This is a genomic window from uncultured Massilia sp., from assembly GCF_913773735.1.
Lineage (GTDB): Bacteria > Pseudomonadota > Gammaproteobacteria > Burkholderiales > Burkholderiaceae_D > Telluria.
The window spans coordinates 1-46,620 of the sequence record NZ_CAJYEB010000051.1 but is presented as its reverse complement, the minus strand read 5'-3'; the positions used below and the strand labels follow the sequence as shown (position 1 = coordinate 46,620).

34 protein-coding genes, 2 tRNA genes and 1 pseudogene are annotated in these 46,620 nt (G+C 67.9%); 18 read left to right on the top strand and 19 right to left on the bottom strand.

The window, feature by feature from the left end; all coding sequences use genetic code 11:
* From QZ749_RS25545 to QZ749_RS25510, 8 genes are all read right to left on the bottom strand, one after another.
* A partial coding sequence (locus tag QZ749_RS25545) for a methyl-accepting chemotaxis protein (protein WP_296953285.1) occupies nucleotides 1-1,165 on the bottom strand: 1,165 nt, incomplete at its 3' end.
* A gap of 44 nt (nucleotides 1,166-1,209) precedes the next feature.
* Nucleotides 1,210-3,231 (bottom strand): chemotaxis protein CheA, encoded by a 2,022-nt coding sequence (locus QZ749_RS25540; RefSeq protein ID WP_296953283.1) that lies wholly within the window; start codon nucleotides 3,229-3,231, stop codon nucleotides 1,210-1,212.
* Nucleotides 3,228-3,527, bottom strand: coding sequence for a lipid asymmetry maintenance protein MlaB (locus tag QZ749_RS25535; protein WP_373896856.1), 300 nt, complete (start codon nucleotides 3,525-3,527; stop codon nucleotides 3,228-3,230). Before QZ749_RS25535 ends, QZ749_RS25540 begins: the two co-directional genes overlap by 4 nt.
* A 61-nt stretch (nucleotides 3,528-3,588) precedes the next feature.
* Entirely contained in the window at nucleotides 3,589-3,957 is a 369-nt protein-coding gene (locus QZ749_RS25530) for a response regulator (RefSeq protein WP_296953278.1), read from the bottom strand.
* 12 nt (nucleotides 3,958-3,969) lie between these two features.
* Nucleotides 3,970-5,112 carry a methyl-accepting chemotaxis protein gene (locus tag QZ749_RS25525; protein ID WP_296953277.1) on the bottom strand — a complete coding sequence of 381 codons (1,143 nt, stop codon included), beginning with the start codon at nucleotides 5,110-5,112 and terminating at the stop codon, nucleotides 3,970-3,972.
* A 351-nt stretch (nucleotides 5,113-5,463) separates the two neighbouring features.
* Nucleotides 5,464-7,344 carry a DUF885 domain-containing protein gene (locus tag QZ749_RS25520; RefSeq protein ID WP_296953275.1) on the bottom strand — a complete coding sequence of 627 codons (1,881 nt, stop codon included), beginning with the start codon at nucleotides 7,342-7,344 and terminating at the stop codon, nucleotides 5,464-5,466.
* A gap of 111 nt (nucleotides 7,345-7,455) precedes the next feature.
* Complete coding sequence (locus QZ749_RS25515; protein WP_296953273.1) at nucleotides 7,456-11,619, bottom strand: DEAD/DEAH box helicase; 4,164 nt, start codon at nucleotides 11,617-11,619, stop codon at nucleotides 7,456-7,458.
* Nucleotides 11,616-13,568 (bottom strand): S9 family peptidase, encoded by a 1,953-nt coding sequence (locus QZ749_RS25510; RefSeq protein ID WP_296953271.1) that lies wholly within the window; start codon nucleotides 13,566-13,568, stop codon nucleotides 11,616-11,618. Before QZ749_RS25510 ends, QZ749_RS25515 begins: the two co-directional genes overlap by 4 nt.
* A 126-nt stretch (nucleotides 13,569-13,694) precedes the next feature.
* Here QZ749_RS25510 and hemE point away from each other — a divergent pair, with 126 nt between their 5' ends.
* The 3 genes from hemE (at nucleotide 13,695) to QZ749_RS25495 (ending at nucleotide 18,887) form a co-directional block, all read left to right on the top strand.
* Nucleotides 13,695-14,792, top strand: a complete 1,098-nt coding sequence (gene hemE / locus QZ749_RS25505) for a uroporphyrinogen decarboxylase (RefSeq protein WP_296953269.1) — start codon at nucleotides 13,695-13,697, stop codon at nucleotides 14,790-14,792.
* A 562-nt stretch (nucleotides 14,793-15,354) separates the two neighbouring features.
* Entirely contained in the window at nucleotides 15,355-17,361 is a 2,007-nt protein-coding gene (locus QZ749_RS25500; protein WP_296953267.1) for a primosomal protein N', read from the top strand.
* Between the two features lie 77 nt (nucleotides 17,362-17,438).
* Nucleotides 17,439-18,887: a dihydrolipoyl dehydrogenase gene (locus QZ749_RS25495; RefSeq protein WP_296953265.1), complete on the top strand. Its 1,449-nt coding sequence runs from the start codon at nucleotides 17,439-17,441 to the stop codon at nucleotides 18,885-18,887.
* Between the two features lie 114 nt (nucleotides 18,888-19,001).
* Here the strand turns inward: QZ749_RS25495 and QZ749_RS25490 are convergent, their stop codons facing one another.
* On the bottom strand, nucleotides 19,002-19,487 hold the full coding sequence (locus QZ749_RS25490) for an SRPBCC family protein (RefSeq protein ID WP_296953263.1): 486 nt from the start codon (nucleotides 19,485-19,487) through the stop codon (nucleotides 19,002-19,004).
* A gap of 178 nt (nucleotides 19,488-19,665) precedes the next feature.
* Here QZ749_RS25490 and QZ749_RS25485 point away from each other — a divergent pair, with 178 nt between their 5' ends.
* From QZ749_RS25485 to QZ749_RS25450, 8 genes are all read left to right on the top strand, one after another.
* Nucleotides 19,666-20,547 (top strand): hypothetical protein, encoded by an 882-nt coding sequence (locus QZ749_RS25485; RefSeq protein ID WP_296953262.1) that lies wholly within the window; start codon nucleotides 19,666-19,668, stop codon nucleotides 20,545-20,547.
* A gap of 106 nt (nucleotides 20,548-20,653) precedes the next feature.
* Entirely contained in the window at nucleotides 20,654-22,714 is a 2,061-nt protein-coding gene (locus QZ749_RS25480; protein ID WP_296953260.1) for a UvrD-helicase domain-containing protein, read from the top strand.
* A gap of 289 nt (nucleotides 22,715-23,003) precedes the next feature.
* Nucleotides 23,004-25,175 carry a DUF4214 domain-containing protein gene (locus QZ749_RS25475; protein ID WP_296953259.1) on the top strand — a complete coding sequence of 724 codons (2,172 nt, stop codon included), beginning with the start codon at nucleotides 23,004-23,006 and terminating at the stop codon, nucleotides 25,173-25,175.
* 73 nt (nucleotides 25,176-25,248) lie between these two features.
* The gene (locus QZ749_RS25470; protein ID WP_296953257.1) at nucleotides 25,249-25,452 is read left to right on the top strand and encodes a SlyX family protein; all 204 of its coding nucleotides are present in this window, start codon (nucleotides 25,249-25,251) and stop codon (nucleotides 25,450-25,452) included.
* Nucleotides 25,453-25,578: 126 nt separating this feature from the next.
* Nucleotides 25,579-26,175, top strand: coding sequence for a hypothetical protein (locus QZ749_RS25465; protein WP_296953255.1), 597 nt, complete (start codon nucleotides 25,579-25,581; stop codon nucleotides 26,173-26,175).
* 76 nt (nucleotides 26,176-26,251) lie between these two features.
* Complete coding sequence (locus QZ749_RS25460; protein ID WP_296953253.1) at nucleotides 26,252-26,551, top strand: DUF3144 domain-containing protein; 300 nt, start codon at nucleotides 26,252-26,254, stop codon at nucleotides 26,549-26,551.
* A 15-nt stretch (nucleotides 26,552-26,566) separates the two neighbouring features.
* Entirely contained in the window at nucleotides 26,567-26,818 is a 252-nt protein-coding gene (locus tag QZ749_RS25455) for a hypothetical protein (protein WP_296953250.1), read from the top strand.
* Complete coding sequence (locus QZ749_RS25450; RefSeq protein ID WP_296953248.1) at nucleotides 26,815-27,090, top strand: hypothetical protein; 276 nt, start codon at nucleotides 26,815-26,817, stop codon at nucleotides 27,088-27,090. Before QZ749_RS25455 ends, QZ749_RS25450 begins: the two co-directional genes overlap by 4 nt.
* A 60-nt stretch (nucleotides 27,091-27,150) precedes the next feature.
* Here the strand turns inward: QZ749_RS25450 and QZ749_RS25445 are convergent, their stop codons facing one another.
* From QZ749_RS25445 to QZ749_RS25435, 3 genes are read right to left on the bottom strand one after another with little or no spacing between them, the layout of a single operon-like run.
* Nucleotides 27,151-29,022, bottom strand: a complete 1,872-nt coding sequence (locus QZ749_RS25445; protein ID WP_296953245.1) for a hypothetical protein — start codon at nucleotides 29,020-29,022, stop codon at nucleotides 27,151-27,153.
* 9 nt (nucleotides 29,023-29,031) lie between these two features.
* On the bottom strand, nucleotides 29,032-29,418 hold the full coding sequence (locus QZ749_RS25440; RefSeq protein WP_296953244.1) for a GtrA family protein: 387 nt from the start codon (nucleotides 29,416-29,418) through the stop codon (nucleotides 29,032-29,034).
* Nucleotides 29,411-30,400, bottom strand: coding sequence for a glycosyltransferase (locus tag QZ749_RS25435; protein ID WP_296953242.1), 990 nt, complete (start codon nucleotides 30,398-30,400; stop codon nucleotides 29,411-29,413). Before QZ749_RS25435 ends, QZ749_RS25440 begins: the two co-directional genes overlap by 8 nt.
* 190 nt (nucleotides 30,401-30,590) lie before the next feature.
* On the opposite strand from QZ749_RS25435, the gene QZ749_RS25430 reads away from it, so the two are divergent.
* From QZ749_RS25430 to QZ749_RS25410, 5 genes are all read left to right on the top strand, one after another.
* Nucleotides 30,591-31,181 (top strand): TMEM175 family protein, encoded by a 591-nt coding sequence (locus QZ749_RS25430; protein WP_296953240.1) that lies wholly within the window; start codon nucleotides 30,591-30,593, stop codon nucleotides 31,179-31,181.
* A gap of 124 nt (nucleotides 31,182-31,305) precedes the next feature.
* Complete coding sequence (locus QZ749_RS25425) at nucleotides 31,306-33,252, top strand: FG-GAP-like repeat-containing protein (protein WP_296953238.1); 1,947 nt, start codon at nucleotides 31,306-31,308, stop codon at nucleotides 33,250-33,252.
* Between the two features lie 225 nt (nucleotides 33,253-33,477).
* Nucleotides 33,478-35,613, top strand: coding sequence for a M3 family metallopeptidase (locus QZ749_RS25420; protein ID WP_296953236.1), 2,136 nt, complete (start codon nucleotides 33,478-33,480; stop codon nucleotides 35,611-35,613).
* A 164-nt stretch (nucleotides 35,614-35,777) separates the two neighbouring features.
* Nucleotides 35,778-36,068, top strand: a complete 291-nt coding sequence (locus tag QZ749_RS25415) for a DUF4404 family protein (RefSeq protein ID WP_296953234.1) — start codon at nucleotides 35,778-35,780, stop codon at nucleotides 36,066-36,068.
* A gap of 163 nt (nucleotides 36,069-36,231) precedes the next feature.
* The gene (locus QZ749_RS25410) at nucleotides 36,232-38,463 is read left to right on the top strand and encodes a YgiQ family radical SAM protein (RefSeq protein ID WP_373896857.1); all 2,232 of its coding nucleotides are present in this window, start codon (nucleotides 36,232-36,234) and stop codon (nucleotides 38,461-38,463) included.
* A gap of 97 nt (nucleotides 38,464-38,560) precedes the next feature.
* On the opposite strand, the gene QZ749_RS25405 is transcribed toward QZ749_RS25410, so the two are convergent.
* Entirely contained in the window at nucleotides 38,561-39,682 is a 1,122-nt protein-coding gene (locus QZ749_RS25405) for an AI-2E family transporter (protein ID WP_296953287.1), read from the bottom strand.
* Nucleotides 39,683-39,711: 29 nt separating this feature from the next.
* A complete protein-coding gene (locus QZ749_RS25400) occupies nucleotides 39,712-40,194 on the bottom strand; it encodes a cyclic nucleotide-binding domain-containing protein (RefSeq protein WP_296953230.1) in 483 nt (160 codons plus the stop codon).
* A gap of 263 nt (nucleotides 40,195-40,457) precedes the next feature.
* On the opposite strand from QZ749_RS25400, the gene QZ749_RS25395 reads away from it, so the two are divergent.
* Entirely contained in the window at nucleotides 40,458-41,612 is a 1,155-nt protein-coding gene (locus QZ749_RS25395) for a diguanylate cyclase (protein WP_296953228.1), read from the top strand.
* A 3-nt stretch (nucleotides 41,613-41,615) separates the two neighbouring features.
* Here QZ749_RS25395 and QZ749_RS25390 read toward each other — a convergent pair whose 3' ends face one another.
* The 4 genes from QZ749_RS25390 to QZ749_RS25375 all read right to left on the bottom strand — a co-directional run bounded on the left by QZ749_RS25390 (nucleotide 41,616) and on the right by QZ749_RS25375 (nucleotide 43,702).
* The gene (locus QZ749_RS25390) at nucleotides 41,616-42,272 is read right to left on the bottom strand and encodes an ATP-binding cassette domain-containing protein (RefSeq protein ID WP_296953226.1); all 657 of its coding nucleotides are present in this window, start codon (nucleotides 42,270-42,272) and stop codon (nucleotides 41,616-41,618) included.
* Complete coding sequence (locus tag QZ749_RS25385; protein ID WP_296953224.1) at nucleotides 42,263-43,333, bottom strand: hypothetical protein; 1,071 nt, start codon at nucleotides 43,331-43,333, stop codon at nucleotides 42,263-42,265. Before QZ749_RS25385 ends, QZ749_RS25390 begins: the two co-directional genes overlap by 10 nt.
* 174 nt (nucleotides 43,334-43,507) lie before the next feature.
* Nucleotides 43,508-43,584, bottom strand: a tRNA-Asp gene (locus QZ749_RS25380).
* A gap of 42 nt (nucleotides 43,585-43,626) precedes the next feature.
* A tRNA-Val gene (locus QZ749_RS25375) sits at nucleotides 43,627-43,702 on the bottom strand.
* A gap of 353 nt (nucleotides 43,703-44,055) precedes the next feature.
* Between QZ749_RS25375 and QZ749_RS25370 the strand changes: the two genes are divergently transcribed.
* Entirely contained in the window at nucleotides 44,056-46,278 is a 2,223-nt protein-coding gene (locus tag QZ749_RS25370; RefSeq protein WP_296953222.1) for a TonB-dependent receptor, read from the top strand.
* A gap of 148 nt (nucleotides 46,279-46,426) precedes the next feature.
* On the opposite strand, the pseudogene QZ749_RS25365 reads toward QZ749_RS25370, so the two are convergent.
* Nucleotides 46,427-46,620 (bottom strand): annotated as a pseudogene (locus QZ749_RS25365) (IS1595 family transposase); the annotation flags it as partial.

Genomic DNA, 46,620 nt, shown 5'->3' with positions numbered 1-46,620 from the left:
CGGCCGCGACGACGGCGAAGCCCTTGCCGTGCTCGCCGGCGCGCGCCGCCTCGATCGCCGCGTTCAGGGCCAGCAAATTGGTCTGGTAGGCGATGTCGTCGATGATGCCGATCTGCTTGGCGATCTGTTTCATCGCGCTCACGGTGGCCTTGACGGCTTCGCCGCCCTCGGCCGCCTCGCGCGCGGCCTGCGCGGCCATGCCGTCGGTGACGCGGGCGTTCTCGGTGTTCTGCGAGATCGACGCGGTCATCTGTTCCAGCGAGGCGCTGGTTTCCTCGACGCCGGCGGCCTGCTCGGAAGCGGCCTGCGACAGCGACTGGGCGGTGGCGCTGACCTCTTCCGAGGCCGAGGCCAGCGACTGGGCGCCGCCGTTCACTTCGCCGACCACCTGGGTCAGCTTCTCGACCATGTTGCGCATCGCGGCCAGCAGCTGGCCGGTCTCGTCGCGGCGGTTGGCCTGGATGTCCACCGTCAGGTCGCCGCCGGCGAGGCGGTCGGCCGCCTGCACCGCCTGGCGCAGCGGGCGCGTGACGGACAGCGTGATGAAGCTGGCGACCAGCAGGGCCAGCAGGGCGGCGCTGGCGGTCATGCCGATGACGAGCTGGCGCGTCTCGTCGTAGGTGCGGCTGGCCTGGACGGCCATGTCGCGCATCTTGTCGCCCTGGTGCTTGGCCAGCGCGGCGGCGGCCTCGGTCAGTTCGCGGTTGGCCGGCATGACGTCGCTGCTGACGAAGTCCGCGGCGCGCTTGCGGTCGCTGCGCAGCAGGGCGTAGAACTGGTTGTACAGCGGTTCGAGCGCCGCATGGCGGTCGACGATGTCCTTGAGCAGCTTCTTGCCGCTTTCGCTGGCGACCAGCTTGGTCAGCTCGGCGAGGCGCGCGACGGTGTCGGCGCGCAGCGCCTCGACCTGCTTGCGGTAGCGCTCGATCTCGGCCTCGTTGTCGGTCAACAGCATGCCGCGCATCTGGCGCGGCACGTCCACCGCATCGCGGATCAGGTCCTTGGCCAGCACCACCTTCGGATAGGCGTCCTCGGTGATCGTGTCGGTGGCCTTGTTCATCGATTCCATGCGGCCGATGGCAAGCAGGGCGACGGCCAGCAACAGCAGCAGCAGCGCGCCGAAGCCAAGGCCAAGCCGGACGCCGATTTTCAGGTTCTTAAGCACGATGGCTCTCCAGGTCAAATGAGTATTACGAAAAGAATCGGCGCTCAGGCCGCCGTCGCGTGGCTGTCGTGCTCGACGCCGGCCAGCAGCGCGGCGATGTCGAGGATCAGCGCCACCTCGCCGTTGCCGAGGATCGAGGAGCCGGACAGGAAGCGCGCGCCGGCGAACACCTTGCCGAGCGGCTTGATCACGGTCTGGAATTCGCCCAGCAGGTTGTCCACGACCAGGCCGGCGCGGCTGCTGCCGTAGCGCACCACGACGATGCTCTGGCGCCGTGCCGGCGCGCCCGCCATGCCGAAGCGCTCGCGCAGCCGCACGAACGGCAGCGGCCGGCCGCGCAGGTCGACGTAGTCGCGTCCCGGCGCTTCGCGGAACTCGATGCATTCCTCGACCATGTCCATCGGCACCACGAACACGGACTTGCCCACGCCGACCTGGAAGCCGTTGATGATCGCCAGCGTCAGCGGCAGGCGCACGGTGACCGTGGTGCCGACGCCCTCGGTGCTGGCGATTTCCACGCTGCCGCGCAGCGCGACGATGTTGCGCTTGACCACGTCCATGCCGACGCCGCGGCCGGACAGGTTGGTCACCTGTTCCGCCGTCGAGAAGCCGGGTTCGAAGATCAGGCCGAAGATTTCCTTGTCGCTCAGCACGCGCCCGGGTTCGACCAGGCCGCGCTCGACCGCCTTGGCCAGGATGCGCTCCCGTTTCAGGCCGCCGCCGTCGTCGGACACCTCGATCACGATGCTGCCCGAGTCGTGGTAGGCGTTCAGCGCCACCGTGCCCTGGGCCGGCTTGCCGCGTTCGGCGCGCAGCGCGGCCGGCTCGATGCCGTGGTCCATGGCGTTGCGCACCAGGTGCGTCAGCGGGTCGCCGATCTTCTCGACGACGGTCTTGTCCAGTTCCGCATCCTCGCCGTTCACCTGCAGGCGGATGTCCTTGCCCAGCTCGCGCGCCACGTCGTGCACCACGCGCTGGAAGCGGTTGAAGGTGGCGCCGATCTTCACCATGCGCAGCTGCAGCGCGCTGTCGCGCACCTCTTCCACCAGGCCGGACAGCGTCGCCGTGCATTCCAGCAGGTCGGGCACCTGGGCGCGGCGCGCCGCCAGGTTGGTGCTGGCGCCGGCGATGATCAGTTCGCCCACCAGGTCGATCAGGCGGTCCAGCTTGTCGGCATCGACGCGCACGGAGCGCCGTTCCTGCTGCGGACGCGGCTCGTGCGCCGCGCGCGCGGCGGGCGCGGCCTCGGCCGGCGCGCAGGCGCGCGCCGCCGGCACGTCGGGCGTCTGCGACACCTCGGTCACCTCGTTCACCTCGGGCACGCCGGCCACCGGCACGATCGCCACCTCGCAGTCGTCGCGCACGAAGTCGAACACGCCGTCGATCGCGGCCAGGCCGGCGCTGCTCGAAAAGCCGATCTCGAAGCCGAGGTAGCACGATTCGGGATCGAATGCCTCGGCCGGCGGCAGGCGCTCGTCCAGCATGGCCAGCGCCGTGATGCGGCCCAGCTGGCCCAGGTAGCGGATGAAGGCCAGCGGGTCCATGCCGTTGCGCAGCACGTCGTTGCCGAAGCGCAGCGAGATCGTCCACGCTTGCTCGTCGGCCGCCGCGGCCGCCGTGGCGCCGGATGCGGCCAGCGCCGGCGCCGCTGCCATGCCGTCCGCGCCGTCCAGGCGCGCCTGCAGGGCGTCCAGCAGCGGCGCGCCGGCGGCCGCGAGGCCCGCGTCGGTGGCGAGGGTGCCGCCTTCGACCGCGTCGACCAGCGCGCCGATGTGGTCGCAGCAGGCCAGCAGCAGGGTCACCAGCGCGTCGGTGACGGGCACGACGCCGTCGCGCACCTTGTCCAGGACGCTCTCGGCCACGTGGGTGAAGTCGACCACCGGGTCCAGGCCGAACATGCCGGCCGAGCCCTTGATCGTGTGCGCGGCGCGGAAGATCGCATTGATCGTCTCGGTATTGGTCCCGGCGGCGCCGTCGTGGGAGACGGCCAGCAGCGCGTTTTCCATCTGCTCGAGCAGCTCGCGGCTCTCGGCGATGAAGGTGTGCATCACCTGGTCGAGGTTCATGCCGGCGCTCCTTCCCAGGTGATGCCGAGCAGCGCGAATACCTCGCACACGGCGGGGCTGGCGGCGCTCACGCACAGCGGCTTGCCGAGGCGCTGCGCCTCGCGTCGCGCCACCAGCAGCAGTTGCAGTCCGGCGCTGTCGAATTCGGTGACGGCGGACAGGTCGAACGCCGGCGCGTCATGCGCGCGCACGGCGTCCAGCAGCGCGGGCTTCAGTTCCGCGGCGCGGTAGATCGTCATTTCGCCTTCGACCGCCAGGCATGCGACGGCCCCTTGGCTTGCTTCGCCAATATGCATCGGGTTCTCCGGAAAAGCCGGCAGGCGCCGGCGTCAGTTCGGTGTCTTGCGGCTCGGTGACTCAGGGCATGACCAGCTTCTGGACGGCGGCCAGCAAGCCCTCGGGCTTGAACGGCTTGACCATCCAGGCGCGGGCGCCGGCGGCCTTGCCCTGTTCTTTCTTGTCTTCCTGCGATTCGGTGGTGAGCATCAGCACCGGCGTAAACTTGTACGCGGCGCGGGTCTTCAGTTCGCGCACGAAGCTGATGCCGTCCATGTTCGGCATGTTGACGTCGCTGATGATCAGGTTGACCTTCTGGCCGGTCAGCTTGGCCAGCGCGTCCTTGCCGTCGCAGGCTTCGACGACGTCGTAGCCGGCCTGGCGCAATGCGATGCCGACGACTTGGCGGATCGAGATCGAGTCGTCCACCACCATGATGGTTTTTGCCATGGGAATTCCTGATTAGAAAAAGGTGAGGTCTTCGGCCGCCTGGGCGGCATGGACGGCGGGACGCGCGGCGCCCTTGTGCAGCGTGCGCTCCTCGGCCATCGCATAGGTGCTTTCCAGCTCGGCCAGCAGCGGGCGCGGATCGAGCGGCGCCAGCGTGCCGGCGGCCGCGCCGGCATGCTCGTCCAGGTAGGACGGCAGGCGGGCGATGTTCTGGCGGACGTGCGACAGGATCTGGCTGACGCGGTCCTGGAACTGCAGCTGCACCAGCGCCTGCCCGACCTCGGACTGGATCCCGGCGCTTTCCTGCTGCAGCAGGTCGGACGACGCGACCAGCGCGTCGGTGACGCCGCGCAGCGAGGCCAGCACGCCGCCGATCTTCTGTTCCGACGCCTGCACGGCGCGGGTTTCTTCGCGCATCGACTCGCCCGCGGCGCAGCACGTGGCCTCGATCGCCGCGCTGATCTGGCCGACCTGCTGGGCGATGTGGCGGCCGGCGTCGGCGGAGCGGTTGGACAGCATGCGCACTTCGGTGGCGACCACGGCGAAGCCGCGTCCCGCCTCGCCGGCGCGCGCCGCCTCGATTGCCGCGTTCAGCGCCAGCAGGTTGGTCTGCCAGGCGATGCTGGCGACGTCGGCCGCCATCTTCTGCAACTGTTCCGTGACCTGCTGCAGTCCTTCGATCTTCTGCAGCATCTGCTGCTTGCTGGCGGCGGCATCGGCCAGCATGTCGAGCAGCGCGCGCAATTCCTTCTCGCTGGCCGCGAACACGTCGACGATGCTGCCGCCTTCCTGGCGGCGCGCGGCGCCGGAGGCGGCCAGCGCCTGTTCGAGCCGGGTGACGATGCTCGAGAAGCGTTCGACCAGCGCCACCACCGCCGTTTCCATCTGGGTGCGCGAGGCGTCGATGTGCGAGGTCCACACCTCGGCGACCTGTGCGCCGAAGTCCTGGCGGCTGGCGAAATAGGCGTCCGCCTCCGACCCCGCGGCGGCGGGCGCCGGCGCGGCCATCGCGACGTGGACGCCGGCCGCCAGCAGCAGCGCCGCGGCGATCAGCCAGCCGTGCCACTGCCAGCCCGCCAGCGGCACGATGGCGCAGGCGGCGGCGAAGGCCAGCAACAGGGGAAAGCAGGTGTGCAGGGGGCGTTGGCGGAACACGCGTCGCTCCGTATCGGGGTCGTTGGAATGAAGGCGGCCTTGCCGGCGTCGTCGGACCGCCGGCAAGGCATCGTGTCACGGCGAATTACAGACCGTTGCAGCGGATGATTGCAGAGTTGGTTGCTGTAGCGCAAGTATTTGAGAAACAATTTTTACGACTGAACCGAATAAACCACAAAATTGCATCAGAAACTTGCCAATTTCACTGTTGATTTTTATGTAAAAACGAAAAATCCCGCATTTTCTGGCGTGACATACGTATATTTACATTGCTTTGGATTTAACAATTGGCGGGCATGAAAAAGCCCCGCGCGAAGGCGGGGCTGGTGGACGGCGCCGGTAGCGCCAGCGCTAGCGCATCAGTTCGCCGATGACCCGCACCGGGGCGTTCCCGTAGCCCAGGAACTGGTCGTGGAACTGCTTCAGGTCGAAGCGTTCGCCCAGCTGCTGCTTGCGCTTCTCGCGCAACTCCATGATGTCGCTGTAGCCGCTGAAGTAGCTGGTCAGCTGCACCGAGGACAGCTGCGCGCGCTTCCATTTTTCCGCGGCTTCCTGCGGCGTCTGGAAGGCCTGGCGCACCAGCAGGTCGAGCGCCTGCTCGCGCGTCATGCCCAGCACGTGCACGCTGTAGTCGAGGATGGTGTTGGAGACGCTGCGCAGGTTCCACTTGCACCACATCAGCCACAGCTCGGGCGCATTGTCGCCGTAGCCGGATTCGAGCATCATGCGCTCGCCGTACACGGCCCAGCCCTCGACCATCGCGCCGTTGCCGAACAGCGCCTTCACCAGCGAGGGCGAGCGGTTGGCGTTCATCAGCTGGGTGTAGTGGCCGGGGATCGCCTCGTGGATGTTCAGGATCTGCAGCATCCAGTCGTTGTACTCGCGCAGGCTGCTCTCGGCCTGCTCGGGAGTCAGGCCGTCGAGCGGGGTGACGTTGTAGTAGGTCTTGTCCTTCGGGCGGTACGGGCCGGGCGCGTCGATGCTGGCGCCGGCCACGCCGCGCTGGTACAGCGGCGTCTCGCGCACCTCGAGCGGCTTGCTCGGATCGATCGACACCAGGTTGTGCTTGATGACGTAGTCCTGCAGCAGCGGGATCTGGCGGCGGATCTCGGGCAGGAAGTTGGCGGGCGTGGTGTGCTGCAGCGACAGCTTGTCGATCACCATGCCGATCTTCTTGTAGCGGTCCGCGGGCTTGGCGGCGCTGCCCATGGTCTTGTCCCACAACTGGTCGGACAGCGTATCCATGCGGTTCAGCAGCTCGTCGCGCGCGGCCAGGGCCTTGCGGTACGTCTGCTCGCCCGTGTTGGCGGACTGGATCTCGAAGGCGAACTTCTGCTCGTACAGGTCCTTGCCGATGCGGAAGGAGCGCGCCGTGCCCGCCTCGCTCTGGCGCTTGTCGAGGGCGGTCAGGTAATCGACCCAGGCCAGCACGGCGCTGCCTGCGTTGGCGACGCGCTGGGCGAAGATCGCCTTTTCCTGCGGGCTGAGGATCGATTCCTGGGCCGCCTTGCCGAGGTCGGCCAGCACGACCAGCGTGCCCGGCGCCTGCGAGATCGCCAGCCGGGTGTGCTCGCGCGTCGGATTCACCAGCGAGGCCTGGGCGGCCTGGTAGTAGGCCGGCACGTCGGCCAGGCGCTTGAGGATCGTGCGCAGGCGCTGCGGCTTGGCCGCGTAGTCGGTATTCAGGATCTGGTCGAACGCCCCCGCCACGTTGTAGCGGGCCGGGTTCCATTCGTACTCGCGCAGCACGGTCAGGCGCCAGCGTTCGGACTTCAGTTCGTTGAGCAGCAACGCCAGGTCGGTGCGTTGGTTGGGCGCCAGCTTGTCGGCGTTCAGCTTGCCGAACTTGTCCAGCCACTCGTCGATGAAGGCCAGCTTCTTCGCGCGCGTGGCGGGGTCGGGCAGCGTCAGCTTCGCGGCGGCGTCGAACTTGCCGACGCCGATGCCGGCTTCCGGATCGATGCGCCACAGCGCGGTGATGAACTGCATGGATTGCGTGTCCATGAAGCGGTCGTTGCGGTTCTGCGGCGTGGCGCTGGCCGCCGTGGCGGCCACGGCGGCGGCGGCCGGCGCGGCCTTGGCGAGCTTGCCCTTGGCGGGCGCCCTGGCTTTCGCGGGCTTGGCCTTGGCGCTGCTGCCGGTCTTGGCCTTGGCGGGCTTGGTGCGTGCGCTCGCCGGGGCCAGTGCGATACTGGTCAGCAGGACGGCAAGCGCGATTTTCGATTTCATCATGGGATCTGCCTGTAAGGATAATGGGCCAGATGGCGCGCGTATGGATGGGCACGCGGCGGGGGCGTCAGGTTAGCACCATTCGCCCGCCTTGCGGCCTCCTGAAACAATACGTCACACGGACGGCCAGTCGGCGGGCGCGGGCGGGCGTCCGCCCGCCAGTCCCGCCTGCAGCATCGCCAGCATGTCGGCCGGCGACATGCGCGCCGCGGCGTCGCTGCCTTCCAGCAGGCTGTCGGCCAGGTCGCGCTTGTGGCGGTGCAGGTCGACGATGCCTTCCTCGATCGTGTGGCGCGCCACCAGCCGGTAGATCGTCACGGGACGCTGCTGGCCCATGCGGTGGGCGCGGTCGGACGCCTGGTCCTCGACGGCCGGGTTCCACCACGGGTCCATGTGGATCACGTAGTCGGCCGCCGTCAGGTTGATGCCGACGCCGCCCGCCTTCAGCGAAATCAGGAACAGGTCGCCGTCGCCGGCCTGGAACGCGTCGACGCGGCGCTTGCGCTCGTGCATCGGGGTGGAACCGTCCAGGTACTGGTAGCGGATGCCGCGCTCGTCCAGGTGCCTGCGGATCAGCGTCAGGTGGTCGACGAACTGGCTGAACACGAGCGCCTTGTGGCGGTTTTGCAGCAGCTCGTCGGCCAGGCGCGCGAAGGTGTCCAGCTTGCTGCTGCGGATGCCGCCGCCGGGCGCGACCAGCTCCGGATTGCAGCAGGCGCGGCGCAGCTTCATCATCTCGGCCAGGATCTGGATCTGCTTCTGGCCCTGGGGCGCCTCGAGGGCCGCGATGCGCTCTAGCGCCTCGCGGCGCAGCGATTCGTACAGCGCCCGCTCTTCCTGGCTCAGTTCCACCGGCAGCACGATCTCGGTGCGCGGCGGCAGCTCGGACAGCACCTGCGCCTTGGTCCTGCGCAGGATGAAGGGCTGGGTCAGGCGCCGCAGGCGCGTGCGCGCCGCCAGTTCCGCGCGCTTGTCCGAGGCCTTTTCGATGGGGCCGGAAAAGCGCAGCTGGAACTGGTCGCTGGTGCCGAGCAGGCCCGGGTTGATGAAGCGGAACAGGTTCCACAATTCGCCCAGGTGGTTTTCCAGCGGCGTGCCGGTGGCGACCATGCGGAAGTCGCCGCGCAGCGCCATCACGGCCTGCGAGCGGCGCGTGTGCGCGTTCTTGATGGCCTGGGCCTCGTCCAGCACGATGGTATGCCAGCGCACGCGCGCGAACAGCGCCGCCTCCTGCTGCAGCAGGCCGTAGCTGGCGACCACCACGTCGAAGGCGCCGGCGTTCTCGAGCAGCGCGGCGCGCTCGCCCGGGCCGAACAGGTGCATGTCCAGCGTGGGCGCGAAGCGCTGCGCTTCCGCCATCCAGTTGGTCGCCACCGAGGTCGGCGCCACCACCAGCGTGGGGCCGCCGGGCGCGCGCGCCAGCACCAGCGCGAGCGCCTGCAGCGTCTTGCCGAGCCCCATGTCGTCGGCCAGGCAGGCGCCCACGCCCCAGTGCGCGAGGCGGGCCAGCCATTCGAAGCCCTCGACCTGGTAGTCGCGCAGCGCGGCCTGCAGCGTGTTCGGCAGCTGCGGGCGGTAGTCGGCATTGGCCTGCATCTGCGCCAGGTGCGCGCGCCAGGCCTGGTCGGCGTCGACGGCGCCGGCCTCGCCGGCCAGCTCCTCCAGCGCGAAGCTGGCCAGCGGATGCACGCGCAGCGCCTCGTCGTCGGCGTCGCTGTAGGCCGACAGGTCGAGCAGGCGCCGGTGCAGCTCGTGGGTCAGCGCCAGGAACTGGTTGTCGCCCAGCGCGACGAAGCGGTCCTCGCGCACGCGCGCCAGCAGCTCGCGCAGGTCCATCACCTTGTGCTCGTCGACCTGCACCTCGCCGTTGGCGGCGAACCAGTCCTTGTCGCGGCGGATCTGCAGGCGCACCGACTGCGACGTCAGCTTCTTCGACACGCGGAACGACTCGCCCTCGGGCCAGCCGACGACCACCTGGCCGGGATCGCATTCCTGCAGCGCCGCCAGCAGTTCCAGGCAGTGCAGGGGCGCGGCCAGCAGCCATTCGCCGTGCTCGTCCTCGGCCTGCTCGAAGGCAGGGACGTCGGACAGCAGCCGGCGCTCGGCCTCGCGCTCGGCGTCCAGGTCGCGCCGCGCCTCGGTGCGCACGCCCTGCAGGTCGGCGATCACGCTCGCGGTCCCGTCGCCCGGCCGGAAGTAGGGCCCGGCGTCCGGCAGCGGGCGCACCAGCACCCGGATGCGCAGGCCCTGCTGGTAGGGCAGCAGGTGCACGTGCAGGCGCGCGTCGGCCGCCACCTGTTCGATGTCGGCCGCGCTGGCGCCGATGTCCGACTGCACCGTCACGATGGTCGAGATCGCGCTGATCGCCTGCAGCACGCGGCGTTCCGCCTCCAGCGGCACCACCAGGCCGTCGCCGACGATGGCGCCGATGCGGCGGTGCTCGTCGCGGATGGCCACGATGCGCAGGCGCGTCGGCGTCTCCCGCGTGACCACGACGTCGCCCTGGCGCTCGTGCAGGGCGGGCTGCAGCGCGATCGTGACCTTGCCGCCGCCGGCGCGCACCGTCAGCTGCGGCTCGCCCGGCAGCAGCTCGATGCGCGTGCCCGGGGAATCCATCCAGAACAGCAGCGGGTGGCCGGCCAGCGCGGCCACCGCCTTGTCCAGGTCGAATTCGTAGCGCGTGCCGGTGCCGGTGTAATAGCGGTAGGCGCCGATGGCGGCCGCCACCTGCACGTCCTGGGCGGTGAGGAAGTCGAGGTTGGCCGCTTCCTCGGCCAGGCGCTTGAGGCCGACGGCGCGCCCGCGGCTCCAGCCGCCCTGGGCGTCGCGCTTCTGTTCGCGCGGCTCGATCTCGCGCACGCCCAGGTGCGGATCCCAGCTCACCAGCCAGGCCAGGCGCGATTCCCGCACCACTTCGACGTTGACGGCCGGCTGCAGGTTGATCAGGGCGTTCAGTTGCCGCTCCCACGGCTGCTCGCGCTCGAACCACAGGGCCAGGTCGACGAAGCGGTGCTGCTGGCGCAGCGCGACCGCGCGCTTTTCCATGCCGACCATGCCGAGCTGGCCCAGCACCGAGGCCAGCTGCGCGGCGATGAAGTCGAAGCCGGCCGCCTCGGCCACGTCGAACTGCTGCGCGAGCAGGTGCGCCCGCTCCTGCAGTTGCGGCAGGCCGAGCCACCAGTGCAGCAGGGCGCGGAACATGACCGGCTGCAGCGCGCTTTCCCAGTTGCGCGTGGGGAGCACCTCGGCGTCGACGGTGCCGCCGCGGATCTGGCGCAGCATCGACAGCTGCTGGTAGACGGCGGTGTCGTGGCCCTGGACGGCGCGCGTGGCGCCGTCCAGGTAGGCGTCGACCGCCTTGGCGTGCTTGGGGTCGGCGCTGGCGAGGAGGGCCGTCACGTACAGGTGGCCGCCGATGCCCTCGAACACGGCCTTGCGCTTGCCGGTCTCGCGGCGCAGGCTCTTGAGGGCCTTGTCGAAGCCGGCCAGCGCCGGCCCGGCATCGCCGCGCAGCAGCTGCAGCAGGCTGCGGAAATACAGCGTGGCCGATTCGTCCAGGTCGGCCAGCAGTTCGCCGGCGGCGTCCAGGCGCCCGCACAGCACCAGGTGCTCGGCCAGCGCCGTGCGCAGGCCCATCGAGGCGCCGCCCTGGGCCACGTGCTCCTCGGCGTAGGCGCGCACCGGCGGCGCCAGGGCCGGTTCGCGCTGGACGTGGCGTACCAGCACCTCCAGCACGTCGTCGCGCACGGCGCCGTTGATGCGCTCCATCAGGTCGGGCGCGAACGGCCGCGCGCAGATGTCGACCAGCGGATGCAGGTAGGCGGCCTCGTGGCAGCGCAGGCAGGCGGCCAGCAGCGGCGCCACCGCGCGCGGGCCGTCGCCGGCCAGCAGCGCCATGCGCAGCAGCGCCACGCCCTGGCGGTAGCTGCGCAGCATGGGCGTGCCCTGCCAGTCGGTGCGCAGCGGCGTGACCTGCTGGTAGACCTCGCGCAGCGGATGGAAGTTGCGCGACCTGAGCGCCCAGGCGAGCGCCGGCCAGGCGCAGTCCGGGGCGACCGCGTAGCCGCGCGACGGCAGTTCGGCGACCAGGCCGTCGGCGCGCAGGCGCTCCAGCGGCTCGGCCAGGTCGTCCTCGCGGCCGCTCGCTTCCAGCGGCGCCAGGTGCTCGTGGATGCGGCGCCGGCCCAGCGGCTCGCCGGCCAGCGCCAGCAGCGCGAGGATCAGCTTGTCGAGCGTGGTACGGGCGTCGACGAGCGCGTGCAGCACCTCGTCATTCATGCAGGCAGGTTCTCGATCTCGAGCGCCGGCAGGCCAGGGGGCACGGGGATGCGGAACACGCGCAGGTAGAACACCAGTTCCGCTTCCAGCGTGCGCACGATGCTGTCGGCCTTGCGAAAGCCGTGGCCCTCTCCCTCCAGCGTCATGTAGGCGACCGGCAGCGCGCGCCGGCGCAGCGCCTCGACCATGACTTCCGACTGCGGCGGCGGCACCACCTTGTCGTCCAGGCCCTGAAAGAAGATCATCGGGCGGCGCAGCTTGTCCGCATGGTTGACCGGCGAGCGCTCGGCGTACACGGCGTCGGCGCGCTCCTTCGGCGCGATCAGGTAGTCGTTGTAGTGCGATTCGAACTTGTGCGAGTCGGCGTCCAGCCCCTTCAGGTCGGACACGCCGTAGTAGCTGGCGCCGGCCTTGAACACGTCGTGGAAGATCAGCGCGCACAGCGTGGTGAGCCCGCCGGCGCTGCCGCCGCGGATCACCAGGCGCTCGCGGTCGACCAGGCCCTGGTCGGCCAGGTAGCGGGCGCCGGCCACGCAATCCTCGACGTCGACCACGCCCCAGCGTCCTTCCAGCAGGTCGCGGTAGGCGCGCCCGAAGCCGCTGCTGCCGCCGTAGTTCACGTCGAGCACGGCGATGCCGCGGCTGGTCCAGAACTGGATCGCGAGCTTCAGGGTGCTGGGCGCCATGCTGGTCGGGCCGCCGTGGCCGATCACCATCAGCGGCGGCAGCTCGCCGGGCTGCGGCGCGTAGTCGGCGTTGTTCGGCGCGTAGTAGAACGCGTGGGCGGTGCGGCCGTCCGCGCTGGGGTAGCGGATGCTCTGCGGGATGGACAGGTAGCCGACGGGCGGCAAGGTCTCGATCGAGCGCGCCAGCACCTCGCGCGTGCCCTGGGCCAGGTCCAGGCGCGCCAGTTCCGCCGCCAGCGTCGGCGCGCCGCCGAGGAAGGCGATGGCGCCGCCGGCGACCTTCAGCTCGCGGATTTCCTGGTAGGGCACGTCGATGGGCAGCAGGGCGCCGCTGGCCACCTGCATGCGCGCCAGGCGGCTGACGCCGTCCTCGATATAGGTGCAGGCGATCTCGCCCGCCGACAGGAAGCCGTACATGCTGTTGCCGAACACCCAGTGCGGGCTGCCGAATTCGGCGTTGCGCGGGGACAGCGCGTGCACCACGCCATGGTCGTAGCGGTACAGGTTCCACCAGCCGCCGCGGTCGGACACGAAGTACAGCATGCCGTCCGGCGACCATTCCGGCTGCACCACGGCTTCCCCGCCGTGTTCCTCGCTCCCGCCCGCGATCATGCGGCCGTCGACCAGCGTGCCGTCGTCCGCGATCTCGGCCAGCCACAGTTCCGTGCGCTGCCAGGGCATGCGCGGGTGGTCCCAGCTCAGCCAGGCGATGTGGCGGCCGTCCGGCGAGATGCGCGGCGACGAATAGAAATCGTTGCCCTCGACGAGGATGGTCTCGGCGCCGTCGGCGCCCAGCGCGCACAGGGTATTGACCGGGTAGGTGTCTCCATTCGCATGGTCCTCGCGCACGCCCACCAGGCGGCCGCGGGCCCGGTCCAGCACGAAGTCGGCGTAGCGCAGGGCGCCGCCGGCGCTCACGGCCTGCGGTTCCCCGCCTTCCGGCGCGATGCGGTAGATGCGGTTGTCGGCGAAGTTCGAGAACCAGACCGTGCCGTCCGCCACCAGCGCCGCGCCGCCGCCGTATTCGTGCACGCGGGTGCGCACGTTGAACGGGGCGGGGGTCAGTTCCTCGGTGCGGCCGGCGCGCCGGCGCAGCAGCGTATTGCGGCCGCCTTCGCTGGCGCGGCCGGCCAGCCAGTAGACGTCGGCGCCGTCGAGCATCACCTGCGACAGCGGCGACGAGCCCGCCGCGACGACGCCGGCGGTGATCGGGGAGGTCCAGGTGCCGCAGGGCGCGGCTTGCTTGCGGGAGGCGTCGGTCATGGTCGGTCCTGGCTGGATGAAAAGGGCATTATAAGTCGCACGCATGAAAGGCAAAGGTGGCAGTGCGGGCGCGAGGGGTGCGATAATAGAGGTTTGCCCCCGATTTCCTTTCACGGATTGTCAGCCATGCCACAATTTGCCCCGCTCCAGAACGACACCTTCCTGCGTGCGCTGTTGCGCCAGCCGACCGAGTACACGCCGGTGTGGCTGATGCGCCAGGCGGGGCGCTACCTGCCGGAATACCGCGCCACCCGCGCGCGCGCCGGCTCGTTCCTGGGCCTGGCCAAGAATCCGGACTACGCCACCGAAGTCACGCTGCAGCCGATCGACCGCTATCCGCTGGACGCCTCGATCCTGTTCTCCGACATCCTGACGGTGCCCGACGCGATGGGCCTGGGCCTGTACTTCGAGGACGGCGAAGGCCCGAAGTTCGAGCGCACCGTGCGCACCGAGGACGACGTGGCGCGGCTGCACGTACCCGACATGGCGTCGCTCGACTACGTCTTCAAGGCCGTCACCCAGATCCGCACGGCGCTGGACGGCCGCGTGCCGCTGATCGGCTTCTCGGGCAGCCCGTGGACGCTGGCCTGCTACATGGTCGAAGGCGGCGGCTCGCGCGAATTCCACACCGTCAAGAAGATGCTGTACGCGCGCCCGGACCTGATGCACCGCATCCTGCAGGTGAACGCCGACGCGGTGGCGCAGTACCTGGACGCCCAGATCGACGCCGGCGCCCAGGCCGTGATGATCTTCGACTCCTGGGGCGGCGCGCTGGCCGACGGCGCCTACCAGGCGTTCTCGCTCGCCTACATGCAGAAGGTGCTGGCGCAGCTGCAGCGCAACGAGGGCGCGATCATCCGCAACGGCGTGCGCATCCCGGCCATCGTGTTCACCAAGGGCGGCGGCCTGTGGCTGGACGAGATGGCGGACATCGGCGCCGACGCCCTCGGCCTGGACTGGACCGTGAACCTGGGCCGCGCGCGCGCCCTGGTCGGCGACCGCGTCGCCCTGCAGGGCAACCTGGACCCGGCGATCCTGTTCGCCGCGCCGGAACAGGTGGCCGCCGAAGTGGAAAAAGCCCTGGCCAGCTACGGCACCCCGTCCGCCGGCCATGGCCACGTGTTCAACCTCGGCCACGGCATCTCGCAGTTCACACCGCCGGAATCGGTCACGGCGATGGTCGAAGCGGTCCACGCCTTCAGCCGCCGCCAGCGCGCGGCCTGACCCTTCCGGCACGCCGTGCCGCTGCACGGCGCGCGTGCAAAACCCACTTATTCACAAAACATCGCGCCCGGGCCAGGCAGGCTGTGCAAACATACAGTGCTGGATGGAATTCGATAAGTCATTGATAGTATTGGATTTTATCGCGACAGGGCGGTGCTGAACGGGGGCGCCGCAAGGGCCGGAACAAGTTGTCCACCGCGGTTTGCCGGCCCTTGTTCACAAAGTTATGCACAGCTTCTGTGAATAATCCCGAAAAGTGCTTGGTTTACCGGGGTTTACGAGAATTCTTCAAGTGTTGCCTCAAGATTTTGCTGCACTGCGCTTGAGTTTTTCACCGGAAATGCCCAGTTATGCACAGAAGCGCGCGAGCGATGGCAGATTCCGCCGCCCCACGACGCGTTTGCACAAGTCATTGAATTCATAGGGAAAATTTTTTTGTGGCATTGAGGAATTGCCAAGTGCTTTGAGCTAACGTAAACCTTCTCCACGGTCAAGTTTTCCATTTTCCACAAAGTTTTCCACAGTTTTCCACAGCTTCACCGTTTCCCGACAAGGACCCCGCTTGGCTTCCTGCATCCTGCAAATCGCCCTCGATACGCCGCTCGACAGCGTGTTCGACTACCGCTGGTCGTGCGAGCCCGGCGCCGAACCGCTGGTCGGCCAGCTGGCGCTGGTGAATTTCGGCCGGCGCGAGGCGGTCGGGGTCATCGTCGCCGTCAAGCGGGACAGCGACGTGCCCGCGGACAAGCTCAAGGATGCGCTGGCCGTGCGCGGCCAGCTGCCGCCGCTGTCCGGCAAATGGCTGGCGCTGGCGCGCTTCGCCGCCGACTACTACCACCGCCCGCTGGGCGAGGTGGCGATGCCGGGCCTGCCGAAGAACCTGCGCCTGGCGAGCACGGTGGCGCTCGACCGCGCCCTGAAAAAGCTGGCCAGGCTGCCCGATGCGCACGACCCGGCGCCGGTCGACATGCCGGTCCTGAACGCGGCCCAGCAGCAGGCCGCCGACGCCATCGGCGGCGCGCTGGGCTTCAGCCCGATGCTGCTGTACGGCGTCACCGGCAGCGGCAAGACCGAGGTCTACCTGCAGGCCTGCGCCCAGGTGCTGGCGCGCGACGCCGATGCCCAGATCCTGGTGCTGGTCCCGGAAATCAATCTCACGCCCCAGCTCGAAGCGAACATCCGCGCGCGCTTCCCGGGCGTGATGCTGGCCACGCTGCACAGCAGCCTGTCCGAGGGCGAGCGCATGCTGCACTGGCTGGCCGCGCACCAGGGCCGCGCGCGCATCGTGCTGGGCACGCGCCTGGCGATCCTGTCCTCGCTGCCGCACCTGAAACTGATCGTCATCGACGAGGAACACGACCCCTCGTACAAGCAGCAGGAAGGCCTGCGCTACTCGGCGCGCGACCTGGCCGTATGGCGCGCGCACCAGCTGGGCATCCCCATCGTGCTGGGTTCGGCCACGCCCTCGCTGGAGAGCTGGCACCATGCGCAGACGGGGCGCTACCGCCGCCTCGAACTGCGCGAGCGCGCCGTGCGCGACGCCGTGCTGCCGCGCGTGAAGCTGGTCGACATGGAGCGCGACAAGCCCAAGGAAGGACTGACCTCGGCGCTGCTGAACGCCCTGCGCACGCGCCTGGAACGGGGCGAGCAGTCGCTGCTGTTCCTGAACCGGCGCGGCTATGCGCCCGTGATCTGCTGCGACGCCTGCGGCTGGATCAGCAACTGCACGCGCTGCACCGCCTTCATGGTGCTGCACCGGCCCGAGCGCCGCCTGCGCTGCCATCACTGCAGCCTGGAGATGCGCATCCCGCACGCCTGCCCGACCTGCGGCAACATCGACCTGCAGCCGCTGGGACGCGGCACCCAGCGCGTCGAGGAGGGCCTGCAGGCGCTGTTCCCGCAGGCGCGCATCCTGCGCATCGACGCCGATTCCACGCGCCTGAAGGGCAGCGCCCAGGCCGCGTTCGACGCCGTGCACCGCGGCGACGTCGACATTTTGGTGGGCACCCAGATGGTCGCCAAGGGCCACGACTTCAAAAAGCTGACGCTGGTCGGCGTGCTCAATCCGGACACGGCGCTGTTCTCGCAGGACTACCGCGCCAGCGAGCGCCTGTTCGCCCAGCTGATGCAGGTGGCGGGCCGCGCCGGGCGCGCCGGGCTCGAATCCGAGGTGCTGGTGCAGTCGCGCTACTGCCAGCACCCGCTGTACGGCGCCCTGATGCGGCACGACTACGAACGCTTCGCCGGCGACCTGCTGGAAGAGCGCCACCAGGCGGCGCTGCCGCCGTACATGTACCAGGCCCTGCTGCGCGCCGAGGCGCCCGAACTGGCGGGCGCGATCGCCTTCCTGGAGGCGGCGCGCGACGTGCTGCCGTCCGAGGCGGTGGTGATCAACGATCCGATCCCGATGACGATGACGCGCGTGCACAACGTCGACCGCGCCCAGCTGCTGGTGGAGTCGAATTCGCGCCCGGCGCTGCAGGCCTTCCTGGGGGCCTGGGTCGACGCGCTGCGCGCCATGAAGACCCGGGTGCGCTGGTCGCTGGAAGTCGATCCGCTCGATATCTGAACCGGGAAAGCGGCATGCTTCATGCCGAACAGGCAAAATGAGCGTATCGTCATGGAAGCCAACAAGGGGAGAACACGATGCGGAAACTGGAGGTCGATGTCGCAGTCATCGGCGCCGGCACGGCGGGCCTGGTGGCCTATCGCGCGGCGGTGCAGCAGGGCGCGCGCACGCTATTGATCGAGGGCGGCCAGTACGGCACCACCTGCGCCCGCGTGGGCTGCATGCCCAGCAAGCTCCTGATCGCGGCCGCCGAGGCCGCGCACATGCTGGACCTGGCTCCCGGCTTCGGCGTGCACCCGGGAGAAAAACGCATCGACGGCGAGGCGGTGATGGCACGCGTGCGGCGCGAGCGCGACCGCTTCGTCGGCTTCGTGCTCGACGGCGTCGACACCATCCCCGCCGAAGACAAGCTGCGCGGCCACGCGCGCTTCGTCGAGCCGCACCTGCTGCGCGTCGAGGACGACGGGGGCGAGCGCACCGAGGTCGCGGCGGCGCGCATCGTGATCGCCACCGGTTCCACGCCGACCCGCCTGCCGGTGCTGGCCGATGCCGGGCCGGGCGTCATCACCAGCGACGAGGTGTTCGACTGGCAGGACCTGCCGCGCTCGGTGGCCGTGATCGGCTCCGGCGTGATCGGCCTCGAGCTGGGCCAGGCGCTGGCGCGCCTCGGCGTGCGGGTCAGCGTGTACGCGCGCGGCGGCAGCGTGGCGCAGCTGACCGACCCGGTGGTGCTGCGCCAGGCGGGCCGCGTGCTGCGCGAGGAACTCGACCTGCACTTCCAGTCCGAGATCGTCAAGGCCGAGCAGGACGGCGACGAGATCGTGCTGTGCACGCGCGAAGGCGGGGAGGAACGCTGCGCGCGCTTCCAGTACGTGCTGCAGGCGGCCGGACGCCGGCCCAACGTGGACGACATCGGCCTCGAGCACAGCGGCCTGGCGCTGGGGCCGGACCGCATCCCCCTGTTCGATACGCGCACCATGCAGTGCGGGAACAGCCACGTCTTCATCGCCGGCGACGCCAACCAGGAACGGCCCGTGCTGCCGGAGGCGGCCGACCACGGCAAGATCGCCGGCGACAATGCCGGCCGCTACCCCGACATCCGCCCCGGCCTGCGCCGCACGGCGCTGACGGCCGCCTTCACCGAGCCGAACGTCGTCACCCTGGGCGCCAGCTACCAGGCGCTGTGCGCGCCCGGCAAGCCGAAGTTCGCCGTCGGCCAGGTCTCGTTCGAGAACCAGGGCCGCAGCCGGGTCATGCTGCAGAACAAGGGGATGCTGCGGGTGTACGGGGAATACGTGACGGGACGCTTCCTGGGCGCCGAGATGATCGCGCCGCGCGGCGAACACATCGGCCACCTGCTGGCCTGGGCCGTGCAGGCGCGCCTGACCGTGGACCAGATGCTGGAGATGCCGTTCTACCACCCGGTGGTGGAAGAGGGCGTGCGCACGGCGCTGCGCGACCTGGCGGCGAACATCGTCAAGGGCACCAGCGACGTCGATCCGGACGAGGTGGAGCCGGGGACGTAGGGGGCAGGGCCGTGTTTGTTCGCCGGTCCGGAGCCGTCGCCCCGGCGCAGGCCGGGGGAAAATTTTTACGCGTGCATGGAAATTGGGCCCCGGCCTGCGCCGGGGCGACGGGACTCAGTTCAGGTAACTGGCGTCCAGCTTCCCCTCGGCCGCCAGCTGGCGCACGATCTTGACGGTATCGATGTCCGCCTCCTGGTAGGCCGACTTCTTGAAGTCCTCGTACATCCTGCCCATCTCGTCGCCGGCGTCCGGATTGCCGTCGTCGTAGATGAAGCGCACCAGCAGCATGGCGTCGCCCGGGGCCTCGATGCGCATCACCAGCGAGGAGGCGGCGATGTCGCCCTGGGCCGGCACGTCGTAGCGCACTTCGTGCAGCGGCGCCAGGTGCACGGTGTCGTCGATGACCAGTTCGCCGTAGCGCAGGCGGCGCGCGAAGGTGCCGCTGGTGCGCTCGCCGATCGTGCACTCGTCCAGGTGCGGCACGAACAGCTTCGGGTCCTCGGCGCGCAATACCAGCCCGCGCCACAACTGTTCGCGGGTCATGGTGTCGGCCAGCGGGTTGAGCGGGTTGTTAATCTCGATCAGGTGTTCAAATTTCATGTCGTTTATCTCGGATGCCATGGCGCGGGGCGCCCACAGGCCGATGGTAACGCATCCCGCGCGCCGCCGTGGCGCGGCCCCATGGAAATGTCGCGCACCATATCTTTTTTACATTTCAATTGCGGGACATATCGCGCACACTGGTGAATTGTGACGTGATTTTTATTGAGTATTTACAATGTCCTTGCACCGTGTCCCGCCGATCCTGCAAAGCGTCGTCCAGTTGCGTAACTGGGTCGTCGAAAACGTGCCGGGCACCGATTCGATGCCTGGCTACGACCTGTTCATCAAGCTGGGCAACGACGTCGCCGCCGGCCAGCCGCTGACCCTGGCCGCGCTGGCCCAGGGCTTGCCGTATCCGGCCGAGGTCGTCGAGCGGCAGCTGGCGCGCTTCCAGCAGCACGGCCTGGTGACGCTGGCGCGCGACGCCGATGCCGGCATCGTCGTGCGCGCCACCGAACGCTTCCTCGGCATGCTGGAGCGCTACGGCCAGGCGTTCGACACCGTCTTCATCGTGCGCGGCGAATTGCGCGGCCGGCAACTGCTGGTGCAGTCGGACGATCCCGAATCGGCCGACTTCGGCCGCCTGCTGTACGACCGCATGCACGACCTCGGCTGGCTGTACCTGCACAACTACGGCGCCGCCTGCTTCCTGGTGGCCTCCCTCGTGCGCCGGCTGGCCCAGCTGCACGGCCGCGCGGCGCGCATCGTCTCCGGCCATGCCGAAGTCCGCAACGGCGACAATGCCTTCCTGCTGGGCAGCCCCGGCTATGCCAAGCCGGGCCAGATCGACGGCCACGCGGTGTGCGTGATCGACGAGCGCCTCGTCGTCGATTTCGGCCTGGGCAACCTGCGCCGCGCCTACCGGCGCGATTTCCACTGGGGCGTGGTGGCCGACTACCGCCGCGACGGCGCCGCCTTCGCCCGGGTGACGTTCGCGGACGGCGGCGTCATGTCCTGGAAGGACGACTGGCAGTCGCCCGGCACCGATGCCGAACTGGCGCGCTACGCCCCGCACATCGACGACCTGGCCGCGCAGTACGTCGAGCGCTACCGCTAGCCGGCCGACCACGCCGCACCACGCCGCCGGCACGCGCTGCGTTGCCGGACTTCAGCACCGGGACAAGCTTCGCTACAATGCAGAGCTGTCCTTCCGGAAATTTCCCATGTCTACCACCCCGAATTTCGGCCTCAACGGACCGCAGAGCGAAGCCGTGCTCTATCTCGACGGGCCCTGCCTGGTGCTGGCCGGCGCCGGCTCGGGCAAGACCCGCGTGATCACGCAAAAGATCGCCTACATGATCGAGCACCGCGGCTACGATCCGCGCACGATCGCCGCGCTGACCTTCACCAACAAGGCCGCGCTCGAGATGCAGGAGCGCATCGGCAAGCTGCTCAAGCAGCCCAAGCAGGCCAAGCAACTGACGGTGTCCACCTTCCACTCGCTGGGCGTCAAGATCCTGCGCCAGGAAGCGGCCGGCGTCGGCCTCAAGGACAAGTTCTCGATCATGGACAGCGACGACTGCTACACGATCGTGTCCGACCTGGCCATGACCACCGACAAGCAGGAAATCCGCCGCATCCAGAACGCCATCTCGCTGTGGAAGAACGGCCTGGTCGACCCCGAGGACGCCATCAACAACGCCCAGGACGAGGACGAGGCCCAGGCCGGCCGCATCTACCGCAGCTACCTGGCGACCTTGCAGGCCTACCAGGCCGTCGACTTCGACGACCTGATCCGCCTGCCGGTGGAACTGTTCCGCAACAACGAGCCGATCCGCGACCGCTGGCAGCGGCGCCTGCGCTATTTGCTGATGGACGAGTACCAGGACACCAACACCTGCCAGTACGAGCTGGTCAAGCTGCTGGTGACGGGCCTGGGCAAGAAGCCGATGTTCACGGCGGTGGGCGACGACGACCAGGCGATCTATGCCTGGCGCGGCGCGTCGGTGGAAAACCTCAAGACCCTGCAGACCGACTTCCCGGACCTGCGCGTCATCAAGCTGGAGCAGAACTACCGTTCCACCACGCGCATCCTGCAGGCGGCCAACGCCGTCATCGGCAACAACCCGAAGCTGTTCGAGAAGTCGCTGTGGTCCGAGCACGGCCTGGGCGAGCCGATCAAGGTGTCCGGCATGCCGAACGACGAGACCGAGGCCGACCAGGTCGCGATGCTGATCTCCACCGAGCACTTCCAGCGCAAGAACAAGTGGTCCGATTTCGCGATCCTGTACCGCGGCAACCACCAGGCCCGCGTGATCGAGCAGGCGCTGCGCAAGGAGCGCATCCCGTACACGATCTCGGGCGGCCAGAGCTTCTTCGACAAGGCCGAGATCAAGGACATCATCGCCTACCTGCGCCTGATCGCCAACGAGGGCGACGATCCGGCGTTCATCCGGGCGATCACCACGCCCAAGCGCGGCGTCGGCATGGCGACCATCGAGGCGCTGGGCGAATTCTCCAAGCAGTGGAACTGCTCGCTGTTCGAAGCCGCGCTCAAGGGCGGCATCGAGGCGCGCCTGCAGGACCGCCAGCTGATCCCGCTGCGCGAGTTCTGCCACTGGATCAACGAGCTGGAATCGCGCGCCACGCGTCCCGGCCCGTCCGGCAGCGGCGACGCCGCCGCCGAGCTGCTCGACGACATGATGAAGGAGATGAACTACGAGCACTACCTGTACGAGAACTTCGACGACCGGGCCGCGCAGGGCAAGTGGCAGAACGTGCTGGAATTCGTCAACTGGCTGAAGGAGCGCGGGCGCGGCGGGCGCGACCGCGACGGCGAAGAGAAGAACCTGCTCGAGCTGACGCAGATGGTGGCGCTGATGTCGATGCTCGAAGGCCAGGACGAGGAGCCGGACGCCGTGCGCATGTCCACGCTGCACGCGTCCAAGGGCCTGGAGTACCCGCACGTCTACCTGGTCGGCTGCGAGGAGGGCATCCTGCCGCACAAGGGCGACGTCGACGACCCGATCGAGCGCATCGCCGCGCGCATCCAGGAAGAGCGGCGCCTGATGTACGTCGGCATCACGCGCGCCCAGCGCACGCTGCACGTCACCTGGTGCAAGAAGCGCAAGCGCGCGGGCGAGCTGGTCCACTGCGATCCGTCGCGCTTCATCAAGGAGATGGCGCTCGACGTCGGCGACGCGCCGCCGAAGGAAAACGAAATCCTCAGCCCCAAGGAACGCCTGGCCAACCTCAAGGCCCTGCTGGCCACGCCGAAAGCGTGACGCGACGGGACGCGCGCCCTACCGGGCGCGCGTCCGGTTGCCGGGCGGCGTCCCTGCCGGCTGTTCAATGTCTTTGCACCATGATTCGATGTATGTACGTCATCATGCGTTGCGCATAAGCCTTGATGGGCTGGCAAGGGGTGCGCACGATTGAAATTCTTATTTGACTTCAACTGTTGCGCGGGAAATACTTTCCTGAGGTGACTTTGTCACAATCAATTTCAATAAAGCAACCTGCGTGGATCCCATCCCGGTCCGCGCAGCGCTGCAAGCAGCCCGACTATTCCGCATGGCAACCATTTCCGATATCACGACGATCCCCCTGTCCGGGCTGAGACACATCGACGCGCTGCTCGACAGCGGTCCCGACTGGAATTTCCTTACGCCGGCAGACAATGTCCTGCGCTACACCTTCTCGATCGCCGCCGGCAACGAAGCGAACACCACGGGCCAGGAAGCGTTCACCGCCTCCCAGCAGGCCGCCACCCGCAGCGCGCTCGCCTATCTGTCGAGCCTGACCGGCATCCAGTTCGTCGAGACGGCGAACGGCAACGACGCCGACGTCCACCTGTGCAACCTGAACCTGACGCCGAGCAATGTCACGGGCCTGTGCAGCTGGCACAGCAGCTACGAATACAGCGGCAACCTGGTGAGCAGCTATACGGCCGACGCCTATGTCTACCTGGACAACGTCGAATGGCGCGCCCAGAACATGAACCTGGCCCCGGGGACCCAGGGCTACGAGACGCTGTTGCACGAGCTGGGCCATGCGCTCGGCCTGAAGCACCCGTTCGACATCATCAACGGCAACGCGACGGACTTGCCGCCGGCGCAGGACAACACGGCCAACACGCTGATGTCGTACACCGACGCCGGCGGCCCGTACGCGACGTTCCAGCAGTACGACATCGCCGCGCTGAACTGGCTGTACGGCGGCGACGGGCTGCGCGGCGCCCTGGGCATCAATTCGACCACGGGCGGACGCTACATCACCGGTACCGGCGGCGCCGACACCCTGACGGGTACGGCCGCCAACGACAAACTCGAAGGAGACGGAGGCAATGACATGATCGATGGCGGAGCAGGAACCGATACCGCAGTGTTCCGCGGTGCCCGCAGCAACTACACCTTCAGCCAGCTCGCCAACGGCGACGTGCAGGTGACCAGCAAGGATGGGATCGACGGCACGGACATCCTGCGCTCGGTCGAGCTGTACCAGTTCGGCGGCGACGGCGCGGTGCGCGCCGACACGGTGCTGGGCGACACCACGCCGCCGGCCGCGCCGCAGCTGGTCGTGACCCAGAACGGCAACGGCTACGTGTCGAACAAGAACCCGAGCGTCACCGGCAGCGCCGAGGCCAACGCCACGATCAAGATCTACACGACCGACAACCTGCTCGTCGGCACCGCCGTCACCGATGCCAACGGCCTGTGGACCGCCAGGCTCGATGCCTTCGCCGATGGCCTGGGCTACAAGATCTACGCCGTGGCGACGGACGCTTCCGGCAATACCTCGACGTCCAGCGCGATCGCCTCGTTCAACGTCGACGCCACCGCGCCGATCGTGCCGACAGCGTCGCTGTCGTTCTCGGGCGCCAACACGGCCACGCTGCGCGGCACCGGCGAGGCCGGCACCGAGATCCAGCTGTGGCGCCTGGGCGCCACCCTCGACGACGCGCTCGACATCGCGCACGCGACCGTCGGCGCCGACGGCACCTGGTCGATCGCCACGTCGCCGCTGCCCAATGGCCAGTACAGCCTGCGCCCGGTCTCGATCGACAAGGCCGGCAACGCGACCAGCGCCGACACGCTGCTGACGCTGACGGTGGACAGCAGCCTGAACCTGGCCGGCACCGGCGCCAACGACCGCCTGGTCGCCCCGGGCGCCGGCGACAACGCGATCGACGGCCAGGCCGGCCTCGACACCGTCGTGTATGCCGGCACCCGCAGCAACTACACGGTGGCCAAGGAAGTCTGGGGCTATGGCGTGACCGACAAGACCGGCAACGGCGGCCACGACGCGGTGCTCAACGTCGAGCGCCTGGAGTTTAGCGACGGCAACATCGCGCTGGACGTGGACGGCAATGCCGGCCAGATCTACCGCCTGTACCAGGCCGTGTTCGGGCGCCCGGCCGAGGAAGCCGGCCTGGGCTACTGGATCTCGGCCATGGACACCAGCTACACGCTGAAGAACCTGGCCGACCTGTTCATGCACCAGAAGGAGTTCGACCAGCAGTACGGCACGGCGCCGACCGACGCCGAGTTCGTCACCAGGCTGTACACGAACGTGCTGCACCGCACCGCCGAGGGCGCGGGCTACGATTTCTGGATGAATTCGCTCGGCATGGGCACCTCGCGCGTGGACGTGATCGTCGCCTTCAGCGAAAGCGCCGAGAACCAGGCGCAGGTGATCGGCAGCATCCAGGACGGCATGAAGTACGTGCCCTACCACGTCGGCTGAACGCGTCGTCCGGCACGGGGACGGGAGCCGCAGGCATAATGCGGCTCTTTTCATTTGCGCGTCCGGAGACACCATGAGCGACGAAAACCGCTTCATCGACATCGAAATCAAGCTGAGCGAGCAGGAAAACCTGGTCGACACGCTCAACCGCACCGTCTACGAGCAGGGCCGCCGCATCGACCAGCTGGAGGCGCTGGTCGCCAAGCTGGCCGAGCACGTGCGCACGCTGCGCGACAACGGCCAGGGGCCGGTCAACGAGCGCCCGCCGCACTATTGAGCAGCCGCTTCCGGGTGGCCGGGCAGCCGGGCAGGCGCCGGCCGGAAACGGCTGCCGGAGCGACCTGTTGACGAACGGGCAGCGCTGCGGCATCGTGCAGTCCTCGACAGCAAGGAACAGGACGCCATGACAACCAGCAGCGCCGCGCCGGCCGACGACACGCCGGTCCTCCACGACGCGCCGCTGCCGCCGATGTTCTACGTGGTGTCGCGGCGCAAGCTGGCGATCCTGTACCTGGCCACCTTCACCCTCTACACCTTCTACTGGTTCTACAAGCACTGGGACCTGTACAAGGGGCGGCATCCGCGCGCCAGCATGTTCGGCACCACGATCTGGCCGGTGCAGCGCGCGATCTTCCCGATGTTCTTCACGCATGCGCTGTTCGCCAGGGTGAAGGCGCACGGCCGCCACGTGCCGCGCGTCGCGCGCTGGCACAGCGGCTGGCACGCCACCGTCGCCGTCGCGTGGATGGTGCTGTCGGAAGTGATCGACCGCCTGGTCGGCGGCACGGCCGGCGACGTGGTGTCGATCGCCTGCATCTTCCCGCTGCTGTTCCTGCTGCTGCACGCCCAGCGCATGGTCAACCTGGCCTGCGGCGATCCGGACGGCCGCGCGAACGACCGGCTCACGGGCGCCAACAAGCTGTGGATCGGCCTCGGCGCGCTGGCTTGGCTGGTCGCCATCGCCGGCTTGGTCATGCCGGAAGCGGGGATGGGCGGGTGAGGAACGCGGGCCTGGATTGCGGCCGGGTACGCGCGCCGGCGCTTGTGCTAGAGTGCGTTTTTTGCAGGGATACATCATGAGCAACAACACCACCGGCCCGGAATTCTGGCATCGCGCCAATGCCCTCATCAACATCGCCAACGCGCAGTGCGATGCGGCGCATCCCAACGAGGTCGGCGCCTCGACCATGTTCGCCTCGGCGCGCTTCAACGCCTTCATCGTCGCCAAGACCACGGGCAGCGCACAGAACATGGCGCTCGAGAAGGAGCACGTGATGGCCTACCTGACCGACCAGTACCGCAAGATGCTGGAGGACAATCTCGACGACTTCGCCCGCAACTACGAACGCTACATGGCGGGCGACCAGCAACGCTGACGGGGACGCGCGACCATGCCCCCGTTTTCCGCCGCCCGGCGCTGCCTGGCCCTGGCCGCCGCCCTCGGCGCCTGTGCGGCCGCGCAGGGCACGGAGAACGATGAGTGGCGCGCCGCGGGCATCGAGGCGTTCCGGGCGGGAGACCATGCCACCGCCTACGCCAAGTGGCTTCCCGGGGCCTCCGGCGGCGACCCCGTGCAGCAGGAGCTGATCGCCGACCTCTTCCTGAAAGGGATCGAGGCGCGCCTCGCGGGGCGGCGGCGATGACGGGCAGCCATGAGGGCAAGCGCGGGATGTCCTTCGGGCGCCTGCTTCCCTATCTCGTCATCGCCTGGTGCCTGGGCTGGATGGGATACGGCTTCGCCAGCTATCCCTACGCACCCCTCAAGCCTTGCGGCCGCGACGTCTTCTGCGACAAGCGCAACAACGAATACACGCTGCGCGAGTACGAGGATTTCCGCTATTGGGAGACGGTGCTGTTCGTGTCCTGGCCGTTCGGCATGGTGGCCGGGTATGTGCTGAAAAAACGAAAGCAGTAAACGACGACAGGAACGGAAAGTCCCGCACGGCGATGGCTTCGCCGACCTGCCGCCGCCTGGTCACGGCGCCGGCGCCGATGCCCGGCCGGTGGCCGTTACCGGGCACAGCCTGAACGGATACGATTCGTCGCCGACGGCGGCCGGATAGGCCTGGCAGCCGGCTTCGTCGATTGCCAGGCCGTAGCGGCCCAGGTTGTCGCGCGCCGCCTGCATGACGGTGCGGTCCCGGGCCGCCAGGTCCACCGCATAGCGCGCCTGCAGTTCGATCGTGCACTGGCGTCCTTTCTGTTCCAGGGGTTTCACCTGCACCTGGAAGCGCACCCGCTGCAGCAGGCGGTCGAGGCGCGCGCAGCTGTTGGCATCGGCCGTCAGGCCCAGCATGTCGACCAGTTCCTGTTTGCGGCGCAGGCTGCTTTCCTTTTCATTCTTCGCCAGCGCCAGCATCACGTAATGCGGTCCCTGGCGCTCGGCGATGGCGGACTGGATGCGTTCCAGGTAGGCCGGCGATTCTGGGAAACCCGAACCCAGCGCCACGACGCGCACGTCGGCCGGGAAGAAGTTGGCCAGCCAGCCCATGGGCGGATGGGCATGAGCGGTGAAGACGATCGTCGACGCGGGGCGGGCGAACGGGGGCAACTGGGCGCTGAAGCCCGTGGCCGTCCAGCCCGCGTGACCCCAGGTCATGAACGGGAACACGACCACCGTGGTGGCGGCCAGCAGCCAGCCGGCCAAGCGCGCCGCAACCGGGCGCTGGATGATGCGCCCGACCAGGATCCAGGCCATCAGCGGCGCCAGCAGTTCGAGCGGGACCAGGTAGCGGTAGATGCCGAACACCTTCATCCAGGCCAGGTAGGCGACCAGGCCGAACGCGAGCAGGAAGCGGGCGGGCGCCGACAGGGGCGCCTGCACCCGCTTGCCGCCGAAGCGCTCGGCCAGCCAGGTGAGCGCGAACACGATCGCCAGCCCGTACAGCACCGGCAGGATTGCCTGCTTCAGAATGATTTCCGATACGCGCAGGAAGTTCCTGGTGAAGACGAAGGGCCAGAACAGCGCTTCCAGCACACCATGCGGCATATGGAAGTTGTCGATGATGCCGAACTGTTGAGCCAGGGGACTGCGGAATACGTTGTTAAACTGCGGGAACAGTGGGTTGCCGAAGCGTTCCCACATGGCGAGCCACCACCAGCCCGCAGTCGCCAGCATGCCCGCCACGATCGCGCAACCGCTCGCGAAGGCCGCGCCCAGGCGCACGCCGAACGATGCGGGCAGTGCCAGCAGGGCCACGCACAGGGCCGCGGCATACGTGACGTTGGTCGGCTTCAGGCCCGCACCCAGGCCCATGACGAAGCCGGCCAGCAGCACGGTCTTCACGGCTTGTGCCGACCAGGCCGGCAAGTGCGCCCAGCCGCGCAGCACAAGATACACCGAGGACAGCGTCAGCAGCGCCGTCATGTTATCGCCCATGGAATTGCCCAGCTCCGACAGGAAGCCGGCGCCGCACATGCCGACCGCGGCCAGCAGCAACGGCAGGCGCGCATTGCCGGCCGCGTGGCCGAGCACCCTGCGGGCGATGGCCAGCAGCAGAATGAAATTCAGGCCGTGCAGCCAGCCCATCACGAAGCCGACGGCCGGCGCGGGCAGCCAGGCATTGAGCAGGTAATAGGGCAGGTCGAGCAGCGGATTGAAATAGCTTTGCCACTGGCCGGGCGCCATGTCGATGGCGATGCGGCCGTGCAGCAGGGCGTGCGGGTTGTACCAGTGGTAGTTCTTCAAGTCCCAGTTGTCGTCCTGGCCCAGGCAGACCGAAAGCAGGCCGAACAGCACGGGCACGATGCAGACGGCAAGGAACGGCGCGCGCGGATGGGAAAGAACGGCCGTGCGGCGCTGGAACCAGCTTTCCACGGCGGCGAGGGGATTCTTCAGGAAACGCATGATGATCTTTCAGGACTTGAAGATGAACAGCTTGGCGCTGGCGAAATTGACGACCAGCCCCGCGGCGGAGCCGCATCCGACCGCCAGGCCGGGCGCCCACCAGGCGGCCGGCAGCAGCGACAAGGCCAGGCTATAAACGAGGAAATTGATCAGCATCCCACCCGTCATGCTGGCCAGGTAGCGCCACCATTCGCGCCAGGGAGAGGCGGTGGCGGCAAAGGTGAAACGCCGGTTGAAGCGCCAGGTCGAATAGGCCGCCGCCACGAAGGACAGCAGGCGCCCGAGGATCCAGCCGGCGCCCAGCGCCATCGCGCCATACAGCACGCCGACGTCGACCACGAAGCCGAGGGCGCCCGCGAGCGCGAAGCTGCCCAGCTGGCGCAAGGCCTCATGCATCCTTGCCGCCGACGTCGAACGCGGGGACGGCGAGATAGGAAAAACGTTTCTGCTCGATGCGCGACTTGGTCACGGCATCGAGGATGATGCCGCAGGCCAGCAGCACCACCCCGAACAGCATCAGCGCCACGCACAGCACGGCCGTCGGCAGGCGCGGCACCAGGCCCGTTTCCAGGTAAGTGGCGAACAGCGGGATGGCCAGGTCGATCGACGCCAGCGCGAACACGGCGAAGGCGATCGAATAGAAGCCCAGCGGCTTTTCCGACTTGAACAGGCGCAGGATGGTGAGCAGGATGCGCACGCCGTCGCGATAGGTGCTGAGCTTGCTGACCGAGCCTTCCGGGCGCGACCCGTACACCGTTTCCACCTCGGCGACCGGCATGCGCAGCTCCAGCGCGTGCACCGTCAGTTCCGTCTCGATCTCGAATCCGGACGAATGCGCGGCGAACGATTTCACGTAGCGGCGCGAGAACACGCGGTAGCCGGACAGGATGTCGGTGAAGGTGCGGCCGAAGATGATGGACAGGAAGCCGGTGAGCATCGTGTTGCCGGCGCGGTGGCCGAAACGGTAGGCGGCCTGCTCGGTGCTGACACGTGCGCCCACCACCATGTCGAGGTTGTCGCGCACCAGCTTGTCGACCAGGCGCGGCGCGGCGCCCGCATCATAGGTGCCGTCGCCGTCGATCATGATATAGGCATCGGCCTCGACGTCGGCGAACATGCGCCGCACCACGCTGCCCTTGCCCTGCATGGTCACGGTACGCACGATCGCACCGGCGTCGCGCGCGACGCGGGTCGTATCGTCGGTCGAATTATTGTCGAACACATAGATGCGGGCATGCGGCAGGTGGGTGCGGAAATCGCGGACGATCTGGGCGATGGTCAGCGCCTCGTTATAGCAGGGTACGATGACGGCGACGCGCGGCGCATCGGACGGCGCGTCGTGGCCGGAAAGGGACAGCGGGTCGGGATGGGCGCTCATGGAACCGTTCGTTTCTTCAGCAATTGCTCGACCGGAGATTATAGCCGCTCCGCGTGACATGTTGCCGTTAAGATATTTACATATTACTCTCACAAGGCGGTGTAACGGCGACCTCACGAGGGCGTTGCCGTCCAAGCGTTTCCGGCATGATCCGGCCACAATCGACGACTTCCTTCATCAAGCGTGACCTATGGGCAAAAGCAGGCTCGAAGCCTTCAGCGACGGCGTCATCGCCATCGCCATTACGATCATGGTGCTCGAACTCAAGGTGCCGCACGGCGCCCAGTTCCGCGACCTGTTGCCGCTGTGGCCCCTGTTCCTGGGCTATGTGCTGAGCTATGTGTACGTCGGCATCTACTGGGTCAACCACCATCACCTGCTGCAGGCCGTGCAGGAAGTCAGCGGCGGCATCCTGTGGGCCAATCTGCACCTGCTGTTCTGGCTCTCGCTGATCCCGTTCGTGACCAACTGGATGGGGGAGAACAACTTCCAGACCTGGCCCACGGTGGCCTACGGCATCGTGCTCGTGATGTCGTCGATCGCGTATTCGATCCTGGTGCGCTCGCTCGTGTTCCGCCATCCGAAGAATGCCGCGCTGGCGCGGGCGCTGGGCCGGGACTGGAAGGGCAAGCTGTCGATCGCGCTGTATCTCGTCGGCGTGGTCGCGTCCTGCGCGCATCCGGGCATCGGTTTCCTCGTGTATGCGATCGTCGCCGTGGTCTGGCTGGTGCCGGACCGGCGCATCGAGCGCGGGATGGCCGACGATGGCGAAGCGCCCTGATGCCGGAATAGTTGCGTTGACACATCATGCGACGGCCCTGCCTTGAGGTCGTCAATACGGCGTGAAATAATGGTAATTTCCTTGCGGCACAACGTGTCGTATCGCCAACCTGCCAGCCACCGCCATGGTCATCAACGCCCAAGACTACTTCCGCATCGTCCGCACCACGACGACGACCACCACCAGCAACCTGGCCCAGGCCGTGCCGGAAGTCGTCGATGCCAACCGCGACGGCATTCCCGACATCCTGGTGTTCGGCGCCTACTACCCCTTCCTCGGCGCCAATCCGGTCGGCCAGCCGGCCGTGCTGATGCTGGGCAAGGGCGACGGCACCTACACGCCGGCGCCGGAACTGCTGCCGTCCACGTTCTCCACCCTCCATCCGCGCGAGATCGTGCAGGCGGATTTCAACGAGGACGGCGTGCCCGACCTGTACGTGGCCGGCCATGGCTACGATACCCATCCGTTCCCGGGCGAGCAGAATCACCTGCTGCTCGGCAAGGCCGGCGGCGGCTACGTCGATGCCACGGCCAGCCTGCCGCAGGTGGCCGACTTCACGCACAGCGCCGCAACGGGCGACATCAATGGCGACGGCCACCTCGACCTGTTCGTCGGCAACCTGAGCAGCCAGGCCAGCCCGGCCGAATCCTATGTGCTGCTCGGCGACGGCAAGGGCGGGTTCACGAAGACGGATGCCGGGCTGCCGCTGCAGGCCGGCGGCCTGCTGAACCGCGCCAGCGGCAATATCGGGGTGACGGCCTCGCTGCTCGCCGACCTGAACGGCGACGGCCGCCTCGACCTGGTGCTGGGCAACGACGGCAATACCTATAACAAGGAACACCGCTCGCTGGTGTTCTGGAACACCGGCAGCGGCTACAGCGCCGGCGCCATGACCTACCTGCCGCAGGGCTATTTCGGCGATACGCAGATCGTGCACGACATCGCCGCCATGGACATCGACGGCGACGGCGACCGCGACCTGCTGGTGCTGACGTCGGAATCGACGCCCAGCGATGCCTATGCCGACGGCTGGGCGCTGGACGTGCTGCGCAACGACGGCGGCACCTTCGTGCGCGACACGCAGGCGCACGTCGCGGCCCAGGACAGCCACGAGGGCCTGCCGGGCGAGAACAGCAAGGTCGGCGCCGGCGAATTCATCCGCCTGATGGACGTGAACGGCGACGGCAGCCTGGACATCGTGATCAACCAGTTCATGAACAACCTGCCGGGCGCGAACACCCCGATCGTCTGGACCAACGACGGCTTCGGCCACTTCGAGGTGGCGCTGCGCGCCGGCCAGCTGAACGCGCTGGCCGGCGACCAGTATTTCATGAACGTGCTGACCCTGCCGGTGATGACGGCGAACGGCCTGGGCTTCACGTCGATCAACGTCAACGGCAACACGATCTACCAGACCACGGCCCAGGCCACGCAGGCGCTGCCGGGTCCGGCGCGGATTACCGCCACGGCCGCCAACGACCGCATCGTGCAGAACAAGCTCGACAACACGATCGACGGTGGCGCCGGCCTGGACAAGGTGGTGTACGGGAAGGGCGCCGCGTCGTATGCCGTCAGCGTCGACAAGGGGACGATCACGGTGCGCGACCTGGCGGGCGCGGACGGCACCGATACCCTGGCCAACGTCGAGCGCCTGGCGTTCGCCGACGGCGGCATGGCGTTCGACGTGGACGGCACCGGCGGCCAGGCCTACCGCGTCTACCAGGCCGTGCTCGGCCGCACGCCGGACAAGGCCGGGCTCGGCTTCTGGATGTCGATGATGGACCAGGGCGTGTCCCTGCTGGACGTCGCCAGGGGCTTCGTCGTGGCGCAGGAATTCAAGGACGTGTACGGCGCCAATCCGGGCAACCGCGAGATCGTCGGGAAGCTGTACGAGAACGTCCTGCACCGCCCCGGCGAGAAAGCGGGCATCGACTTCTGGACGGGTGTGCTCGACAGCAAGGCCGCCACGCTGGCCGAGGTCCTGGTCGGCTTCAGCGAAGGCCACGAGAACCAGGCGGCGCTGGTCGGCGTGCTTTCGAACGGCTTCGCGTTCACGCCCTACGGCGCGTGACGGCGCCTGTCTAGACAAGGGATGGCCGCCATTCCGGTGTAACGGTAGGGCAATATCCCTGCTATGATCTTGCGAGAACGATCCGCCGGGCCAGCCCCGGCGGCGTTCTTTCATGTCCGCACGTTGCGCGGCGCGCCTGCCGCCGCGCGCCGGGCGCCGCACAAGAAGAGACCGCGCCGTGCCACGAGCATGGTCCGGTCCGATCAACCTCCGGAGAGCTTCAGAATGCACCGTTCCCACTTCCTGGCCATCGCCGTTACCGCGGCTTGCGCCACCTTCGCCCATGCCGAACCGGCCTCGATGCTGCCGGCATCGAACCCGTTCGCCAAGCCGAGCACCCTGCCGTTCCAGTACCCGGCCTTCGACAAGATCAAGAACGAGGACTTCGCGCCGGCGTTCGCGGAAGGCATGCGCCAGCACGCGCTGGAGATCGACGCCATCGCCGATAACAAGGCCGCGCCGACCTTCGAGAACACCATCGTCGCGATGGAACGCGCGGGCCAGCTGCTGAACCGCGTCTCGACCGTGTTCTCGAGCCTGGTGGGCGCCAACACGAACGACACCCTGAATGCCCTGGACAAGGACCTGGCCCCGAAACTGGCGGCGCACAACGACCGGATCCGCCTGAACGAGACGCTGTACAAGCGCGTCCAGGCCCTGTACGACAAGCGCGACAAGCTGCGCCTCGATGCCGAATCGAAGTACCTGCTGGAGCGCTACCACACCGACTTCGTGCGCGCCGGCGCCAGGCTCTCCAGCGCCGACAAGGAAAAGCTGAAGGCCTACAACACGAAGATCGCCGCCCTGCAGACCCAGTTCAGCCAGAACGTGCTGAAGGAAGCGAATGCCTCGGCGCTGGTGGTCGATACCCGCGCCGAACTGGCCGGCATGTCGGACAAGGCGATCGACGTCGCCGCCGCCGAGGCGAAAAAGCGCGGCCTGGACGGCAAGTTCGTGATCCCGGTCGTGAACACCACCCAGCAGGCGCCGCTGTCGGTGCTGACCAACCGCGCCACCCGCGAAAAACTGCTGGCGACCTCGCTGGCGCGCGGCAGCCACGGCGGAGCGTACGACAACCGCAACGTGGTGCTGGACCTGGCCAGGGCGCGCGCGGAGCGCGCCGCGCTGCTGGGCTACCCGAGCCACGCCGCCTACATGCTGGAAGACCAGACCGCCAAGACCACCGGCGCCGTCAACAGCCTGCTGGCCGAATTCGCCAGGCCGGCCGTGAACAACGCGAAGAAAGAGGCGGCCGAGATCCAGAAGGCCATCGATGCCGACGGCAACGCATCGGGCAAGTTCCAGGCCGCCGCCTGGGACTGGAACTACTACAGCGACAAGGTGCGCCAGGCCCGCTACGCCTTCGACCAGAACCAGCTGCGCCCGTACTTCGAATTCAACCGCGTGCTGGTCGACGGCGTGTTCTTCGCTGCCACCAAGGAATACGGCATCACCTTCAAGGAACGCAAGGACCTGCCGGTCTACGATCCGGACGTGCGCGTGTTCGACGTGTTCGACGTCGACGGCAAGCAGCTGGCGATCTTCCTGCACGACCCGTATGCGCGCGCCAACAAGCGTGGCGGCGCGTGGATGAACGCCTACGTCGGCCAGAATGCGCTGCTGGGCACGCACCCGGTCATCGCCAACCACCTGAACATCCCGAAGCCGGCCGCCGGCGAGCCGACGCTGCTGACCTACGACGAAGTGCGCACGATGTTCCACGAATTCGGCCATGCGCTGCACGGCATGTTCTCGAACGTGAAATACCCGCGCTTCTCGGGCACCCGCGTGCCGCGCGACTACGTCGAGTTCCCGTCGCAGGTCAACGAGATGTGGATGGCCTGGCCGGAGGTTCTCTCCAATTATGCCAGGCACTACCAGACCGGCGCGCCGATGCCGAAGGAATTGCTGGACAAGGTGCAGGCGTCGAGCAAGTTCAACGAAGGCTATCGCACCACCGAGTACCTGGCCGCGTCGATCCTCGACCAGAGCTGGCACCAGCTCGGCGCCACCGCGATCCCGTCCGACGTGCTGGCGTTCGAGGCCGACGCGCTGCACAAGGCCGGCGTCGACTTCCCGCTGGTCCCGCCGCGCTACCGCACCACCTATTTCTCGCACGTGTTCTCGGGCGGCTACTCGGCCGGCTACTACGGCTACCTGTGGGCCGAGAAGCTGGACGCGGACACCGTCGAGTGGTTCAAGGAAAACGGCGGCCTGAGCCGCAAGAACGGCGACCGCTTCCGCCAGCTGCTGCTGTCGCGCGGCGGCACCATGGATGCGATGGAGATGTACCGCAACTTCCGCGGGCGCGATGCGAAGATCGAGCCGCTGCTGGAGCGGCGTGGGTTGACGGGGGAGTAACACCATCACACGTCGTCCCGGCGCAGGCCGGGATCCAATATCCCATGCGTGCCGGCCATGCATGCAAAATTGGGTCCTGGCCTGCGCCGGGACGACGCTGTTTGCGCGCCAATCCTGCCCCATCGGAGTTACACTTTGTCATAACATCATGACGTGAGAAAGCCATGCAAGCCGATAACAACGCAGACACCCTGAAAGCGCACCTGAAGACCCTGCACCGCAGCCTCAACGACAGCGGCAGCCAGGTCGACGAAGAATTGCAGATGCTGCTGCGCCAGCTCGACGGCGACATCAACCGTCTGCTGGAGCGCCGCGCCGAGGAAAACCTCGACGCCAACACCTATGGCCTGGCCTCGCGCAGCCAGGAGATCACGGCCCGCTTCGCGGCGAAGCACCCGACGCTGGAACCGGCGCTGCGCCAGCTCGGGAATATCCTGGCGAACATGGGAATCTGAATCCAGGATGCCACAAGCTATTGAAAACTAAGCCATTTTTCGGGGGTGGCGCAGCTCGGCAATCAGTTTTCCGGTAAAATGCCGGCCAATGAACTCCCCTGCCAACCTCTTCGCCAGCGTTCCCAAGCGCTCGAGCCGCGCCCCCGCCGCGCCCTTCCTGCCCATGTCCCGCGCCGAGATGGACAAGCTGGGCTGGGATTCGTGCGACATCATCCTGATCACGGGCGACGCCTACATCGACCACCCCAGCTTCGGCATGGCGTTGGTCGGCCGCCTGCTGGAAGCGCAGGGCTATCGCGTGGGCATCATCAGCCAGCCGGACTGGACGTCGGTGGAGCCGTTCCGCGCGCTGGGCAAGCCGAACCTGTACTGGGGCATCACGGCCGGCAACATGGATTCGATGGTCAACCGCTACACGGCCGACCGCAAGATCCGCTCGGACGACGCGTACACGCCGAACGGCGCGCCGAACAAGCGTCCGGACCGCGCCGTGACCGTCTACTGCCAGCGCGCCCGCGAAGCCTTCCCGGGCGTGCCGGTCATCGCCGGCAGCATCGAGGCTTCGCTGCGCCGCATCGCCCACTACGACTACTGGTCGGACAAGGTGCGCCGCTCGGTGCTGTTCGAATCGAAGGCCGACCTCGTCATCTTCGGCAACGCCGAACGCGCGCTGGTCGACGTCACGAAGCGCATCGCGGCCGGCGAAAGCATCAAGACCATCCGCGACCTGCGCGGCACCGCCTTCCTGGTGCCGCACGGCTGGCTGCCGGACGAGGAGTGGAGCGTCCACAATTCCACCCGCGTGGACGTGCCGGGCCGCATCGACAAGCAGCCGAACCCGTACGCGATGGCGCTGGAAGACCCGAACCAGTGCGCGCTCGACAACGCCGCGCCGGAACCGGTGGCCAAGCCCATCGTCATCATGACGCGCGAGCAGCGCCAGGCCGCCGCGCGCGAAAAGGCCGCCAAGACCGTGGTGCGCCTGCCGTCCTTCGAGACCGTCAGCGAGGATCCGGTGATGTACGCGCACGCCTCGCGCGTGTTCCACCTGGAATCGAATCCGGGCAATGCGCGCGCACTGGTGCAGCAGCACGGCGACCGCGACGTCTGGCTGAACCCGCCGCCGCTGCCGCTCGCGATGGACGAGATGGACAACGTCTACGACCTGTCCTACGCACGCGCGCCGCACCCGAGCTACGGCAAGGCCCATATCCCGGCCTGGGAAATGATCCGCTATTCGGTGAACATCATGCGCGGCTGCTTCGGCGGCTGCACCTTCTGCTCGATCACCGAGCACGAGGGCCGCATCATCCAGAGCCGCTCGGAACCGTCGATCCTGCGCGAGATCGAGCTGATCCGCGACACCACCAAGAACTTCGCCGGCACCATCACCGACCTGGGCGGCCCGACGGCGAACATGTACCGCCTGGCGTGCAAGGACAAGAAGATCGAGGAAACCTGCCGCCGGCTGTCGTGCGTCTACCCGACCATCTGCAGCAACCTGGGCACCGACCACAGCAAGCTGATCTCGCTGTACCGCAAGGCGCGCGCCATCCCCGGCATCAAGAAGATCCTGATCGGCTCGGGCCTGCGCTACGACCTGGCCGTGCGCTCGCCGGAGTATGTGAAGGAACTGGTCACGCACCACGTCGGCGGCCTGCTCAAGATCGCGCCGGAGCACACGGAGGAGGGCACGCTCTCCAAGATGATGAAGCCGGGCATCGGCGCCTACGACGAATTCAAGGCGCTGTTCGACAAGTACTCGAAAGAGGCGGGCAAGAAGCAATACCTGATCCCCTATTTCATCGCCGCCCACCCGGGTTCGACCGACGAGGACATGCTGAACCTGGCGCTGTGGCTGAAGAAGAATAATTTCCATCTCGACCAGGTGCAGACCTTCACGCCGACGCCGATGGCGATGGCGACGACCATGTACCACTCGGGCAAGAACCCGCTGCACAAGGTCGACGAGAACTCGGAAATCGTCAACACCGCCAAGAGCGGCAAGACGCGCAAGCTGCACAAAGCCTTCCTGCGCTACTACGATCCGGAGAACTGGCCGGTCCTGCGCGAGGGCCTCAAGCGCATGGGCCGCGCCGACCTGATCGGCAACAGCGAGCGCCACCTCGTGCCGGCTTCCGGTGGCGGGGACGAGGCCGCGCCGGCGCGCCAGGACCGCCAGCGGGTCGACGTGCCGAAGGGCCGCGTGATCGACGTGGCGCCGCGCCGCACGGCGGAGCGCCCGATGCGCGCCGGCGACCGCCCGCCGCCCGTGCGCGGCGAACGCCGCAACGAGCGCGTGCCGGCCACCACGCCGTTCATCGCGCCGCAGTCGAAGGTCAAGCCGTCGATCCTGTCGACGATCAAGTCCAAGCCCAGGGCCGGGCGCAAGTAAGGCGCCTGGCATTGACGAAAAAACCGGAGCCTGCTCCGGTTTTTTTATGGCGCTGTTCGCGTTAGTACGCCGTGTAGCGCAAGGATGCCCCCCCGCGTCACACCCGCAGGTCCGCGCTCGCCTGCTTCTCCCGCAACGCCTTGGCGTACCGGTGCCGCGCCCGCAGGCGCGGATTGGTCATCAGCAGTCCCAGCGTTTCGCCGATCACCATCACCACGCCCAGCAGCGGCAGCACCAGCATCAGGCCGGCCACGCCCGACAGGGCGCCGCCCACGAAGATCATCAGCACCGTCACCAGCGGGTGGATGTGCAGGCTGCGGCCCAGGGTCAGCGGCATGAACACGAAGTCGTCGAGCAGGCGCGCGAGGATGAAGACGACGATGGCGCCGTAGGCCACCAGCGGGTTGGCCGGGGCGTCGGTGGCGGCCACGATGACGACCATCAGGCAGCCGACCACCGAGCCGACGAACGGCACCCAGGCCAGGATGGCCGAGATGAAGCCCAGCAGCAGCGGCGACGACACGCCGATCACCCACAGGCCGAGGGCCAGCACGATGGTGTCGAGGATGGTCAGCTTGAGCAGGCCCTCGAAGTAGCGGCGCGCGGTCTGGTCGACCTGGTGCAGCAGGAACAGCGTGCGCTCGAAATAGGCGTTCGGCACGGCGCGCGCCAGGAATTTCTTGAAGCGCAGGCTGTCGCGCAGGAAGAAAAAGGCGAGGAAGGGCGCCAGCAGCAGCGAAGGCAGCCAGCCGGCGGCCGTCACGACGATGGTGGTCAGGTAGCGCTGGGCGAAGTCGTCGGTGAAGGCGGAGAATTCGCGGTTCACCACGGCGGTGAGGTGCATCTCGGCCAGGATCGGGAACTTCGCTTCCAGCAGCGCCATCGTGGTGCGCACGAAGGCCACGCCGCCGTCCAGGTAGCGCGCGCCGGTCTCGTGCCAGCCGCCGCCGTCGCCGGGGTCGGCGCTCCAGGACAGCGCCGCCATCGCCACCAGGCCGGCGGCGCCGAAGAAGCCGATCGAGACCAGCGTGGACGAGACGTTGCGGGTGAAGCCGGCGCGCAGCAGGCGCTGCATCGGACCCAGCAGCATGTAATAGATGACGGTGCCGAAGACGAAGGGCAGCACCAGCCACAGCATGTGCTCGAGCAGCACCAGCAGCAGGCAGGTGACGGCCACGATGCCGGTCCAGACCACGGGACCGGCGCGCTCCTGGCGCATCGCGGCGACGCCGGCGTCCGGGCCGCCGATCACAATGCCTCCACGTGGGCGCGCCCGTCGATCTGCAGGCGCATGCGCTGGCCGATGTGGCGCGCCAGCGCCAGCGAGATCTTGTAGCCGATCACGGCGTCGGTTTCCATCAGCGCCAGGAAGTCGTCGCGGAAGAACACGGCCAGTTCGCAGGCGTCGAGCGCGCGCGCCTGGGCGCTGCGCGGCGAGTTGTCGAGCAGCGCCAGGTCGCCGAAGAAGCTGCCCGGCTCGAGGTCGGTCACGAACTGGCGCTTGCCGTGCAGCTCGCGGCTGATGCGCACGCGCCCGCCCATCACCAGGTACAGCGCCTGCCCTTCCTCTCCCTCGTCGAAGATGATTTCGTCCGGCAGGTAGCGGCGCTCGTGCATCAATCCATCCACGAACTTGATCTCGAGGGGCTTGAGGGAGCGGAACAGCTGCGTGCCCTGCAACCGGCGCTGGCGCGGCGACAGGGACGGCGATTTCAGGAAACCAAAGATCACGACGACTCCAGGAACACAGCCAGATTGGCTGCTTGTCAATTATGGTCGATGTCGGCGGATCGGCGCAGCAAACACGACGGCAAAATGCGCGGATGCCACACATCGGCCGCGCCTGGCGCTGGCGGCGCGTGGCGGCACACCGTCCGGCGCGCGACATCGTGCGTGCACAAACGCGGAATCTGTGTAATATAGTTCCCTTAGGGAAATAAATATTGCATGAATAACACTGAGGACGCGTCCTCCCCCTTCTCCGAGAGACCGGATTGATCGACATCCAGACCTTCATGCTCGCGCTCGGCGCCGGCAACATCGCATTCGCCCTGCTGATGGCGGGCTACATGCGCAGCGCGCCGCCGGACCGCAGCCTGAACGCCTGGATGTGGGCGCGCCTGGCGACGGGCGTGGCCCAGACCAGCGCCTGGCTCGCCCCCTACTTCGGGCGCGCGGCGCTGGTCGATTTCGCCAGCTTCGCGTGGATCGCCGGCACCGCGCTGGAAATGGCGGCCTACTGCATGTTCTTCGGCTTCCGGCGCTGGCGGCTGGTGCTGTATCCGGCCGCCGCCGTCGCGCTGCTGGCGGTGGCCGGCGCCATCGCCGCCGGCGCCACGCGCCAGCAGATGGCCTGGGTGGTCGCCGTGCTGGTCGCGCTGTTCGCCTCGGCGTCCGCGATGATCCTGCTGCGGCCGCAGAAGGATGCGCCGCCGGTGCAGCGCATCATCGGCACCGTCGACGCCATGTTCGCGCTGGCGATCTGGATCTGGATGGCGGTCGCGAACGGCCGCATGGGCAATTTCAACGCGAGTCCCATCCTCGGCTTCGCCTACCTGTCCAGCTACCTCCTGATGATCGTGAACGGCTTCGGCTTCCTGCTGCTGTGCAAGATGCGGGACGATGCCGGCATGCGCCGCCTGGCCACGATCGACGGCCTGACCGATACCCTCAACCGCCGCGCCTTCTTCGAGCGGGCCGACGGCGCGCGCCTGCTGGCGCTGCGCATGCGCAAGCCGATCGCGCTGGCGATGCTCGACCTCGACCACTTCAAGCAGCTCAACGACGGCTTCGGCCATGCCTGCGGCGACGAGGCCCTGCGCGTGTTCGCCGCCACCGCGCGCGGCCTGCTGCGCGAGCACGACCTGATGGGCCGCCTGGGCGGCGAGGAATTCGCGCTGGCGCTGCCGGGCGTCGGCCTGGACGGCGCGCTCAAGGCCGCCGAGCGCCTGCGCCTGGCCGTGACCGAAGCGGCGTTGCCGTCCTGCGCGGCCGGCTACCGGATGACGGTCAGCATCGGCGTCGTCGTCATCGAACCGAACGAGGAACTGACCGCCGCGCTGGCGCGCGCGGACCATGCGCTGTACGCGGCCAAGACCGGCGGGCGCAACCGCGTCGAGGTCGGGCCGGCCCTGCTCAAGCGCGCCTGACCCTCACAACGCGCCCGGGTAGCCGTCCAGGTCGAGCGTCGCGGTCGGCGCGATGCGCGGCGCCAGGTGGCTGGTCAGCACGATGGCGCCGTCCTCCTCCTGCACGTGGCGCGCCGCGCGCCGTGCCAGCAGGTCTTCCAGCACGGCCACCGCCTGCGCGTCGAGGCCGTTGAACGGCTCGTCGACCAGCAGCAGGCGCACCGGCAGCGCCAGGGCCAGCGCCAGCTGCAGCTTCTTGTACTGGCCGAGCGACAGTCCCGTCACCGGCTGGCCGCCGATGGCGCCGATGCCGAAGGCGTCCAGGTGCGCATGCAGGGCGGCGCGGTCGGCGTCCGGGTACAGCGACAGGTGCAGGTCCAGCCACTCGTGCGCCGCCAGCCAGTCCAGCGCCGGCGCTTCGCCGCCGCAGTAGAAGCACAGGCGGCGGTAGGCCAGCGCATCGCGGCGGCTGTCGACACCGGCGACGCGGATGTCGCCCTTGCCCGGCGCCAGCGCGCCGCCGAGCAGCTTGAGCAGCGTGGTCTTGCCGCGCCCGTTGCGGCCGCGCAGCCAGGTCAGGCCGGGCGCGATGCGCAGGTCCAGGCCGAGGAACACGCTGCGCGTGCTGAAGTGGAAGTCGACGCCGTCGACTTCGGCGATGCAGTGCCGCTTCAATGCCATACCTTGCTTCCGACGGCGCACAGGACCACGATGCATAGTGCGACCAGCGCCATCCGGCCGCGTGCGGTGAGGGGAGGGGTGAGGACCAGCAGCGCCGGCGCCAGGCAGGCCAGCAGCAGCCACAGGCGCCCGGCGCCACCGTGCCAGGCGCCGCGGGCCGCGCCGGCGACGCCGGCCACGGACAGGACGGCGGCCAGCGCCAGCAGCAGCAGGGCGCGCGCACGCCGCACCAGCGCGCCGGCATCGAGCGGCCAGCCGGCGGCCAGCAGGCGCACCCGGTCGGCCTGGGCGCGCAGGACGGTGTCGGCATCGTGCGCCAGCAGCACCAGCAGGACGCTGGTGGCGATGGCGCCGGCCGTGCGCGGCAGCGGCGCCGCCATCCAGGCCAGGAAGGCGGCGCCGGTGGCCGCGAGCAGCACGGCCTGGCGCGCTCCGGCGAGGCTGCCGTTGCGCCAGAGCGGCAGCCAGAACAGCTGGCGCCAGACATACATGACGCCGTGGCGCGGGCGCGCCGTCCAGGTCGCGTCCGGCACGGCCCGGGGCGGCGCGCGCCGGGGACGCGGCGGCCCGCCGGCGCTGGCCAGCAGCCAGGTGGCGCAGGCCCAGGTCAGCAGCAGGGACAGCGCGGTGCCGGCCGGCGCCCGCCGCGGTGCCAGCCAGGCGGGATGCTGGCCGCTCCAGATCGCCAGCGACGCCAGGTAGGCCAGCGCCAGCGGCAGCACGAGGACGGCGGCCACCGCCGCGCCGGCCTGCCATTCGAGCCGCGCCGGCACCGGCAGCGGCTGCAGCCAGGCGCGCACGCCGGCCGGCACGATCCGGGGCCGCAGCAGCGCCACGGGCAGGCTCATCGCCGCGCCGTGCAGCAGCAGCAGGGGCAGGGCGAGGGGCAGGGGCTGCGATGCCGCCAGCATGGCCGGCAGGGCGGCGAAGGCGAGCAGGCCGACGACGGCGGGACCGAGCACCACCACCACGATCTCGGCCGAGCCGCGCAGGCGCGCGGCCAGTTGCGCCACGGCGTGGCGGGCGAGCCTGGTGCGAAAACGGATATAGGGATGGATCATCGATAGAATGAGCGCGAACGAAAAAGGGTCCGACGAATCGGACCCTTTTTCTTGATGCTGGCGGAGCGGACGGGGCTCGCCCACGTTCCGCGGGCCGCGGAATCGCTGGCAAGCGATTCCCTTCGACCCCCAATACGTGTTCCCCGCAGGGGGAACACTGTTACATCGACATTCTGGCGGAGCGGACGGGGCTCGAACCCGCGACCCCCGGCGTGACAGGCCGGTATTCTAACCAACTGAACTACCGCTCCGTTTTACTCTGATCGGTGCTTCACTTGCAGGAAACCGCGATCTGGTGGGCGCTGAGAGGCTCGAACTCCCGACCTAATCCTTGTAAGGGATCCGCTCTACCAACTGAGCTAAGCGCCCTCTATTCCAGAGGTTTCTTGCCGACGTTTGTCATCACGTCCGAAGAGGTCCGCATCATAGCGTATCCGTTTCGAATCCTGCAAGGGATTTCTGGAAAAAAGCGAACGGCGACGTGGGCGCCGCCCCGGCAAGCGTTTTCGGCAAAGTGTTGTAAGCGTGCTTTATGACGGCCGACATATCTTGCATTAGCCGATACACCTGTTCGACAATGGCGTCTTTGGAAAGACGGCAACTTTTAGACATCAACAAGAAGATGCATCGTTGTCGTCGGATGCCCCCACGCCGGTCCTGGCGGCGAAGAGGAATGGCGGAGACACGCGACAGTTTTTTTACTCTTCCCTAGGAAAAACTCAATGATCAAGATGTCCAAGATGCACAAGCGCGTTCTTGCCGCGCATGGCGCGATGCTGGCCCTGTCCGCCCTGCCGGTCGCCGCCATGGCCCAGACCCAGGCAGCCCCGGAAACCGAGCTGCAGACCGTCACCGTGACCGCGCAGCGTCGTACCGAAAACATCAAGGAAGTGCCGGTGTCGGTGACCGCCATCAAGGGCGAGAAACTGGACGTGCTGGTGTCCGGCGGCGAAGACATCCGCCTGCTGGCCGGCAAGACCCCCAGCTTGAACGTTGAGTCTTCCAATGGCCGTACCTTCCCGCGCTTTTATATCCGCGGCTACGGCAACACCGACTTCTCGACCTTCGCGTCGCAGCCGGTCTCGCTGATCTACGACGACATCGTCCAGGAAAACCCGATCCTGAAGGGCTACCCGATCTTCGACCTGGCCGGCGTGGAAGTCCTGCGCGGCCCGCAGGGCACGCTGTTCGGCCGCAACACCCCGGCCGGCGTCGTGAAATTCGAATCCGAGAAGCCGAACCTGAAGAAGGTCGAAGGCTACTACAACCTGTCCTACGGCTCGCACGCCACCTCGAACGTCGAAGGCGCGGTCAACGTGCCGCTGTCGGACAAGTGGGCGATGCGCGTGTCGACCCTGCGCCAGCACCGCGACGGCTACATCGACAACTACAGCGACCTGGCCAAGACCCAGAAGACCGGTGAACTGGACGGCTACAACGAACACGCGGAGCGCGTGCAGTTCCTGTACACCCCGGACAGCACCTTCAGCGCCCTGTTCAACGTGCACCAGCGCACCACCTCGGGCAGCGCGCGCCTGTTCCGCGCCAACCTGATCAAGAAGGGCACCAACGACTTCGCCGACGGCACCGACCTCGACAGCATCGTCACCAACGCCCAGAACTTCCAGAACCTCAAGACCAACGGCGCCAACCTGCGCCTGTCCTGGGACCTGGGTCCGGTGCGCCTGTACTCGATCACCGGCTACGAGGCGGTCGACCAGTACCGCAGCCGCGGCGACATCGACGGCGGCATCCCGGCCGGCCCGGGCTTCATCCCGTTCCAGTCCGAGACCTCGGGCTTCATCGACGACCTGAAGCAGTACTCGCAGGAATTCCGCGTCGAGTCGAAGAACACCGGCCCGCTGAACTGGCAGGCCGGCGTGTATTACTTCAAGGAAGACGTGACCGGCGGCAGCGACGGCTACAACACCGCGGGCGTGCAGACCTCGCGCCAGGCGAGCGAGCAGAACAACAAGGCCTGGGCGGCGTTCGGCTCGGTGACCTATGAAGTGACGCCGGAATTCTCGGTGCGCGGCGGCCTGCGCTACACCGAAGACAAGAAGGACTTCGCCACCGTCACCGCGATCGGCTTCACCCCGGTGGGCCCGAACAGCGTCAGCGAGAGCAAGGACAAGGTCAACTGGGACCTGTCGGGCACCTACAAGCTGAACCGCGACGTCAACGTCTACGCCCGCGTGGCGACCGGCTTCCGCGCGCCGAGCATCGCCGCCGCCTCGACCTTCGCGCCGGTGGGCATCACCGTGGCCGACGCCGAGACCATCACCTCGTACGAAGCCGGCATCAAGGCCGACCTGTTCGAGCGCCGTGCCCGCACCAACTTCTCGGTGTACGACTACCGCATCAAGAACCAGCAGCTGACCGTGGTCGGCGGCAATGCCAACGTCACCAAGCTGATCAACGCCGCCAAGACCAACGGCCGCGGCGCCGAGTGGGACATCGAGGGCATCGTGACGCCGGACTTCCGCGTCGGCGCCAGCGCATCGTACAACTACACCCAGATCAAGGATCCGAGCCTGTCGGTCGCCAAGTGCGCCGCCTGCACGATCACCGATCCGGTCAACGCCGCCGGCAACGTCCTGATCGACGGCAACCCGCTGCCGCAGGCGCCGAAGTGGATCGCCAACGTCAACGCCCGCTACAGCATTCCTTACGGCGACGGCGAATTCTTCGCCTACACCGACTGGTCGTACCGCACGAAGATCAACTTCTTCCTGTACGAAGCCAAGGAATTCACCGGCAAGCCGCTGACCGAAGGCGGCCTGCGCCTGGGTTATGTCTGGGGCGGCGGCAAGTATGAAGTGGCCGCCTTCGGCCGCAACATCACCGACCAGCGCCGCATCACCGGCGCCATCGACTTCATCAACCTGACCGGCTTCGTCAACGAACCGCGCACCTACGGCGTGCAGTTCAAGGGCAATTTCTAATCAGGACGGGTAGGGTGGACAGCTTTGCTGTCCACGCGTTCAGGCGGCGTTTGAACGCGTGGACGGCGAGCCGTCCACCCTACCGTCGAAGTAGCATCCGACCGAAGGCCGCGAGCGATCGCGGCCTTTTTTATTGGCGCTGTTCGCGTTAATTAGGTTTCCTGTCCAGCTGCTTGCCGAACTGGACCGCTGCCCGCAAGAGCAGCGCCGGCGTCGTCAACCGCTTGTCGTCCAGCACCCGCTGCCAGCCCGAGTAGTCGATCAGGTAGCGGCTGGCCACGCCGCGAAAGCGCAGCAGCCAGGTCTTGAAGCGGCTGTGCCAGCCGTTCACGTTCTGCAGGT

Bases quoted from the DNA above. Each gene is read 5' to 3' on its own strand.
- QZ749_RS25530 (WP_296953278.1), bottom strand. From the start codon at position 3,957: ATGGCAAAAACCATCATGGTGGTGGACGACTCGATCTCGATCCGCCAA.
- QZ749_RS25465 (WP_296953255.1), top strand. From the start codon at position 25,579: ATGACAACCAGCAGCGCCGCGCCGGCCGACGACACGCCGGTCCTCCAC.
- QZ749_RS25460 (WP_296953253.1), top strand. From the start codon at position 26,252: ATGAGCAACAACACCACCGGCCCGGAATTCTGGCATCGCGCCAATGCC.
- QZ749_RS25415 (WP_296953234.1), top strand. From the start codon at position 35,778: ATGCAAGCCGATAACAACGCAGACACCCTGAAAGCGCACCTGAAGACC.
- QZ749_RS25475 (WP_296953259.1), top strand. From the start codon at position 23,004: ATGGCAACCATTTCCGATATCACGACGATCCCCCTGTCCGGGCTGAGA.
- QZ749_RS25540 (WP_296953283.1), bottom strand. From the start codon at position 3,231: ATGAACCTCGACCAGGTGATGCACACCTTCATCGCCGAGAGCCGCGAG.
- QZ749_RS25470 (WP_296953257.1), top strand. From the start codon at position 25,249: ATGAGCGACGAAAACCGCTTCATCGACATCGAAATCAAGCTGAGCGAG.
- QZ749_RS25435 (WP_296953242.1), bottom strand. From the start codon at position 30,400: ATGAGCGCCCATCCCGACCCGCTGTCCCTTTCCGGCCACGACGCGCCG.
- QZ749_RS25390 (WP_296953226.1), bottom strand. From the start codon at position 42,272: ATGGCATTGAAGCGGCACTGCATCGCCGAAGTCGACGGCGTCGACTTC.
- hemE (WP_296953269.1), top strand. From the start codon at position 13,695: ATGCCACAATTTGCCCCGCTCCAGAACGACACCTTCCTGCGTGCGCTG.
- QZ749_RS25410 (WP_373896857.1), top strand. From the start codon at position 36,232: ATGTCCCGCGCCGAGATGGACAAGCTGGGCTGGGATTCGTGCGACATC.
- QZ749_RS25485 (WP_296953262.1), top strand. From the start codon at position 19,666: ATGTCCTTGCACCGTGTCCCGCCGATCCTGCAAAGCGTCGTCCAGTTG.
- QZ749_RS25455 (WP_296953250.1), top strand. From the start codon at position 26,567: ATGCCCCCGTTTTCCGCCGCCCGGCGCTGCCTGGCCCTGGCCGCCGCC.
- QZ749_RS25535 (WP_373896856.1), bottom strand. From the start codon at position 3,527: ATGCATATTGGCGAAGCAAGCCAAGGGGCCGTCGCATGCCTGGCGGTC.
- QZ749_RS25520 (WP_296953275.1), bottom strand. From the start codon at position 7,344: ATGATGAAATCGAAAATCGCGCTTGCCGTCCTGCTGACCAGTATCGCA.
- QZ749_RS25370 (WP_296953222.1), top strand. From the start codon at position 44,056: ATGATCAAGATGTCCAAGATGCACAAGCGCGTTCTTGCCGCGCATGGC.
- QZ749_RS25450 (WP_296953248.1), top strand. From the start codon at position 26,815: ATGACGGGCAGCCATGAGGGCAAGCGCGGGATGTCCTTCGGGCGCCTG.
- QZ749_RS25480 (WP_296953260.1), top strand. From the start codon at position 20,654: ATGTCTACCACCCCGAATTTCGGCCTCAACGGACCGCAGAGCGAAGCC.
- QZ749_RS25405 (WP_296953287.1), bottom strand. From the start codon at position 39,682: ATGCGCCAGGAGCGCGCCGGTCCCGTGGTCTGGACCGGCATCGTGGCC.
- QZ749_RS25430 (WP_296953240.1), top strand. From the start codon at position 30,591: ATGGGCAAAAGCAGGCTCGAAGCCTTCAGCGACGGCGTCATCGCCATC.
- QZ749_RS25490 (WP_296953263.1), bottom strand. From the start codon at position 19,487: ATGAAATTTGAACACCTGATCGAGATTAACAACCCGCTCAACCCGCTG.
- QZ749_RS25445 (WP_296953245.1), bottom strand. From the start codon at position 29,022: ATGCGTTTCCTGAAGAATCCCCTCGCCGCCGTGGAAAGCTGGTTCCAG.
- QZ749_RS25510 (WP_296953271.1), bottom strand. From the start codon at position 13,568: ATGACCGACGCCTCCCGCAAGCAAGCCGCGCCCTGCGGCACCTGGACC.
- QZ749_RS25385 (WP_296953224.1), bottom strand. From the start codon at position 43,333: ATGATCCATCCCTATATCCGTTTTCGCACCAGGCTCGCCCGCCACGCC.
- QZ749_RS25425 (WP_296953238.1), top strand. From the start codon at position 31,306: ATGGTCATCAACGCCCAAGACTACTTCCGCATCGTCCGCACCACGACG.
- QZ749_RS25515 (WP_296953273.1), bottom strand. From the start codon at position 11,619: ATGAATGACGAGGTGCTGCACGCGCTCGTCGACGCCCGTACCACGCTC.
- QZ749_RS25440 (WP_296953244.1), bottom strand. From the start codon at position 29,418: ATGCATGAGGCCTTGCGCCAGCTGGGCAGCTTCGCGCTCGCGGGCGCC.
- QZ749_RS25495 (WP_296953265.1), top strand. From the start codon at position 17,439: ATGCGGAAACTGGAGGTCGATGTCGCAGTCATCGGCGCCGGCACGGCG.
- QZ749_RS25420 (WP_296953236.1), top strand. From the start codon at position 33,478: ATGCACCGTTCCCACTTCCTGGCCATCGCCGTTACCGCGGCTTGCGCC.